Here is a 57,337-nt window from a genome sequence, read left to right on the forward strand (position 1 = left end):
GAGACGGGGATTCAAGCTCGGCATTCTGGGCAGAGCAGTGAACCTTTCCCATCGGACTCATCCGAATTGTCAACGCATGTGACGGCGCTGGAAGGCCGCGCCGGCAGCGTCTGATGCGCGCAACCATCTCAAAAATAGAACGGCTTTTCGCTTTTGAGCCGGCTTCCGTCCTGTAACATCGCGCCTCTGGCTCAAACAGTTCCCGCTTCCGCCGTTTTACCGAGACGTCGCGTGGCAAGCTGCGCCGCGACTGTCCGTCGCAACGCGCAGCGCGGACGACGGGCGGCGGCTCAAGAATCCGCGCCCGTCCGGTTCCTGGCGTGGCGCGCAGCGCACCGCCCGGGCCTTCGATTCGCGTCCACCCGGCGCGTCTGACCTACCCGCAGGGCAAAGCCTCGTCCTATCCGCGCGTCATGCGTGGCTTTTCCACTCACGGGTTTTCTTTCGATGCAGGCAACACCTCTGTCCGACGCCCCGCGCGCGGCCGGCCGCGCCCTCACGCGCGGCGATTACAAGACGCTCACGCTCGCCGCGCTCGGCGGCGCGCTCGAGTTCTACGACTTCATCATCTTCGTGTTCTTTGCGCCGGTCATCGGCCAGTTGTTCTTTCCGCCGTCGATTCCCGACTGGCTGCGTCAATTGCAGACCTTCGGCATCTTCGCGGCGGGTTATCTGGCTCGGCCGCTGGGCGGGATCATCATGGCGCACTTCGGCGACCTGCTCGGCCGCAAGCGCATGTTCACGCTCTCCGTGCTGCTCATGTCCGTGCCCACGCTGTTGATGGGCATGCTGCCCACTTATGCGTCGATCGGCCTTATGGCGCCGGTGCTGCTGCTCCTGTTCCGCGTGATGCAGGGCGCGGCGGTCGGCGGCGAAGTGCCGGGCGCCTGGGTGTTCGTCTCGGAGCACGTGCCGGCGCGCCACGTCGGCTATGCATGCGGCACGCTCACCGCCGGTCTCACCGCTGGCATTCTGCTCGGCTCGCTGATCGCCACCGCCATCAACAAGGCTTTCGTGCCCGCCGAAGTCGCCGATTACGCATGGCGCCTGCCGTTCCTTCTCGGCGGCCTGTTCGGCCTGTGCTCGGTTTATCTGCGCCGCTGGCTGCATGAGACGCCGGTGTTCGCCGAACTGCAGAAACGCAAGGCGATCGCGGCCGAGATTCCGCTCAAGGCCGTGCTGCGCGACCACGGCCGTGCCGTGATCGTGTCGATGCTGCTCACGTGGATGCTGTCGGCGGCGATCGTCGTCGTGATTTTGATGACGCCCACGCTCCTGCAGAAGCAGTTCCACATTGCGCCGGCGACCGTGCTGGTGGCGAACTGCGCCGCGACGCTGTGCCTGACGATCGGCTGCGTGCTGTCGGGCGCGCTCGCAGGACGCATCGGCGCGGGCAAGACGATCTTCATCGGCGGCATTGCGCTGGCTGTTTCGTACTGGCTGATGTTCCAGCAGATCGCGATCGATGCGTCCGCGCTGCTCGCGTGGTACGCGCTCGCGGGCTTTTTCGTCGGCGTGATCGGCGCGATTCCGTTCGTGATGGTCAACGCGTTTCCGCCCGCCGTGCGCTTCTCGGGCATCTCGTTTTCGTACAACGTCGCGTATGCGGTGTTCGGCGGACTGACGCCGATCGTCGTCTCGCTGATGATGAAATCGAGCCCGATGGCGCCCGCGATCTACGTCGGCGCCTTGTGCGCGGTCGGCGCGCTGACGACGCTTTTCATCCGTAAAGCGCGTTAAACGCCTCCGAGCGAGTTCGAGAAAATGGCGCACCGCAAAAGCGGCGCGCCATTTTTTTCATCCGGCTTTCACGTTTCAGGCCGCAGCGAAACATCGAGCGCGGCGCACGCCTAGCATGAAGGCCATGAACTCGAACCTTTCCTCATCCGAATCGCGTCTGTCCACACGGCAGATGCTCGTCGTGACGGCGACCAGCGTCGGCTTCGTCGTCTCCCAACTCGATGTCTCCATCGTCAATGTCGCGCTCGCGAGCATCGGCCATGATCTCGGCGCGAGCGTCGCGAGCCTGCAATGGACCGTCGACAGTTACGCGCTCGCGTTCTCGGCGCTGATGCTCTCGGCGGGCTCGCTCGGCGACCGCTTCGGCGCGCGGCGCATGTTTCTGGGCGGTCTCGCGCTGTTCGCGCTGGCCTCCCTCGCTTGCGCCTTCTCGCGCGACGCGCCGCAACTGATCGCCGCGCGCGCGTGGCAGGGCGTCGGCGCGGCGGCGATGCTGCCGAATTCGCTCGCGCTGCTGAACGTCGCGTGCGGCCACGACCGGCGTCTGCGCGCCCGCGCGGTCGGCCTGTGGACCGCGGCGGGCGCGGTGTCGATCGCGGCGGGGCCGATCGTCGGCGGTGTGCTGATCGCGGCATTCGGCTGGCGCAGCATCTTCTGGGTGAATCTGCCGATCTGCATCGCCGGCGTCGCGGCGACCTTGCTCTGGGTCGAAAACGCGCGCCCGAAGGACGCGGCGCATGCGCGCGGCATCGATCTGCCGGGCCAGGCGCTCGCGATCGCAGCGCTGGCGGCGTTCGTCGGCGCGGTGATCGAATTGCGTCCGCTGGGATTCGCGCATCCGCTGGTCGCTGGTGGCCTCGTGCTGGCGCTGGCGGCGGGCGGCGCGTTCATCGCGGTCGAGCGCAAAAGCCGTGCGCCGATGCTGCCGCTTTCGCTCTTTTCGGAACGTACGTTCAGCGCCGCGGTGATCTTCGGAATCGGCGTGAATCTCACCTACTATGGAATGGTGTTCGTGCTGAGCCTGTACTTGCAGCGCGTGCTCGGCCATACGCCTTTGCAGACCGGCCTCGCCTTCCTGCCTCTGACGGGCGGCTTCCTGATCTCGAATCTCGTGAGCGGCCCCGTGGTGGCGCGCTTCGGCTCGCGTGGCCCGATGATCGCGGGGGCGCTGCTCGACGCCGCCGGTTTCGCCGCGCTCGGCTTCGTCGATGCGACGACGCCCACCACAGCCCTGCTCGTGCCGTTTCTGCTGATTCCGTCCGGCATGGGACTGGCGGTTCCTGCGATGACGACCGCCTTGCTCGGCACCGTCGGCCAGCAGCGAGCGGGGACGGCCTCGGCGGTGCTCAACACGGCGCGGCAGGCGGCGGGCGCGATCGGCGTCGCGGCCTTCGGCGCGCTGGCCGGTCACGGAGAAGGCGCGGCGGGAGCGTTGCAGATCGTCGATGCGGTGCGCTGGTCGGCGGGGATATCGGTCGCGTTACTGTTGTGCGCCGCACTGTGCGCGCGTTGGGTCGGCAAACAGCCGGGCGCGCGCGAATCAGGAGAACGTCGGCGTGCCTGCGGCCCGGTCCCGGACGAAGCCGAATGACGGGCGACATGCGGCGGGAACGCGTGTTGCAAGCGTCGAGGCAGCGCGCGTCCAGAGACGAGCCAGCGCGCACGCCATCGACCCGATCAGGAACATATCAAGGAGAACATCATGTCGACGTCGCCACGCTCGCCCGAGGAGCCGCAGGAACCGGACCCCGACAAGCTGCTCGACCCGGACGCGCCGCCCAATCCCGAAGATCCCGACATGCCCGACGGGCCCGACTCCGCCACGCCGATCGTGCCCGCCGATCCGAAGAACGGCGAGCCACGCATGTAAAGGCGCTCGTCCCGGAAAAACAGCAATGCCCGCGCGGCCGGTCGGGACGCGCGGGCATTTTTGCGCCGTGTAGCGAAGAAAACTACAGGCTCGTGGTCTGCACCGCGCCCGTTTCCAGCGCCCGCTCGATCAAGGCCTCCTGCTGCGCCTTGCGCACGGCGTCGGCCAGCAGCGTGTCGGGCGCTTCCACTTCCGCCTTGATCGCACCGATGATGCCGTCGGCCTCCACGATCACGAGCGATTCCGCCGAATCCGCGCGGCTGATGATGACGCGCGGCGGACCGCCGCCCTCCGCGATGCTCGCGCAGAACTGCATCTTTTGCCCGCCGATCACTTGCTCGAATGTTTGAATCATCGCTGTCTTCCGCGTTGGTTGGACAAAAGCTGACAAAGGCTGCACACCGTTCGGCCCGCAGCCCGCTTTTTCATTGATCCGCGCAGGCGCGCCAGGTTCAATTCTGTAAGCTGGCGCGCAGCGACGCAAGTTCAACGTCTTGCATCGGCGAGGCCTCGCAGGATGCGTGCCGTCGCGTCGTCGGCGGGAAAGAATGCTTCGATCGCCAGTTCGGACAGCGTGATATCGACAGGCGTGCCGAACACGGTCGTCGTACTGAAGAACGACAGCTGGCCATGCGGCGTGCGCATTTTCAGCGGCACGAGCACCGGATCGGGCTCGCCGCGCGTCGCGTTGCGCGCATGCGCCGGTGCGGGATACGCCTCCAGTTCCACGAGCAGCGCGGCGAGCGTGGCATCGCCGGAAACGTCGACCTGCCGCCGCAGACGCGCGAGCAGATGCGCGCGCCACTCGTGCCAGTTGTCGATGCTGTCGGCGAGCCCGCGCGGATGCATCGACAGCCGCAGCACGTTGACCGGCGGCGCGAGCAACCCCGCGTCCGCCGCCGCGACCAGCGGCGCGAGCGCTGCGTTGGCCGCGACCATGGTCCAGTGACGATCGACGGCAAGCGCCGGATACGGTTCGTGCCCCTTCAGCACGAGATCGACCGCGCGCCGCGCCGCGGCGAGCTGCGGATCCGCGAGCGCGCGCTCGCGATACAGCGGCGCGTAGCCGGCCGCGACGAGCAGCGTGTTGCGCTCGCGCAGCGGCACGTCGAGCTGCTCGGCCAGGCGCATCCGCATTTCGCGGCTGGGCAGCGAGCGCCCGGATTCGACGAAGCTCAGATGGCGTGTCGAGACGTCGGCCTCGCCCGCGAGATCGAGCTGGCTCATGCGTCGTCTCTGGCGCCACTCGCGCAGCAGCGCGCCGACGGTGGATTGCGCTTCGGGCAGTGTGAGGGTCGAGTTCATGCACGCGATGTTAGACCAGCCCCGCGCACACGATCCATTACCTGCGACGTAAGCCCGATCGAACGAACGTAAGATTTACATCGCAAACGCTTGCGCAGAAAAACTTGCGCGCATAACCCTAAATCTCCCGTCTTTCAGGCCGTTAAGAGCCAACAACAGCGAACAATGCGTCGCGAGCCGTGCGCGACTCCATTCCGAGCACGCACGGCCCGCGACGCCCGGACATTTGCGGAGAAATCATGTTTGTCATCATCGGATGGGTGGTGGTCATCGGCTCGGTGATCGGAAGCTTTATCGGCGTCGGCGGCCACCTCGCCGCGCTCGTGCAGCCGTTCGAGCTGCTGTGTATTTTCGGCGCGGCGATCGGCGCGTTCGTCGTGTCGAATCCGACTGCGACGCTGAAGAAAACCTTGCAGTCGATTCCGAAGGCGTTCAAGGGCGGCGGCTACACGAAGGAAAAGTATCTCGCGCTGATCGCGCTGCTTTATGAACTGCTCCAGAAAGCGCGCAAGGAAGGAATGATGGCGCTCGAAGCCGATGTCGACGCGCCCGAATCCAGCCCCGTGTTTCAGAAGTACGAACACGTGATGGCCGATCATCATCTGCTCGATTTCATCGTCGACTATCTGCGCATGATGTCGGCGGGCAACGTCAACGCGCTCGAAATGCAGGACCTGATGGACGAAGAACTCGAGACGCATCACACGGAAAGCTCGATCGCGGCGAACGCGATCCAGAAGATGGCCGACGGCCTGCCGGCTTTCGGTATCGTCGCGGCGGTGATGGGCGTGGTGCACACGATGGGCTCGGTGGGCGCCGCGCCCGCCATTCTCGGCGAGATGATCGCGGGCGCGCTGGTCGGCACGTTCCTCGGCATTCTGCTGGCGTATGGCTTCATCGGTCCCCTCGCCGATCTGCTCAACGCGAAGGGCGCGGCCGAAGCCAAGCCTTTCCAATGTGTGAAGTCGGTGCTGCTCGCGTCGATGAACGGCTATGCGCCGACGATCGCCGTCGAGTTCGGCCGCAAGGTGCTGTTCACGGCGGACCGTCCGAGCTTCAAGGAACTGGACGACGCGGTCCGCGCGACCAAGATGCCGAAGGCGGCTTCGTAATCACACTGCGCACACGAGGGATTTACGCTCATGGCTGAGAAACCGTCACGCGATCCGCTGCAGTCGGTGCTCGCGCCCACCGTGGTGGTGAAGCGCAAGAAGAAGGCGCACGGACATGGCCATCACGGCGGTGCGTGGAAGATCGCGTATGCCGACTTCGTCACGGCGATGATGGCGTTCTTTCTGCTGATGTGGCTGCTCGGGTCGACATCGAAGTACGACAAGGAAGGCATCGAGCAGTACTTCAATACGCCGCTGTCCGCGCTCTTCGGTAACGATGGCGGCGCGTCGGCGCATACGAGCGTGATCACGGGCGGCGGCAAGGACTTGTCGAGCTCGCGCCCGGGCGAAGGCAACAAGAGTCAGACGCAGCCCGTGCCGCAGACGATCGCGCGCGCGGCGGTCGCCATGGACGACATGCAGAAGCTGCAGCAACTCAAGCAGAAGCTCATGGCGCTCATCGAGCAGATGCCGGCACTGCGCGCATTCAAGGACCAGATTCGCATAGCCATCACCAGCGAAGGGCTGCGCATCGAGATCGTCGATTCGCTCAAGCGGCCGATGTTCGCGTCGGGTAGCTCGAAGCTCGAAAGCTATGTGACGACGATTCTGACCAACATCGGTGCGTCGCTGAACGATGTCGATAACCGTGTTTCGATCGCGGGCCATACCGATGCCGTGCCCTATTCCGGAAGTCAAACGGGATATTCGAACTGGGAGCTTTCGAGCGAACGCGCGAATGCGGCAAGACGTGCGCTGGTTGCCGGCGGCATGAAGGAAAGCAAGGTGCTGCAGGTTCGGGGCCTCGCGGATGTGCTGCCGCTCAACAAGGAAGTCGTCGATGAACCTACGAATCGGCGCATCAGTATTCTCGTGTTGAACAAGGCTGCGGAACAGGCGTTTTTCCGTGATGGCGGAAGAACGACCGTGGATGAGACGCGGCCGGTCGACAACGCGATTCCTGCGGCGGTGTCGGCGAAGTCCAATGCGCCGGTGGCAGTGGTGAAGTAACGAACGGTCGATGTTATCGAGAACGAGCGTCATGTCCAACAGGCATGACGCTTTATTCATTTAGCGTCGATACTCGCTTCGAAGATTCGGCCCGATGCACTCGGCGGCTTCTTTTTGATCGCGGACATGATCGCATCAGCCATGTCGCCGCTCACGGCCGCTAGGGCCCGGCTCTGTGCGTCGACGAGCGCATCGTAGTCGTCGCCCTCGACGCGTTGAAGCACGACGGACCTTCCGTTGAGCACCTTGTCCTGACCGGGCGTCAGTATCGACCACGAAACGGACAGCGCGACGGCCGAGCCCGGCATGGAGTCGAACGCGCGCACGTTGATCGCCAGGCGGACGACCGGCCTGTCCGTCGTCTGTGCATTAGTCGAAACCAGCGAATCGCGAAACAGCCCCTTGAGATCCAGCCTTCAGCAGACCCAGGATCCCAACGGAGAGACATTCCTGAGATACGTCAATCCCAGGCTCAGCCCCGCGAACTACAGCGCAGTCATGGTCGAGCCGATTTCGATGTACCCGACAGCCGAGCCAGGCGATCAGTTGAGTCAGGCGACGATCGACCAGATTCGCAGTTGCGGCACGACTTGCCTGAGACAGGCCATAGGTTCGAGAGTACGCGTCGTGGAAGCGCCCGGCGCGCGCGTGGTCAAGCTGCAAGTGGCCGTAACCGGCGTCGCCAATACGGCGGAGGGGCTCAAACCTAACCAGGTCGTACCCATGGCCTTCGTCGCGACCATGGCGGTCAATAGTGTCGCGGGCGCGCCGCAGATGGCGAAGCTGCTCGTCGATGCGCTCGCGACAGACAGTCGTGCGCACGCATACCGGCGAGCGCTTGCCGCGCGTCGTATCGAATACGCCGGTGATCACGTTTGAGCGGTCAAGCCGATCATGGACGACTGGTGCGACTCCGTCTCGAAGTCTGTCGCACAATTCGTCAAGCGCTCGATAGCGGGCGCAAGCCTGTTCGATACCGAGCTGCCAGCGTGACACATGACGCCGCCAATGTGATCCTGCTCGATCGCACGCTGGCGCGCTATGGGCCGCAGACCGGGGAGATTCGGGCCATGCTGAAGCAGGCTGTCACCGTGGCGGTCCAGCAGGTGGCATCGGGGGAACCTGCGCAACTGGCGAGGCTGCACAGCCCCGAGGCCCTTGCACGGGCGGAATTTATCGAGCGCAAACTCAAGGAACTCTCGCCCCTGAACGACATGCAGCGCAGCTTGCAGACTCGCGCGATCGAGCTGGCCGACAACGCGCTGGCCGTACGCGAACTGGGCTTGCTGGAGGGAACGGGGGCGACTCCCAACGCACGGCTGCTTACACTCGTGTTCTGGCTGTGTATTATCTTTGGTGCGTTCGGACTGTTTACGCCAGCAAATGCGACGGTCACCATCGCTTTGTTTCTCGGCGCGCTGTGCACGTCCATCGCGATCTTCCTGATTCTGGAATTGAATACGCCACTCGATGGTCTGGTGACAGTATTGCTGTCGCCGATGCGCGAAGCAATCGCGGTCCTTGGCCACTAGCGGCGAAACGATGTCATCCTCAATCCTCAGGCAGGCGCGCCGCCAAGGAGACAAGACATGTGTGCTGCGATCGCCGATGCGACCGAAGAACAAAAGCGCCTCAATGACGCACGTGTCGCGCAGATCCCGTGGAAGAAGTGGGGACCATACCTCAGCGAACGACAATGGGGAACGGTACGCGAAGACTACAGCGACAACGGCGACGCCTGGAATTACTTCACGCATGATCATTCCCGCTCGCGCGCCTACAGATGGGGAGAGGACGGACTCGGCGGATTGTGCGACGACCAGCAGCAGTTGTGCTTTGCGCTTGCGCTCTGGAACGGGCGCGACGCGATCCTGAAGGAACGTCTCTTCGGCCTGACGAATAGCGAAGGCAATCATGGCGAGGACGTGAAGGAATACTACTTCTACCTCGACAGCACGCCGACGCACTCGTACATGAAATATCTGTACAAGTATCCGCAGCAAGAATATCCGTACGCGAATCTGGTCGAGACCAACCGTGGACGATCGCGCAACGAACTCGAATACGAACTGCTCGATACCGGCGTCTTCGACGACGACCGGTATTTCGACGTGTTCGTGGAGTACGCGAAGGCAGGTCCGGAAGATATCTTCGTGCGCATTTCCGTGCATAACCGTGGCGCAGAGGAAGCGCAATTGCAGCTTTTGCCGACGCTATGGTTTCGCAATACCTGGTCGTGGGGGCTGGACGATCGCAGACCGTCGCTAAGTGAAGCCGGCGCCGGCGTCATTCGCGCGACGCATCACGAACTGGGCGAATACTGGCTCCATTGCGATGGCACAGCAGAACTGGTCTTCACGGAAAACGAGAGCAACGCACAACGTCTGTGGAATCAGCCGAACGAGTCGCCTTATGTGAAGGATGCCTTCCACGCGTATGTGATCGCGGGACGGCGCGACGCCGTCAATCCCGCAAGGACGGGCACCAAGGCCGCGGCTCGATATGTGTGCGACGTGCCGGGCGGAGGTAGCGCGACCATCCGCTTACGTCTGACGGCAAGCGCGCAGAATCGGGATCATGCCTTCGACGCCTTCGAGCGAACCTTCGCGGACCGTATCGCCGATGCGGACGCGTTCTACGATCGCGTCGTCCCGAAGTCACTGAGCGAAGACAAGCGCCGGGTGCACCGCCAGGCTCTGGCAGGCATGTTGTGGGGCAAGCAGTACTACTACTTCGACCTGGAACGGTGGCTGCGCGAGCACCAGAGCCACCCTTTGCTCGGAGCGGCCCGAAATAACGTGCGCAATGCCGAGTGGTTCCACATGCTGAATGCCGACGTGATCTCGATGCCCGACAAGTGGGAATATCCGTGGTACGCGGCCTGGGACCTGGCGTTTCATACGATTTCGCTGGCGCTCGTCGATTTCGATTTCGCCAAGGAACAGTTGCTGTTGATGTTGCGCATCCTGTATGTCCATCCGAGCGGCCAGATTCCGGCCTATGAGTGGAACTTCAGCGACGTCAATCCACCGGTGCATGCCGCCGCCACGCTCTGGCTCTACAAGTACGAGAAAGCGCTGGGACGTTCCGACCCGCGCTTTCTCGAACGCTCGTTTCAGGGCTTGATGCTCAACTTCAACTGGTGGGTGAACCGAAAGGACCCTTCGGGCCGCAACGCGTTCGCGGGTGGCTTCCTCGGCCTCGACAACATTGGCGTGTTCGATCGCAGCGCGCAGCTTCCCACGGGCGGCTCGCTCGAACAGGCGGACGGCACCGCGTGGATGGCGTTCTATTGCCAGAGCATGCTCGAGATGGCGATCATCCTCGCCGAGTACGACCCGATGTACGAGGAGATCGCCTTCAAATTCGTGCAGCATTTCATGTGGATCGCCTACGCGATGGACCGGCGTGGCGAACATCCGGACGAGATGTGGGACGAGCAGGACGGCTTCTTCTACGATCTGCTCCGGCTGCCCGACGGCCAGACCATGCGCCTGAAGGTGAGATCGATGGTCGGCTTGCTGCCGCTGTGCGCATCCACGGTGTTCGAAGCCGATGCCCTCACGCGCTGTCCGAAACTGCTGGAGCTAATCACGCAATTCCGACAGCGTTACCCCGAGCTGCTCGCCCACGTCGCGCCGACGGACGCCGGCTTCATCGGCCATGGAGACAGAAGGCTCCTGTCGATCCTGAACAAGCGCAAACTCGAACGCGTACTGGGCTACCTGCTCGACGAAAAAGAGTTCCTCGGGCCGCATGGCATTCGCTCGCTCTCTCGCCATCATCTCGACCATCCCTACGTGCTCAACATCGGCGGGCTCGATTACTCGGTGCAGTATCTGCCCGCCGAATCGAACACCGGGATGTTCGGCGGAAATTCCAACTGGCGCGGTCCGGTCTGGATGCCGGTGAATCTCTTGATCATCAGGGCGCTGATGAATCTCTACGGCTTCTTCGGCGACGAGTTCAAGGTTGAATGCCCGACCGGATCAGGACGGCATATGACTCTGTTCGAAGTGGCGCAAGAGATCGTCCGCCGGCTGACGGGCACGTTTCTGCGTGACGCAGACGGGAGACGCCCCGTCTACGGCGGGACGGACAAGTTCCAGAACGATCCGCACTGGCGTGACCTGATCCTGTTCTACGAGTATTTTCACGGCGACAACGGCGCGGGACTTGGCGCCAGTCACCAGACGGGCTGGACAGGCCTCGTCGCACCGCTGCTGGACCTGTTCGGACGTATCGACGCCCGAAGCGTCCTGGAAAGCGATCGCTGGCGCGTCATGGCCGGCGTTGTCGGTCAGCAGGACGGGCAAGCATGAAAGGACCGATTTCAGCCCACCCACTCGCCTACCGTCTGCACCACCAGCCAGACATTCGCCGCGCTGATCACCGCAAACAGCGCCCACGCAACGAGCTTCATGTGGGGCTTGTTGGCGAACGTCCCCATCAGCGCACGATCGCTCGTCATCCGGATCAGCGGATAAAGCGCGAACGGCAGTTGCAGACTCAGCACGACCTGACTCGCCACGAGCAGCTTGCCCACCGCGCCGTTCCCCAGAACATAAACCCCGATCAACGCCGGCACCAACGCAAGCGCCCGCGTGATGAACCGCCGCTGATAGCAAGGAATCTTGAGCTGTAGAAACCCTTCCATGATGACCTGGCCGGCAATGGTCCCGGTGAACGTCGAACTCTGACCTGACGCGAACAACGTCACTGCAAACAGAATCGCCGCCAGCCCTGTCCCGACAATGGGCGCAAGCAACTTATAGGCATCCTCGATCTCGGTGACCTGCGTATGTCCCGTCGCATGAAACGCGGATGACGCGAGAATCAGGATCGCCGCATTGATCAGCAGCGCGAGAATGAGCGAAACGATCGTATCGAGCCGTGACAGATTGATGGCCGATGCAAGGCTCCTGACATCGCGCCTGACTACCCGCGTCTGCACGATCGACGAATGCAGATAGAGGTTATGCGGCATCACCGTCGCGCCGAGAATGCCGATCGCGAGATAAAGCGGCTCACGATCGCTCAACGCGTGAATCGATGGCACAAGGCCCGCCGCAACCGAAGGCCAGTGCGGCTTCACCAGCACGAGCTCGACCACATATCCCAAGCCGATGGTCGCGATGAGCCCGAGCATGATCGCCTCAAGATCGCGAAAGTTCTTGCCCTTCAATCCGAGCACGATGAGCGTGTCGAAAGCGGTGAGCACGACGCCCCAGATCAGCGAAACGCCGAACAGCAGGTGAAACGCGAGCGCCCCGCCTAGCACTTCGGCCAGATCGCACGCGACGATCGATAACTCCGCGAGCAACCACTGTATGTTCGCGACCGGCTTCGCATAGCGCTCGCGCGATAACTGCGCGAGATCCTTTCCGGTAACGATGCCGAGCCGCATCGACAGACATTGCAACACCATTGCCGCGAGACTCGACAGCACGACCACGAAGAGCAGGCTGTTTCCATAACGCGACCCGGCTTCGATATCCGTCGCCCAGTTGCCGGGGTCCATGTAGCCGATGGAAATCAGCAACCCTGGACCCGCGAACTGCAACAGCTTCTTCCAGAGCGGTGCACCCGGCGAGACGGCGACCGAGCCTTTGACTTCGGACGGACAGAACGGCGCGGTGGCGGTAGTCGGCAGTTTGAACGGCAATTTATCGATCCTGGTGCAAGAGATAGGTCAGGGCAATATGCAACGCGCGCCTCGCTTACAGAACGCCTCAAGCGCGCGAGTCTATCACCGGCCATGCAGCTTTACAGACAGCCTGGATAGCCTTCAAAGCTCATTCAACGCTCGCTCCATTCTGACCAGTGCGCCATGCGCTCGACAGCATGTCGTCACGGTACGACAAATAGAATCGTCAGCGTGGCGTACACGGTCCACGCCGCGCCGATTCAATCTTGTCAGGGAGTCCGCCATGAAACTCGCACTAGGTATCGCCGCCATTGCCCTCGCCGCCGCGCCGCTTGCAGCACTCGCACAATCCGATGGCCTCACGCGCACCCAGGTCAAACAGGATCTGCAGCGCGTCGAGCAGGCAGGCTACAACCCGTCCGAACGCGACACCTTCTATCCGAACGACATCCAGGCCGCCGAGGCCAAGGTCAGCGCGCAGAGCGCCTATGGCGGAGCCGCGCCGGAAGGCACATCCGCATCCGGCCGCACGATGTCCACCACGCCGCTCGGACAGACGCCGCAATAACGAACGAACGCTCGTCATCCGATCCCCACACGAGACCCGCGCGGCTCCCGCCATGCGCGAATGATCCGCGCCGTCTCGCCCACCTTCGAATCCCTCGATCGCAGGCGTCCATCGCATGCCTGCCGGCTATCCGAACCTTGCTGCCGATGCAAAGCGTTACCCGCGCCCGGGCTCCGCTATTCCCGGCTCGTTCGAGCGAAGCGCACGGTCCTGTCCGCCCGCTTTCGCAAGCTTTCTTTCAAATTACCTAATCTGACAGACGCGCCATATTCACGTCATATTGTCGTTGGCACCCGGCCATTACCATAGCGGCACGGATGGCGAATCGCCTGCCTTGTTCCGTCATTGCGTCCCGCGCGCTGCATTCATCCCTGTAATCGTTGTCTTTGCCGCGCCCTTCCCCAGCATTCTCCGAACGACTCAATGTGGATAGTCAACGTTGCGCTTAAGCGGCCCTACACGTTCATCGTGATGGCCATCATGATTCTGCTGGCAACGCCCTTCGTCCTCTTGACGACGCCAGTCGACGTGCTTCCCGAAATCGATATTCCCGTCGTCAGCATCATCTGGAACTACACGGGCCTCTCCGCGCAGGACATGGCCAATCGCATCACGTCGGTCAACGAGCGCAGCCTCACGACCACGGTGAACAACATCGAGCATATCGAGTCGCAATCGCTGCAAGGCATTGCGATCATCAAGCTGTTCCTGCAGCCCACGGCAAACATCCAGACCGCGATCGCGCAGACGGTGGCCGTCGAGCAGGCGCAGTTGAAGCAGATGCCGCCGGGCGCGACGCCGCCGCTCGTCATCAGCTATTCGGCGTCGAGCATTCCGGTGATCCAGCTCGGTCTTTCGAGCCCGCGCCAGTCCGAACAGGACCTGAACGACACCGCGCTCAACTTCCTGCGCCCGCAACTCGTGACGATTCCCGGCGCGGCCGTGCCCTACCCTTATGGCGGCAAGACACGCCTGATATCGGTCGATCTCGACACGCGCGCGCTGCTCGCCAAGGGCTTGACGCCAACCGATGTCGTGCAGGCCGTGAACGCGCAGAACCTGATCCTGCCCACCGGCACCGCGAAGATCGGCCCGAAGGAATACACGATCAACATGAACGGCTCGCCTACCACCGTGGCGGGCCTCAACGACATTCCGGTGCGCACGATCAATGGCGCGACGACGTACCTGCGCGAAGTCGCGCACGTGCGCGACGGCTTCTCGCCGCAAACCAATATCGTGCGCCAGGACGGACGCCGCGGCGTGCTCATCTCGGTGCTGAAGAACGGCAACGCATCCACGCTCTCCATCGTCAACACGCTGAAGGATCTGCTGCCGCAAGCGCGTGCGTCGCTGCCGCCGGATCTGCATATCAGCGCGCTGTTCGATCAGTCGATCTTCGTGAAGGCTGCCGTGCAGGGCGTGGTGCGCGAGGCGCTGATCGCCGCCGCGCTCACCGCCGCGATGATCCTGCTCTTTCTCGGCAACTGGCGCAGCACCTGCATCATCGCGATCTCGATTCCCCTTTCGATCCTCTCGTCGCTGATCGTGCTGCATGCGCTCGGGCAGACCATCAACATCATGACGCTCGGCGGTCTCGCGCTCGCGGTCGGCATTCTGGTGGACGATGCGACAGTGACGATCGAGAACATCGAGCGCCATCTGCATCTGGGCACGAACCTGCATGACGCGATTCTCGAAGGCGCGGGCGAAATCGCCGTGCCCGCGCTCGTTTCGACCCTGTGCATCTGCATCGTGTTCGTGCCGATGTTCTTCCTCACCGGCGTCGCGCGCTATCTGTTCGTGCCGCTCGCGGAAGCCGTCGTGTTCGCGATGCTCGCGTCGTACATTCTTTCTCGCACGCTGGTGCCCACGCTCGCGATGCTCCTGATGGGTCACGCCCACGCGCCCGAAGCCAAAGCGAAGCCCAATCTCTTCATGCGGCTGCATCACCGTTTCGATCGAGCATTCGAGCGCATGCGCGGCGCGTATATCGTCATTCTGTCGAGTCTGCTCGTGCGCCGGCGCAGGTTCGCCACGCTGTTCCTGGGCTTCTGCCTGCTCTCGGCAGGCCTCGTGTTCGTGCTCGGCGAAGACTTCTTCCCGACTGTCGATGCTGGCGACATCCGCATGCACATGCGCGCGCCGACCGGCACGCGTATCGAGGAAACCGCGCGTCTCGCCGACGAAGTCGAAAAGGTCGTGCGCCAGATCGTGCCGCAGGACGAGCTCGCGACGATCCTCGACAACCTCGGCCTGCCCTACAGCGGCATCAATCTTTCGTACAGCAACGCGGGCACGATCGGCACGCTCGATGGCGATATTCAGGTCGCGCTCAAGCCCGATCACGCGCCGACGCAAAAGTACATCGACGAATTGCGCAGGCTCTTGCCGCAGCGCTTTCCGGGCGTCGAATTCTTCTTCCAGCCGGCGGACATCGTCACGCAGATTTTGAACTTCGGTTTGCCCGCCGCCATCGACGTGCAGATTCAAGGTCAGAACGGACAGCAGAATTTCGAGGTGGCGAGCAAGCTGATGAAGCAGATCCGCCTGATCTCCGGCAATGTCGACACGCACATCCAGCAGAAGCTCGACGAGCCCGCAATCGATTTGCAGATGGATCGCACGCGCCTGCAGCAACTCAATCTCTCGGCGAGCAACGTCGCGCAGAACGTGCTGGTCTCGCTCTCCGGCAGCTCGCAGACGGCGCCCGGATTCTGGTTCAATCCGCGCAACGGCGTGGAATACAACCTCGCGGTGCAGACGCCGCAGTATCAGATCTCATCGATCGACGAGCTCCTGCGCACGCCCGTGTCCGCGTCGAGCAACGGGCCGACGCAACTGCTCGGCAATCTCGTGCGCCTGTCGCCGCAACGTCAGTTCGCGATCGTCACGCACTACAACATCCGGCCCGTCATCGATCTGTTCGTGAGCGTCGAAGGGCGCGATCTCGGCGGCGTGGCGCGGCAAGTGAATCATCTCGTCGACGAAGCGCGCAAGACGCTTCCGCGCGGCAGCCAGATCGTCGTGCGCGGCCAGGTCGAAACCATGCGCACGTCGTTCTTCGGTTTGGGCGTCGGCGTGGCCATGGCGATCGTGCTCGTGTATCTGCTGATCGTCGTGAACTTCCAGTCGTGGGTCGATCCGCTCATCATCGTGAGCGCGCTGCCCGCCGCGCTCGCGGGCATCATCTGGATGCTCTTTCTCACCGGCACGCATCTCTCCGTGCCCGCGTTGACCGGCGCGATCATGACGATGGGCGTGGCCACCGCCAACAGCATTCTGATGGTCTCGTTCGCGCGGCAACGCCTCAACGCCGGCATGCCGCCGCTCACCGCCGCGCTCGAAGCAGGCGCGAGCCGTATCCGTCCCGTGCTGATGACCGCCTTCGCGATGATCATCGGCATGGTTCCGATGGCGCTCGGTCTCGGCGAAGGCGCCGAACAGAACGCGCCGCTCGGCCGCGCCGTGATCGGCGGCCTGTTGTTCGCCACGGTTTCCACGCTCTTTTTCGTGCCGCTCGTCTTCGCGGGCATTCATGCGCGTCTCGCGCGTCGCGCCGCGCGCAAGAACCCGTCGCCAGATGACGGCCAAAACGGACAACACTGACACCACCGCATCCCGACGAACATGACAGAAAAGAATCACGCATCGCTTGCGATTCCCGCTCGCGACCCGAACGAAGGGCCCGCGCTGCCGCCACGCCAAGTCGAATGGAAGCGCGCGAAGATCGCGCTCGTCATCGTGCTTGCGCTGCTCGCGATCGGCGCGACGCGCACAGTGGTCACCGACGTGCTGCACAGCCGCTCCATCGCGGCACGCACGCAGCAAAACGCGCAGCAGTATGTGAACGTCGTGCTGCCGAAGCAAAGCGATGGCGGCGCTGAAACCACCTTGCCCGGCACGCTGCGCGGCTTCGTCGAATCGCCGATCTATGCGCGCGCAACGGGTTATCTGCTGCACTGGTATGTCGATATCGGCGCGCGCGTGAAACAAGGCCAGTTGCTCGCCGACCTCGACACGCCCGAGATCGATCAGGAGCTCGCGCAGGCCGTTGCGCAACGCGACCAGACCGCATCGAGCCTGGGTCTCGCCAAGAGCTCGCTCGAACGCTGGCAGCAACTGCGTCAGCGTGATGCGGTCTCGCAGCAGGAACTCGACGAACGTCAGAGCACCTACAACCAGGACGTCGCGAACCTCGCCGCCGCCGACGCCAACGTGAAGCGGCTGCGTCAGCTCGAATCGTTCAAGCGCATCGTCGCGCCCTTCGCGGGCGTGGTCACTCAACGCAATGTCGATGTGGGCGATCTCATTGATGCGGGCAGCGGCACGAGCCGCGCGCTGTTCGCGCTCGCTCAGTCCGATCCATTGCGCGTGTTCGTGCAGATGCCGCAGGCGTATGCGCAGAACGTGAAGGTCGGACAGGACGTGACGGTCACGCAAGCGGAGTTGCCGGGCGAGCAGTTCCATGGCCAGATCACACATGTTTCCGGCGCGATCGACGTGCCCACGCGTTCGCTGCAGATCGAAGTGAGGCTGCCGAATCCCGATGGCCGCCTGCGTCCCGGCGCGTATGTGCAGGTCGCGTTGCCGGGCGCCGCGCACGCGCGCATGCTCGTGCCCGGCAACGCGTTGCTGTTCCGCGCGGAAGGCCCGCGCCTCGCGGTCGTCGATGCGAACGGACAGGTGCATCTGCACAAGATCGTCATAGCGCAGGACCTCGGGCAATCGCTCGAAGTGGAGAGCGGCATCGAGCCGACCGACAAGGTCATCATCAACCCGAGCGATTCGATCGCGGACGGCGATCATGTCGTGATCGCCCCGCAGCAGAAGCCGCAGCAGAGCGCATCGGGCGCACAGGCCGCATCATGAAGGCCGCACCTTGCCTGATCCTCGTGTCGATGCTCGCGGCGTGCACGGTCGGTCCCGACTACCGTCGTCCGCTCGCCGAAACGCCGCCGGCATGGAAGACCGATTCGTACTGGCGCCTGGGCGAGCCGTCGCATGCACCGCTCGCGCTCGACTGGTGGCAGCATTTCGACGATCCGACCTTGAACACGCTCGAAACGCAGGCGCTCGCGCAGAACCAGACGCTCACGGCCGCGAGCGCGCACTATGCGCAGGCGCAAGCGACGCTCGCGCAAACTTCGGCGCTCGGTCTGCCCGAAGTCGATCTCGGCGCAAACGCATCGCGCTCGCGCATCTCGAAGAATCGTCCCGCCAACACTTACTCGACGCCCAACAGCTCTACGGTGCAGAACGACCTGAAGCTCGCGCCGACCGTCAATTACGACGTCGATCTGTTCGGACGCATTCGCCGCGAAGTGGAAAGCGCGCATGCGTCGGCGGATCAGTCACGCGACGATCTCGCCAATGCGCGCCTCGTGCTGACGACCGATCTCGCCAGCGACTACTTCTCGATGCGCGAGCTCGACGCGGAGATCGACGTGCTGAACCGCTCAGTCGATCTGCAAAAGAAGGCGCTCGATTACGTGCAGGCGCAACACGATCTCGGCGCGGTGTCCGGCCTCGATGTATTGCAGCAGCAGGCGCTGCTCGATCAGACGCGCGTGCAGGCGCAATTGCTCGTGAACCAGCGCGAGCAGTTCGAGCATGCGATCGCCGCGCTCGTCGGCACGCCCGCGCCGCAATTTTCGATCGCGCCCGATCTGGCCGAACGTCCGCTTCCGCCGATTCCGCTTGGCATGCCGAGCGACGTGCTGCAGCGCCGTCCCGATGTGGCCTCCGCCGAACGCGCGATGGCTGCGGCCAATGCGCAGATCGGCGTCGCGAAGGCCGCGTTCTTTCCGAGCCTCACGCTGAACGGCACCATCGGCTGGGAAAGCACTGCGTTTTCAAGCCTGATTTCCGCGCCGAGTCTCTTGTGGACGTTCGGCACGATGGCAAGCCAGGTCATATTCGATGGCGGACGGCGCGCGGCCGGCGTCGATTTCGCCAATCAGGGCTATGTCGCGGCGGTGGCGAACTATCGGCAGACCGTGCTCGGCGCGTTTCAGCAAGTGCAGGACGGCATCGTCGGCCTGTCGGTGCTGGACGGCGCGGCGAAACAGTCGCATGCGGCCGTCGTCGATGCGCAACGTCTGCTATCGCTCGCGAACGATCGTTACTCGGGCGGACTCGTCGCCTATCTCGACGTGATCACCGCACAGCAGCAATTGCTGACGAGCGAGCGCCAGGACGTGCAGATTCGCGGCCAGCAACGGACAGTCTCCGTGGCGCTCGTGAAGGCGTTGGGCGGCGGCTGGGACGCAAATGACGCGGCGCATGACGATCAGAAAGTCGCGAACGCAACTCAAGCTGTTCAATAGAAACGTACGCAAGATGCCCGCGAGGCTTCTATAGTTAGCAGTGAGACAATACGGTAAACACACACTGAACGCGCACAGGTGCCAGGCATGAAAGTCCTGATAGTCGAAGACGAACACAAGGTGGTGGATTACTTGCGCTCGGGTCTCACCGAGCAAGGCTGGGTCGTCGATGTCGCGATGGACGGCGAGGAAGGCACGCATCTCGCGATCGAGTACGACTACGACGTGATCGTGCTCGACGTGATGCTGCCGCGCCGCGACGGCTTCGCGGTACTGAAGGCGTTGCGCATGCAGAAGTCGACGCCGGTCATCATGCTGACGGCGCGCGACCACATCAACGATCGCGTGCGCGGCCTGCGCGAAGGCGCGGACGATTATCTGACGAAACCCTTCTCCTTTCTCGAACTCGTCGAACGATTGCACGCGCTCGCGCGACGCACGCGCGCGCAGGAATCCACGCTCATTTCCGTGGGCGATCTCTATGTCGATCTGATCGGCCGGCGCGCGACACGCGACGGCGTGCGGCTCGATCTCACCGCGAAGGAATTCCAACTGCTCTCGGTGCTCGCGCGCCGTCATGGCGACATTCTGTCGAAGACGGCGATCACCGAACTCGTCTGGGAAGTCGATTTCGAGAGTCACACCAACGTCGTCGAAACGGCGATCAAGCGGCTGCGCGCAAAACTCGACGGACCGTTCCGCACCAAGCTGCTGCACACCGTGCGCGGCATGGGCTATGTGCTCGAAGTGCGTGAAGCTCGCGACATGCGCGAAGCAAGGGAAGACGCGAGACCATCATGAACACGCAGTGGGCATCGATGCAGGAAGGGCCGCGCGCGCAGCGCTCCATCTCACGGCGTCTTGCCGTGATGTTCGCGCTCGTCGCCTTGTTCGTGTTTGCGCTCGTCGGCTCGGGGCTTTTTCTCGTGCTGCGCGTGCAGCTCGAACAACACTTGCGCGACTCGCTCGACAATCGCGCGGAGATCGCGCGGCTCATCGTCACGCATGTGTCGAACCCGGACAAATGGAAGATCGCGAAAGAGAAGCTCGCGGACATCACGCCGCGCGACGGCTCCACGCTCTTCGCGGTATCCAGCAACGACTCGCGCTATGAATACGGGTCGCCACCCGCGGGCCGCGTCGTGCGTCAGGTGATGGGCGGCTACGTGCGCTTCAGGCCGCAAGACCGCGCCTACGACATGCTGCTGACCACGCTGACCATTCCGCCCAATGCGGATCGTCCGCCGCTGCAACTGTTCGTCGCGATCGACTGCTCGCCGAACGTGCACACGATGCGCGCCTTCGGTCTCGCGCTCGCGTCGTTGATGGCGCTCGCCACCGTCGCCGTGCTGCTGCTGAGTTATTCGGTCGCGCGGCTCGGTCTCGCGCCGCTCACGCGACTCACGCGCGACGCGCAGAAGCTGAGTCCGAACAATCGCTCGCAGCGTCTCGACACGCGCTCTCTGCCGATGGAGCTCGAAGATCTCGCGAAGTCCTTCAACGGCGCGCTGGAACGGCTCGATCACGCGTATGGAAGGCTCGAATCGTTCAACGCCGATGTCGCGCACGAGTTGCGCACGCCGGTCACGATCCTGATCGGTCAAACGGAAGTCGCGTTGACGCGTGACCGTTCCATCGAAGAACTGCGTCATACGCTGCAGTCGAATCTCGAAGAGTTCGAGCGCGTGCGCGCGATCATCAACGACATGCTGTTTCTCGCGCGCGCCGATCAGGGCGAGCGCGCGACGGGGCTCGTCGAAGTGTCGCTCGCGGCGGAGGTCAATCGCACGCTTGAGTTTCTGGAAATCCCGCTGGAAGAAGCGCAGGTCCGGGCCGTGGCCACCGGCGACGCACGCGCTTTCGTCAATACTTCGCTGTTCGGGCGCGCGCTGTCCAACCTCGTGATGAACGCGATTCAGCATTGCACGCCTGGCGCGACGATCGCTGTATCGATCATGCGCGAGCACGGGCGCGTGCGCATCGCGGTGGCGAATCCGGGCGAATCGATCCAGCCGCACGTGATGGAGCATCTGTTCGACCGCTTCTATCGCGCGGAGAGCTCACGCACCAATAGCCGCGAGAATCATGGCCTGGGACTCGCCATCGTCAAGGCGGTGGCGGAGATGCATCGCGGCACGGTGTCCGCGACGAGCGCGAACGGCGTCAACACGTTCTCGTTCTCGGTCGCGCGCTTCGGTAACGAAACGCGCGTCGCGCAAGAGCTTGCATTGCCGGTGCCGCCGGTAGCCGAAACGAAGTCGGCGGCAACGTGAGCACACGCCTGAACGCGCCTCACTGACAGATATATTCGTCCGATGCCGCCATCGGCGCCTCGGGCGTCGCCGGCTTGAAGTGACTGTACTTGCGATAGGTTTTGCCGTTCACCGTCACCGATTCGGCCGCTTCGGTCTCGCCCGAGCTCGATGCGATCGCGCTGCTATGCGCTTCGACCTTGCTGTTGCTCCATGCGCTCGCCTTCGCATACGAGCCGCCTTTGGACGTATCCGTCTTGCTCGTTGCCGTGATCGCGCTCGTCACCGGATTGCCGAAGCCCTCCGTATCGACAGACGATTTCGGCGGTACGTAACCCCATTTCGACGTGACCGCGCTCATGTCGATTTCCTGCGGCTTCCAGCCGATCACCTTCGCGCCGATCGTGAGCGGCGAGAGTTCGAGCGCGACGATCTGCGTGCCGCGCCGCGCGACCAGCAAGCACTTGCCACCCGATGTCTGCAACGGCACGTAGCCGCTAGACGGCAACAGCGCCAGCGCCTGCGCATTGGGCATCGCCTGCAGGCCGGCCGGACTTGCGGCCCATACGACGCCTGCGCTCGCGTCGGCGCGCGCGGCCGTCGACATCATCGCGGCCATCGCGCTCGCAGCCAGCACTGCGGCGGCCGCCTTCATCTGACTCTTCATCGCATGCCTCAGCGGGAAAAAGCGAAGCGGGAAAAACGAGGGTTGACTCTCCGGGACCATATGAAGCGAGCCAACCCCGAAAGGGAGAGACGGCCCGATTGCTCAGGCGCGTCTCCTCTGCTCCAGAGCGCTAGTGCGCCGCTGGATTCTGCTTCCTCACTTCACCAGCGAGACTTCGATCTTTTCGCCGATCGGCGCGCTCGCCACTTCGACGTCCGCGTCCTGATCGTACGCGCGTGCGGCGACCGGCGCTTGCGGCGCCACGGCTGCGGGCGCGGGTTGCGCGTTCTGTTTGGCCGAGGTCGCTTCCGGCTGGATCGCGGGCGGCTCCTGGGTCTTCATGCTGACCTCGGGATTGTTCGCCGTCGTGACCGGCAGGCCGAGGCGCGCGCGGATCAGCGGATCGCGAAACTTCTCGTCATCCGAGAGCACCGCGTCTTCGCCCGTCTTCACGAGCGGCTTGGTCGTGCCCGGGCACAGATGGCCGGTCGCTTCGACGGCGCGCCGGTTCGCTTCGCTCTGGCACAGCAGCGCCAGCGCCACATCGGTCAGACCCATCGCGCGGAATTCGCGGGCATCGAGACGGCGCACGCAAGCCTGATCGACGAGCGTCGTGCCGCCGGTCGCGCCGAAGCCGGTGATCGACAGGCCGAAGCTCGCGGAGCCCATACAGGTGTCGGAGAGCGTCGTGGTCAGCGAGGGCGCGGCGATGGCCGGCGTCGTGCGTACCGAGTACGAACTCTGGTTGTAATCCACCGTCGTGCGCGTGTCGAAGGCGCTGGAGCCGGGGGTCGAAGCCTTGCCGGTCGCATCGGTGCCGGTGGACGAACCGGTGGTGCCGTTGGACGCTGCACCCGTGCTGGCGGTCGTGAGCGCCGGCATCGTCAGCGAGATATTCACGTTCGAGTTACCGCCGGACGCCGAGGAGCGGCCGCCGTTCGCGGTCGCCACGCCCAGGCCGCCCACCGACGAGGAATTGGAGCTGGTGTTGGCCGTCGAGTTCGCCGACGTGCCGATGTTGTTCAGGCTCGAGCCGCCGCCCTGCCCGATACCCGTGGACGTGGAACCCGATACCGAGCCCGACGACGAGTTTGCCGTGGTGTCGGCGTGCGCCAGTTGCGCGGCGCAAAACAGAACGGCACATGCGATTTGCAAAGTGGTCTTGTGCATTATGGTTCTCCGGAATTTAAGGGGAGCGTCACGGCGCATGACGGTCCCGGCACGACTTAGAGTTCTTATAGGATTCGGCAAAGGCGGTGCCGCTCAGGCCCATGGCTCGTTCCGACGCCGCCCCTGCCCTGGCTCATCGGCCGGTTTAACGCCAGCCGGCGCCGAGACGGCTCCATGCGTTCGCTGCAGCGTCGGCGCCCGAGATGCCGCCTGCTTGCGCGGTGCCGTGGCCGAAGCCGCTGACGTTCGACGTGTTGCTGTGGCTCGACGTCGCGTTCGTGAAGTTGCCCGTTGTGCCGAACAGGCTGCCTGCGCCCGCTTGCGCGTTGGCGTTGGCCGTGCCGTAGTCCGTCGCGGTGAAGTGACCGAAGCCCGAAACCGAAGCGGACGTGGCGCCGCCCGAGCTCGACGTGGAGCTGGAGTTCGTGCCCGATGCGGCCATCGCGCCGACGGAGACGAACGAGAGCAGTGCTGCAGCGATCAGAGTGCGTTTCATTTTTTGCATTCCTTATCGATTGGCAAAGATTGGATTTCAGTTTTTTGTGTCACTAACTACGAAAGCCAGTTATCGGAGAGCGAACCCGCGTCGCAGCGAAGTCCGCCGTCCGTGACCGGTGGCTTAGCGCCAGCCGCCGCCGAGCTTGCTCCAGGCGTTGGCTGCGGCGTCGGCACCCGAGATGCCCGTCGCTGCCGCGCCGCCGAAGCCCTTGCCGCTCACGGACGTCGTGTTGATATGGCCGGTCGTCGCGTTGGTCGTGTTGCCCGTCGTGCCGAAGCCCTGGCCTGCCGTCGCCGATGCGTGGCCGTTGGCGATGCCTGCGTTGGTCGCGGTGAACGAACCGAAGCCGATGACGGCCGCGGCGGACTGGCCGCCCGAGGTCGAGCTCGAGCTGGAGTTCGTGCCCGTTGCGAAAGCAGCGGCGGAAACGAGCGAGAGGACGGCGGCTGCTGCGATCAGTTTGCGTTGCATGGTGAGTCTCCAAGTGTAGGCGCACGGAAATATCCAGCCACATCGACGCCGATATGTAGCAGGAACAGCAATGAAGCATTTAGTTAGCAATCCTTCTTTCCAGACTTGTTCGAATATCGCCAGAATGAACGGAAGCGAATTTCAGCAGGTCTGGAAGTCGGGAAGCGCCGCAGCGCCAGCTAACAGGATCAGAAAGGGGGCAAAGCCGTAACGTCGCGGTCTTCGGTCAAACGAAGCCGTCGTTCGTGCATGAATGCGATGCTGGATAGAGTCGGGCTCTCGGTTCCCGTCGAACGGATCACGGCGCTGAGGCCATCCGTTCCGTCGATTTGTTTTGCGTTCTTCTTCATCGCAATCCCCGTATCATCTTTTTTGATGTTCTCAGGCGTTTTGATATTTGCTGAGTGCCTGTGTTTTGAGGTGACTGTACGGAAGTTGAAACGCGGCAAGCGTGGGAAATCCAACACTTGGCCTTCATGTCATTCAAATTCGCGAAAAACTTGGTTGGCCAGCGCTCATTGACCGGGTACGATCGGCCGAAAACGCCCTGTTTGCGAGGGTTTCCACGGACGCACGCCGCCGGTGCACGGCCTGAAGCATGAAAAACGCGGGCGTCTGGCGCCCGCGTTCGTGCGATGGAACACACACGTTCAGACGGTGCTCAGGCGCGCCATTTCCGTTTCGACGATCAGCTTCTTAAGCTCCGGCACGCATGATCCGCAGTTGCCGCCCGCCTTCACGCAAGCCGTGACTTCGGCCGCGGTCTTGAGGCCCTTGTCGCGGATCGCGTTGCAGATGGTGTTGCGCCCGACGCCGAAGCACGAGCACACGGTCGGTCCGGTGTCCTCGCCCCTGATCGCCGGCTGCCCGAGCAACAGGCTCGCGCGGTCCTCGTCTTCGAGTCGCGCCTTTTCGAAGAGGCTCGCAAGCCACGCGCGCGCGGGCAGATCCGGGCGCTCCGAAATGAACACGCAACTCTCGATGCGGTCATCGACCACATGCGCCGCGCGATACACGCCCGCGCTCTTGTCTTCGTATTCGATCCAGTCCGCATCGCGATCGGCGACGTGAAACAGCGCGCGCGCCCAGTCGTGATGATCGCCATGCGCGGTATCGAAGCGATTGCGTCCGGCCAATTCGTAACGCACGAAGCGCGAGCCGTGCACACGCGTCCAGTGCGTCACCATGTCGAGCGCGGGCACGCCGCGCGACAACGAGAAGCCGTGCCACGTGACGTGAAACTTCTCGATCGAAACCGGCGTGTGCTTGAATTCCGGCTCGCCCGACACCGGATCGACCACAGGATTCACCACCGCGCCGACGCGCGCATCGGAGGCCACCTGGTCGTTCCAGTGAATCGGCACGAACACGCTGCCGCGCGGCATGCCGCCGCCGTGCTGCACGCGCGCGATCATCGAGCCCCAGCGGCTCGATATGCGCGCAAGCTCGCCTTCGCGCACGCCGCAAGCAAGCGCGTCCTGCGGATGCATGTCGATGAACGATTCGCTGATATGCCCCGCCAGCTTCGCGGAACGGCCCGTGCGCGTCATCGTGTGCCACTGGTCGCGTACGCGGCCCGTGTTGAGCACCAGCGGATAGTCGTCGTCGGGCGTGTTGACCGGATCGCGCGGCGGCGTGGCGACGAAGCGCGCGCGGCCGTCCGCGTGACTGAAGCGGCCATCGTCGAAAAGCCGCGCGACGGCTTGCCGCGTCGCTGCGCGCAACGGCCACTGCACCGGCTCGAACGCATCGTATTGCGCGCGATTCATGCCGGCGAGGCCGCCGATATCGAACACGCGATACACGCCGGATTGCGCGTCGTTGCGATACGCCGAAAGCCGCGCGTGCTCATCGAAAATCTCATGCGGGCCCGCGAAATCGAAGCCATCGAAACCCATGCGGCGCGCCACTTCGCAGATGATGCGCCAGTCCGCGCGCGCCTTGCCCGGCGCAGGAATGAACGCGCGCTGACGCGAGATGCGGCGCTCCGAGTTCGTCACCGTGCCGTCCTTCTCGCCCCAGCCGAGCGCAGGCAGGAGCACGTCGGCGTGCGCGTTCGTATCCGTCTTTTCGATGATGTCCGAGCTCACCACGAGTTCGCACTTGTCGAGCGCGCGCTTCACGCGATCGCCGTCGGGCAGGCTCACCACCGGATTCGTGCCCATGATCCACACGGCCTTCACGCGCCCCCCTTCGATCGCATCGAAGAGTTCGACGGCCTTCAGTCCCGCACGCTGCGCGATTTCAGGCGAGTTCCAGAACGTCTGCACGATCTCGCCATGCAGCGGATCGCCAAATTCCATATGCGCGGCGAGCGTGTTGGCGAGGCCGCCGACCTCGCGTCCGCCCATCGCGTTCGGTTGACCCGTGAACGAAAACGGCCCCATGCCCGGCTTGCCGATGCGTCCCGTCAGCAGATGACAGTTGATGATGCTGTTGACCTTGTCGGTGCCCGCGCTCGACTGGTTCACGCCCTGCGAGTAGACCGTCACCACGCGTTCGGTGCGCGCGAACAGGCGATAGAACTCCATCAGATCGTGCTGATCGAGCTTGCAGTCCTTCGCCGTCTGCGCATGATTCGAAGGCCCTGCCGCTGCGAGCGCCGCATCGAAGCCATTCGTGTGCGCGTCGACGAAAGCGGCATCGGTGGCGCCGTGTTCCGCGAGAAACGCAAGCAGACCATTGAAGAGACGCACGTCGCTGCCCGGCTTCAAAGGCAGATGCAGATCCGCCATTTCGCACGTCGCGGTATAGCGCGGATCGATCACGACGATCTTCATCTCCGGCCGCTTCTCCTTCATCTTCATCATGCGTTGAAAGAGAATCGGATGACACCATGCCGTGTTCGAGCCGACGAGCACGACCATGTCCGCGAGTTCGAGATCCTCGTAGTTCATCGGCACGAGATCTTCGCCGAACGCGCGCTTGTGCCCCGCCACCGACGACGACATGCACAGCCGCGAATTCGTATCGATGTTCGCGCTGCCGATATAGCCCTTCATCAGCTTGTTCGCGACGTAATAGTCCTCGGTCAGCAACTGCCCCGATACATAGAACGCCACCGCATCCGGGCCATGCTCCGCGATGATGCGCGAAAAGCCGCTAGCCACCGTGCCGATCGCATCGGACCACGTTGCATCGGTGAGTGCGCCCGTGTGACGGTCGCGCAGTTTGGGATTGAGCAGGCGCCCTTCGAGCCCGACCGTTTCGCCGAGCGCCGAGCCTTTCACACACAGGCGTCCGAAGTTCGACGGATGCGCTTCATCGCCCGCGATCGCGACTTCGATCGAGCTCTTCGGTGTTGCCTGAACACCGCAGCCGACGCCGCAATAAGGGCATGTGGTTTTGACCGACGCAGCTTGAATGGGGATGATGGGCATGCTCACGTTCGAATTCCTCGGCCTTTGTTTCAGGCTTCACAAAGCGTCTTGCCAAAAAGAAGCTTGCCGCGCAGATGCGATACGTCCGTGCGGCTTTGAATCAGATCGAAATACCAGCCGCCGTCCTTTACGTCGCCGTACAGCACCGCGCCGATCACGCGCCCCGCCTGCAGCACGAGACGCTTGTAGACACCGCGACGCGGATCGCGCAGCACGAGGTCTTCGCTATCGTCGCCGCCGATGAAATCGCCCGCGGAATAAAGATCGACGCCGGTCACCTTGAGCTTGGTCGCGGTCGCGCTCTGCACATAACGCCGATGCCCCGCGCCCGCGAGATGCGCGCCCGCCACGCGCGCCTGATCCCAGATCGGCGCGACGAGACCGAAGGTCGCCGAACGATGCTGCACGCATTCGCCCACCGCATAGACGCGCGGATCGAAGGTCTGCAGCGTGTCGTCGACGACGATCGCGCGCTCGCAATGCAACCCGGCTTCTTTCGCGAGCGCGATGTTGGGCCGCACGCCCGCCGTCATCACGACGAGGTCGGCGTCGATCTGCGTGCCATCGGCGAAACGCACTGCGCGCACGCGATCCTCGCCGATGATCTCGGTGGTCTGCGCAGCCATCGCGAAACGCAGACCCTTTGCTTCGAGCGAGCGCTTGAGCAACGCGGAGGCGGTGGCGTCGAGCTGGCGATCCATGAGGCTGTCGGTCGCATGCACGACCGTCACCGACATGCCCTGCCGCTGCAATCCGTTCGCCGCTTCGAGCCCGAGCAGACCGCCGCCGATGATCACCGCATGACGATGATCGCGCGCGGCGTCGAGCATGGTCTCGACGTCCTGGATGTCGCGAAACGCGATCACGCCCGGCAGCTCGCAACCCGGCACCGGAATGATGAAAGGCTTCGAGCCGGTCGCGATCAGCAAACGGTCGTAACGCGCCTCGACGCCCTTCTCCGAACGCACGATGCGCCGCGCGCGATCGATCTGCGTCACGGCATCGCCCGCATGTAGCGTGATGCCGTTCGCCTCGTACCACTCGCGCGTGTTGAGAATGATGTCGTCGACGCTCTTCTCGCCCGCGAGCACCGGCGACAGCAAAATGCGGTTGTAGTTGCCGTACGGCTCGGCGCCGAACACGGTGATGTCATACAGGCCGGGCGCGATCTTCAGCAGCTCCTCGACCGTGCGCATGCCCGCCATACCGTTGCCGATCACGACGAGGCGTTGACGTGGCGCGGCATCGGTCAGCGCGGCATGGCCCGCAACCGCATATTCGGTTTTCATGCGGCGACCCACACCTTGCCGCCCGCGACCTTCACGCGATACGCGCTCACCGAATACTCCGGCGTTTCGAGGCATTCGCCGGTGCGCAGATCGAAGTGCTGCTTGTAGATGGGCGATGCGACCACGATGCGCTCGCCCAGACTGCCGACGATACCGCGCGACAGCACCGCTGCCTGCGAATGCGGATCGTAGTTGTCGATCGCGTACACGGTCGCGTCTTCCCCGCCGAGATGAAACACGGCGACTTGCGCGCCCTTCACGAGTGCGCAGACGCCCGTATCCGGCACGATGTCGTCCAGTTCACAAACGGCGGTCCAGTCCTGTTCGATGCGGTCGTTCATGATGTGCTCCTTGTATTGACGATGAATCAGACGGTTTCGACTACGACGGGGATATCGTTCAGCTTCGACTTGCGTTCCTCGACTGTCGCGGGGCGAATCTGGCCGCGCTCCTCGACGAAGGTCACGTTCGCATCGCCCTGTTCGCTGTTGACGAAGTGACGGAAGCGCTTGCGCGTGTGCGGATCGGTGACCGCCTTCTTCCACTCGTCCTCGTAGGTATCGACGACGAGCTGCATTTCCGCTTCGAGTTCGGCGGCAATATCGAGTTTGTCGTTGATGACGACATCGATCAGATAATCGAGGCCGCCTTCGAGGTTGTCGCGCCATACGCTCGTGCGTTGCAGGCGGTCCGCCGTACGCACGTAGAACATCAGGAAGCGGTCGATGTAGCGCACGAGCGTGTCGTGGTCGAGATCGGATGCGATCAGTTCCGCGTGGCGCGGCTTCATGCCGCCGTTGCCGCACACGTACAGATTCCAGCCCTTCTCCGTGGCGATGACGCCGACGTCCTTGCCTTGCGCCTCGGCGCATTCGCGCGTGCAGCCCGACACGCCGAACTTGATCTTGTGCGGCGTGCGCAAACCCTTGTAGCGGTTCTCCAGCTCGATCGCGAGACCCACCGAATCGCCGACGCCATAGCGGCACCACGTCGAACCGACGCACGACTTCACCGTGCGCAAAGCCTTGCCATAGGCATGCCCCGATTCGAAGCCCGCATCGATCAGCTCTTCCCAGATGAACGGCAACTGCTCGACGCGCGCGCCGAACATATCGACGCGCTGGCCGCCCGTGATCTTCGTATAGAGGCCGTACTTCTTCGCGACCTGGCCGACGGCGATCAGGCCATCGGGCGTCACTTCGCCGCCCGGCATGCGCGGCACGACGCTATACGTGCCGTCGCGCTGAATGTTGGCGAGGTAATAATCGTTCGAATCCTGCAGGCTCGCGTGCTCTTTCTTCAGGACGAACTCGTTCCAGCACGACGCGAGAATGCTCGCGACGGCAGGCTTGCAGACATCGCAGCCGCGCCCGTTGCCGTGCTTCGCGAGCAGCGAACCGAACGTGCGATGCCCTTCAACACGCGCGATGTGATACAGCTCCTGCCGCGAATACGGGAAGTGCTCGCACAGATGATTGTTGACGGCGAGACCCTGTCTCTTCATCTCCGACTTCATCACCTGCGTGACGAGCGGCACGCAGCCGCCGCACGATGCGCCCGCCTTGCACGACGCCTTGATCGCGCCGATGCTGGTCGAGCCCGCGCACACCGCCGCGCAGATTTCCGCCTTGCTCACGTTGTTGCAGGAGCAGATCTGCGCGCCATCGGGCAAGGCTTCGACGCCCAGCGCGGGCTTTGCTCGGCCGTCGCTCGAAGGCAGGATCAGGAACTCGGGCGCCTCGGGCAGCTCGATTCTGTTCAGCATCATCTGCAGCAGCGTGCCGTATTCGGCGGCGTCGCCGACCATCACGCCGCCCAGCAGGAACTTGCCGCAATCGGAGACGACGATCTTCTTGTAGACCTGCTTGCGCTCGTCGCTGTACTGATACGTTCGGCTGCCGGGCGTCTTGCCGTGCGCATCGCCGATGCTCGCGACATCCACACCCATCAGCTTGAGCTTGGTGCTCATGTCCGCGCCCGCGAACGCCGCTTCCTCTCCGATGATCTGCTTCGCGACGATGCGCGCCATGTCGTAACCCGGCGCGACCAGACCGAACAACTGACCTTGCCACAGCGCGCATTCGCCGATCGCGAAGATATGCTCGTCGTTCGTGCGACAGGCGTCGTCGATCACGATACCGCCGCGCGCGCCGATCGAAAGACCGGCCGCGCGCGCGATATCGTCGCGCGGACGAATGCCTGCGGAGAACACGATCATGTCGGTGTCGAGATGCGTGTCGTCCGCGAAGTTCATGCGGTTCGCGCAGCCTTCGCCCTCGACGATCGCGAGCGTGTTCTTGCCCGTGTGCACCGTCACGCCGAGTTCCTCGATCTTGCCGCGCAGCACGCGGCCGCCGCCATCGTCGACCTGCACGGCCATCAGGCGCGGCGCGAATTCGACCACGTGCGTCTGCACGCCGAGATCGCACAACGCCTTCGCGGCTTCGAGACCGAGCAGACCGCCGCCGACGACCGTGCCCACTTTCGAATGCGCGGCGAAGGCCTGCATCGCTTCGAGATCCTCGATCGTGCGATACACGAAGCAGCCCGCGCGATCGCGGCCTTCCACCGGCGGCACGAACGGATACGAGCCCGTCGCGAGCACGAGCTTGTCGTAGGCGAACACATCGCCGTTCGATGCCGTGACCGTTTGCGCCGCGCGATCGATTGACACTGCGCGTGCGTTGAGCTTCAGCGCATAGCCCGAGCGCTCGAAAAAGCCTTCCTGCACGAGCGAAAGATCGTCCGCGCTCTTGCCCGTGAAGAATTCCGTGAGATGCACGCGATCATAAGCGGCGCGCGGTTCTTCGCAGAGCACGGTGACATCGAAGGTCTCGTTGCCACTCTCGGCGAGACATTCGAGGAACTTGTGGCCGACCATGCCGTGACCGATGACGACGATTTTCATGACGGAGACCTTTAGTTTGCAATGACGTTGTTGGCGGCAAGCGCGCGTTCGCGCAGCGCGGCTTCGCGTGCCTTGTGTTCCGGCGAGAAGCGCACCGCGAGCGCGCACAGCGCCGTGCCCGCGACGATCACGCCGAGCATCGAGAGCGTCGCTTGCACGTTGCCGAGGCCCTTCATCAGAAAGCCCGCCGCGACCGCGCCGACGTTGCCGCCCGCGCCGATCACGCCGGCCACGCCGCCGAGCGCCTTGCGGTCGATGAACGGCACGAGCGCGTAGGTCGCGCCGCACGCCATGTGCGTGAAGAGACCGAACACGAGCATCGCAACGATGGCGAGCACCACGCTCGGCGCATGCGCGAACGCATAGAGGCCGATGCCTTCGCCCGCGATCAGCGCGAACAGCAGCGTCGAGCGGACATCGAGGCCCTTCTTCGCGGCGGCTTTATCGGAGAGCCAGCCGCCGAGCGCGCGGGCGAACAGCGCGAGCAGACCGAAGCTGCCCGCCGCCATGCCCGCTTGCGCGAGCGAGAGCTTGAAGTGATCGACGTAATAGATCGCCGCCATGTTGTGGATGAACACCTCCACGCCGAAGCACGCGCCATACGTGACGAACAGCATCCACACGCGATAGTTCGAGCACGCGGTCACGAAGCTCTGCCAGCCGCCCTTCTTGCCGCCGTCGATCGCGATGCCCGCACGGCGCAGCGTCGCGAAATCGCCTTGCGGGCAGTCCTGCGTATAGCGCCAGTAGAAGAACGCCATGATCGGCATTGCGACGCCCGGCACGATCAGCGCGACGCGCCATGCCGATGCCTCGCCCGTGCCCAGCGCGATCGCGGCGGCGACCAGCAGCGGCACGATGGCTTGAGCCGCGCCCGCGCCCGCGTTGCCCCAGCCGGCGGTCGTCGCGTTCGCGGTGCCGACCACGTTAGGCGCGAACATCACCGACGTGTGGTACTGCGTGATGACGAAGCTCGCGCCGATCGCGCCGATCGCGAGACGGCACCACAGGAAGCTGTCGTAACCCGTGGAGAGCGCGGCGCCGACCACCGGCAGCGAGCCCGCCAGCAGCAGCGCGCTATACACCTTGCGCGGGCCGAAGCGATCGCACATCGGTCCGACGACGAGACGCACGAGAATCGTCACCGCCACGGCCGCGATGTTGATGTTGGCGACCTGATCGGCGGTGAGGCCATATTCGCGCTTGATGAGCGGCATCAGCGGCGCGCACGCGAACCACGCGAAGAAGCACACGAAGAACGCCATCCATGTGAGATGGAAGGCGCGCATCGGCGCGCTGCGCATGCTGAAGAGATCGATCCGGGTGGCTTTGTCCATCTTCTTTCCGCCAAAAAGAAAGGCGTCCCGCGCATGCGGCCGGTTAGCCGATGCGGGGGACGCCGTTGTCCGATGCCCGCATGGCTTCTACCTGCCGGGCGCTGTATTCAGGACGGATCGCCGTTGATCCGATGGCGAGACATAAGGCAAGGGCTATGCCATGCGCGTGGCATCGGCTGGAAACGCTTGCTGGACAAGGCTTTGATGGATACGTACGCGACTCGTGCACAACCCGGGCGAAGTCGCGTTTCGATGCAGGCGGGCACAGCGTTGGTGCGACGCAGCACTGATGGCGTGCGAAGGTGCGCGGCACGTCGAGGCGTTCGATCCTGCGTGCGTTAAAATTTTGTACGATCCGGTTAGCCCGTTCACTCACTCATGCGAAGCACGCACGCGCCGAAGCGGTGCCGCGCGCATCGAACGCGCACAAGGACAGTGCATGGCACGACGGCAAAGCGCGCTTGCCACGCAATGGCCCGCTTATTGCATTGATGAAAGCGCCGCGAGCAACGGCGTTCGCTGCGCTTGAACACCAGAGCAGTCACACGAGCAGTCACAACAGCAGAAGCCAGGGCAACGGCGTCCCTTTTCGTGCGGCGGCGCGAGCGGACGCTTTTTTCGTTTGCCGAGCCGATGCGACCCACATACCGCGATGCGAGCACGCGTGATCCGCTCCGTCATCGCAAGGCAAGAACCAGGAAGCCACGATGAGCAACGTCAATGTGAAAGGCAAGGTCACTTTATTGAGCGCAGGTCCCGGCGACCTCGACCTCCTGACCCTGCGCGCCTCGAAAGCGCTCGCCGCCGCCGACATCCTGCTCGTCGACGATCTCGCGAACGCCGACATCGTCACGCTCGCGCCGAATGCGCGCGTGATCCGCGTCGGCAAACGCGGCGGCTGCAAGTCAACGCCACAAGCGTTCATTCAGCGTCTGATGCAGCGTTATGCGAAAAAGGGCCTGCACGTCGTGCGCGTCAAGGGCGGCGATGCATTGCTCTTCGGTCGAGCGGGCGAAGAGATCAGCGCGTTGCGTGAAGCCGGCATTTCAGTCGACATCGTCAACGGCGTGTCGTCGGGATTCGCGGCGGCGGCGGGACTCGGCATCTCGCTCACGCATCGCGATCATTGTCAGGGCGTGACTTTCGTCACCGCGCACATGCAGGATCACAGCCAGCCGGACTGGGCCGCGCTCGCCGCTACCGGCACCACGCTTGCCATCTATATGGGCATGAACCGCATCGCGAGCCTCACGGCGTCGTTGCTGGAGACGCTATCCGCGAACACGCCCGCCGCCGTCGTGCAGAACGCCGGTTCGCAGCAGGAACGGCGTCTCGTCACGACGCTCGACCGCCTCGCGCAGGAAGCCACCGAAGCCGGTCTCGGCAGTCCCGCCGTGATCCTGATCGGCGGGGCGATCGGCGAAGCGGTCGAGTTCGCGAAACGCGTCCACGCGACCGAAGGATTCGCGCATGCCGCGTAACGCAAGCGCTGCACCCAGGCACTTCGCATGACGTCGTCTTCCGCTGCCCGCAGGCTTCGCGTCCTGCTCGTCACCGACACCGACAAGCCCATCGGCGACTTGCGCGAGCAGCTTGCGCGCATGGGCTACGACATGCTCGCCGAAGTCGCCGCGCCCGCCGCATTGCATGCGGCCGTCGAGAGCCAGAAGCCCGATGTCGTCATCGTCGATACCGAGTCCCCTTCGCGCGATACGCTCGAACAGCTCGCGGTGATGAACAAGGCCGCGCCGCGCCCCGTGCTGATGTTCAGCAACGACGCCGACCAGCAATTCATCCGCGCGGCCGTCGGCGCAGGCGTCACCGCGTATTCCGTCGAAGGACTCGCGCCCGAACGTCTCGCGCCGATCATCGACGTCGCGCTGGCGCGCTTCGCGCACGAGGAAAAGCTGCGTCAGCGGCTCGCGCAAGTGGAGAACGAGCTGGAGCAGCGCAAGGTCATCGACCGCGCGAAGCGGCTCCTGATGGACAAGCGCGGCATGTCCGAAAACGATGCCTACGCCGCGCTGCGCAAGCACGCGATGGATCAGGGCGTGAAGGTCGCGGAGATCGCGCGCCAGCTGCTCGCGATGGCCGATCTGCTTTAGCCTCATCGACACCCTTATGAACATCATTACTTCCGCGCCCGAACGCACGCATCTGCGGCTCGGCTTCGTCGCGCTCTCCGACGCCGCGCCGCTTGCCGTCGCCGCGCTGCGCGATCTCGGCGCCAGGCACGGCGTCACCATCGAGCTGTGCCGCCAGCCTTCGTGGGCCGCCGTGCGCGACAAGCTGCTCTCCGGCGAAATCGACGCCGCCCACGCGCTCTACGGCCTCGTCTATGGCGTGCAACTGGGCATCGGCGGGCCGCGGGCGGACATGGCCGTGCTGATGGTGCTCAACCGCAACGGCCAGGCGATCACGCTGTCGCGCCCGCTCGCCGATGCGATCCGCGAAGGCGCGAGCGTGAAGGAGGCGCTGCGTGCGCTCGGACGTCCGCCCGTCATCGCGCAGACCTTCCCGACCGGCACGCACGCGATGTGGCTTTACTACTGGCTCGCGGCAAGCGGCCTGCATCCGCTGCGCGACGTGCGGAGCGTCGTGATTCCGCCGCCGCGCATGGCCGATGCGCTGGTCGAAGGCGCGCTCGACGGCTTTTGCGCGGGCGAGCCGTGGCACGCGGTCGCGCAGGCGCGCGGCGCGGGCAGCACGGTCGCGTACACGAGCGAGATCTGGCCGGATCATCCCGAGAAGGTGCTCGCGTGCCGGCGCGATTTCGCGGCGCTCTATCCGAACACTGCGCGCGCGCTGGTGCGCACGATGCTCGACGCGTGCGCGTGGCTCGACGAACCGGCGCATCGCGTGGAGATCGCGGAGGCGCTGGCGTCGCCGGAACTGCTCGGCGTGCCGGGCACGCTGATCGAGCCGCGACTTGCCGCGCCGGACGGCGGCGACGCCCGCGCCCTGCCGGTGCGCTTCTTCGATGGAGGCGCGGTCAACTATCCGCGCGTATCGGACGGGCTGTGGTTCATCACGCAATACCGTCGCTGGGGCCTGCTTTCCGACGCTATCGACGCCGCCGCCGTCGCCGCGTCGGTGAACCAGATCGCGCTGTATCGCGAAGCCGCGCAATCGATGGGCATCGCGGCGCCGGGCGAGCGACGCGCGGCGACGTTCATCGACGGCCGCGTGTGGGACGGCGGCGATCCGGCCGCGTATCTCGCGGGCTTCGAAATGCGCGAATAAAAACCGCCTACCATGGAAGCCCCAGCGCGCACCGGAGATCCGCCATGGAACTGCTCGCCATCGCCATCGACAAGCCCGAGGACACGAACTTCATTCTCGGCCAGTCGCACTTCATCAAGACGGTCGAGGACCTGCACGAGGCGCTGGTCGGCGCGGTGCCCGGCATCCGCTTCGGGCTCGCGTTCTGCGAGGCCTCGGGCAAGCGGCTCGTGCGGACCTCGGGCACGGACGAGCATTGCGTCGAGCTGGCCGCGCGCAACGCGCAGAGCATCGGCGCGGGGCACAGCTTCATCATCGTGCTCGGCGACGGCTTCTTTCCCGTGAACGTGCTCAATACCGTCAAGGCCGTGCCCGAGGTCTGCCGCATCTTCTGCGCGACCGCCAATCCGACGCAGGTGCTCATCGCGCAGACGGATCAGGGGCGCGGCATTGTCGGCGTGGTGGACGGACTGCCGCCGCTCGGCGTCGAAACGGCCGAGGACGTGCAGTGGCGCAAGGACCTGCTGCGCAAGATCGGCTACAAGGCGTAAAACGCATCCGAAATCGCCGGAAAGCCCGCCGCGCCTTGACTTGGCGGCGCAAATCGCGAGAATGAGGCCCGCTGCCGCCGGCTCGATCCGGCGCGTTTTTCCGGCCAGGGTGCGACATCATGGAAAATATCGGGATACGGTATAAAGGCCGTTGACGTTTTTCGTGTTCTCTCGCGCCTGCCGGACCGCCTGAATGCCGCCCGAAGGCCGCACGAACAGACAAATCCCGGCATCACCCCAGCCAATACGGCACCGAACACCGGCCACCCGCGCCGCCCGAGGATAAGGGTCGTCCTCGCGCGGCCTACAGGAGCATCACATGACCGACATGAATCCAGGCTTTTTCGGCAGGATAGGCATTGCCTTCGGCGTCTTTTTCGGCGTTCTGGGCAACGCCGCGTTCGCGGGACGCGTGCAGCGTCTGCGCGAAGCGCCCGAAGCCCCCGACTTCGCCCCCGAAACGCCGAAGCCCGCCGCAGCGCCCGTCGAGCCCGCGCCCGCGCCGGTTCCACCCGCGCCCTCCGCGCTCACCGAAGCCAGTCCGGTCGCCGCGCTGCAACTGCTCGGGCTCTTGCAGCGCGATGCGCGTTTCATCGATTTCGTCGAAGAGGACATCGTCAATTACAGCGACGCCGATATCGGCGCGGCCGCCCGCCTCGTGCACGACGGCTGCCGCGCGGTCCTGCGCGAGCATTTCACGGTCAAGCCGGTGCGCAGCGAGGCCGAAGGCAGCCGCATCACGCTGCAGGAAGGTTTCGACGCCAGCGCCGTGCGCCTGACGGGCAATGTGGTGGGCAAAGCGCCGTTCAACGGCAGCATCAGCCATCGCGGCTGGAAGGTCGAGGACACGCGCCTGCCGAAGCTCGCGCCGTCCCATGATGCGAGCATCGTCGCGCCGGCGGAGGTGGAACTGTGAGCGATATCGATACGAACCAGAGCCAGGCGCGCTACTCGATCGGCGTCGATCTCGGCACGACGCATTGCGCGCTCTCCTATGTCGACATGAGCGCGAGCGACGGCGAAAAGACCGCGCAAGGCGTGCTGCCGGTCGCGCAACTGACCGCGCCGGGCGCCGCCGAAGAGCGCGATCTGCTGCCGTCATTCCTGTACCTGCCGCACGAGAACGAGCTCGCGCCCGGCGATCTGACGCTGCCGTGGACGCAGGAGCGCAAGTTCATCGTCGGCGAACTGGCGCGCACGCGCGGCGCGGGCACGCCGATCCGCCTCGTCTCCAGCGCGAAAAGCTGGCTGTGCCATCCGGGCGTCGATCGCCGCGCGGCCATTCTGCCGTCGGATGCGCCCGAGGAAGTCGAGCGCGTGTCGCCGCTGGAAAGCTCGGTGCGCTATCTGACGCACCTGCGCGAAGCGTGGAATCACGCGCATCCGGATGCGCCGTTCGATCAGCAGGACGTCACCGTGACGATCCCCGCATCCTTCGATCCCGCCGCGCGCGAGCTCACCGCCGAAGCGGCGGCGGCTGCCGGCTACACGCGCATGACGCTGCTCGAAGAGCCGCAGGCGGCGCTCTATAGCTGGATTCAGAAGTCGAGCGGCAACTGGCGCAAACAGGTCAAGGTAGGCGATGTGATCCTCGTCGTCGATGTCGGCGGCGGCACGACCGATCTTTCGCTGATCGCGGTGGTCGAGCGTGAAGGCAATCTGGAACTGCATCGCGTGGCGGTCGGCGAGCACATTCTGCTCGGCGGCGACAACATGGACCTCGCGCTCGCGCACACCGTCGCGCGCAAGCTCGCCCAGGCGGGCACGCAGCCCGATCCCTGGCAGTTGCGCGCGCTCACGTACGCGTGCCGTTCGGCCAAGGAAACGCTGCTGTCCGATCCTTCCGTCGATGCCGTGCCGCTCGTCGTGCCGAGCCGTGGCTCGAAGCTGATCGGCGGATCGCTGCGCACCGAGCTCACGCGCGCCGAACTCACGCAAATCCTGCTCGAAGGCTTCTTCCCGCAAGTCGATGCAGCCGCGCGGCCGGTGTCGCGCGCGCGCGTCGGCCTCACGCAACTGGGCTTGCCGTACGCGCAGGATGCCGCCGTCACGCGTCATCTCGCCGCGTTCCTCGGACGTCAGGTGAACGCGCTCGCCGAAGTCGAAGGTTTGCACCACGAGGCCCGCGAAGGCGCGACGCTGCTGCATCCGACCGTCGTGCTGTTCAACGGCGGCGTGTTCAAGTCCCCGCTGCTCGTCGAGCGCGTGATGACGACGCTCAATGCCTGGCTCGCCGGCGAGAACGCGCCGCCCGCGCGTCTGCTCGAAGGCGCCGACCTGGATCTCGCGGTCGCGCGCGGCGCGGCCTATTACGGCTACGTGCGGCGCGGCAAGGGCGTGCGCATCCGTGGCGGCACGGCGCGCGCGTATTACGTCGCGGTCGAATCGGCGATGCCCGCCGTGCCCGGGCTGGAGCCGCCCGTGTCTGCGCTGTGCGTCGCGCCGTTCGGCATGGAGGAAGGCACGGACGCCGAACTGCCCGCGCAGGAATTCGGGCTGATCGTCGGCGAACCGGTGCACTTCCGCTTCTTCGGTTCGTCGGTGCGCCGGCAGGACACCGTCGGCACCTTGCTCGAATACTGGCAGCCAGACGAGCTGCAGGAGCTCGAAGAGATCGAGGCGTCCTTGCCGCCCGAAGGCCGCACGCCCGGCGAAGTCGTGCCGGTCAAGCTGCACGCGCGCGTGACCGAAACGGGCACGCTCGAACTCGAAGCGATTCCGCGCGGCTCGTCCGAGCGCTGGAAGGTCGAGTTCGACGTGCGCGGCGGCGCGAACTCGGGCATCGATCAGGGCATGGGCCTGTAAGTGTCCGCGCGCAAGAAAAAGGCGGCACGGTACAGCGTCGGCATCGACCTGGGGACGAGCAATACGGTCGTCGCTTACGCGGAAAGCGGCTCGAACGAGATCCGGGTGTTCGACATTGACCAGCTCGTCGGCGCGGGCGAAGTCGCCGCGCTGCCGCTGTTGCCTTCGCTGCGCTATCACTTCGCGCCGGGCGAACTCAAATCGGCCGATCTGCAACTGCCGTGGGGCGAGATGGAAGCGCCCGCCGTGATCGGCCGATTCGCGCGCACGCTCGGCGCGCAGGTGCCCGGACGGCTCGTGTCGAGCGCGAAGAGCTGGCTCTCGCATGCCGCGGTGGATCGCCTCGCGCCGATTCTCCCGTGGGGCGCGGGCGACGAGGTCGAGAAAATCTCGCCCGTGATCGCCAGCGCGAGCTATCTGGCGCACGTTCACGCCGCGTGGAACGAGCGCTTTCCGGATGCGCCGCTCGACGCGCAGGACGTCGTGCTGACCGTGCCAGCTTCTTTCGACGAAGGCGCGCGAGCCCTGACGCTCGAAGCCGCGCGCATGGCCGGACTCGAAACGCTGCGACTTCTGGAGGAGCCGCAGGCCGCGTTCTACGACTGGCTGTTTCATCATCGCGAGACGCTCGCGGAAGAGCTCGCGGGCACGCGCCTCGCGATGATCGTCGACGTGGGCGGCGGCACGACCGACCTCACGCTCATTCAGGTGTCGATGGAGGACGGCGAGCCGGCGCTGACACGCATTGGCGTGGGCAACCATCTGATGCTCGGCGGCGACAACATGGACCTCGCGCTCGCGCATCTCGTCGAGAAGCGTCTCGCGGGCCACGATGCGCGGCTGTCCGCCGGGCGTCTGTCGCAACTGGTCGAGCGCTGCCGCGCCGCGAAAGAGCAACTGCTCGGCGAAAATGCGCCCGACTCCACATCGATCACGCTGCTCGGCGCGGGCTCGAAGCTCATCGGCGGCGCGCGTTCCGCAGAAGTCACGCGCGACGAGATCGAGCGGATCATCGTCGAAGGTTTCTTTCCGATGGTGTCCGCGAGCGACCGCCCGAGCCGCGGGCGCGGCGGCATTGTCGAGTTCGGGCTGCCGTACGCGAGCGATGCGGCCATCACGCGGCATATCGCGGCGTTTCTCGGCCAGCACGCGCACGAAGCGCGCAAGGCGCTCGGCGTCGCAGCCGAAACGCTCGCCATTCCGGACACCTTGCTGTTGAACGGCGGCGTGTTTCGCGCCGGTCCGCTCGCGCGCCGTATCGCCGACACGCTTTCCGGCTGGCGCGGCGAGCCCGTCAACGTACTCGCAAACAACCATCCCGATGTCGCCGTCGCGCGTGGCGCGGTGGCCTATGCGCTCGCGCGCGCGGGCCATGCGCCGCGCATCGGCGGCGGCTCGGCGCGCAGCTTCTTCCTGCTGCTGGAGGACGATGCGCAGGCCACGCGCGGCGTGTGCGTGCTGCCGCGCGGCACCGAGGAAGGCCAGCCGATTCATCTCTCCGACCGCACCTTCGCGCTCACGCTCGGTGCGCCGGTGCGCTTTCACCTGGCGTCGTCGGTGACGGAGACGGCTCATCAGGCAGGCGATCTCGCCGATCTCGGCGCGGCATCGGGCGACTATGTGCGGCTGCCGCCGATCGCGACGGTCGTCGATCCGCACGCCGCCGACCACGGCCGCGCGCGCGAAACGCCGGTGCAACTCACGACCTCGCTCACCGAAGTCGGGACGCTGGAAATGCATTGCACCGCCGTCGGCGATCCGGCGAAACGCTGGCTGCTCGAATTCCAGCTACGCGGCGAACCGCCCGCGAACGACCAGACCGCGAGCGAAACGCATCCCGCTCTGCCCAAAGCCATCGAACTGATCGACCGCACCTTCGGCGCGAAGTCGCAGGACGTCGGTCCGAAGGAAGTCAAACGCTTGCGCGCGCAGCTCGAACAAACGCTCGGCACGCGCGATACATGGGACATCGCGCTCTTGCGTGAGCTGTTCGGCGCGTTGTGGGACCGCGCGAAGAAACGCCGCCGCAGCGCCGATCACGAGCGTTCCTGGCTCAATCTCGCGGGCTTCTGCATGCGCCCGGGCTTCGGGCATCCGCTCGACGAATGGCGTGTCGAACAATTGTGGACGCTGTTCGATCAGGGCATTCAGTACAGCAACGAAAGCCAGATCTGGTCCGAGTGGTGGACGCTCTGGCGTCGCGCGGCGGGTGGCCTGCCGGAAGCCGCGCAACTGAAGCTGCTCGATGACATGGCCTTCGTGCTGCAGCCGCCTGGAACCAGCCGCTATCGCCGGGCCGCGGGCGCGGCGCGCGCGGGCTACGAGGACATGGTGCGGCTCGCGGCATCGCTCGAACGCGTGCCGGTGGAACGCAAGATCGAGGTCGGTGAGTGGCTGCTCACGCGGCTCAAAAAGCCCTCGGAGAACGTGCAGAGCTGGTGGGCGCTGGGCCGCATCGGCGCGCGTGCGCCGTTCTACGGCAGCGCGCACGGCGTCGTGCCGCCCGACATCGCCGTGAGCTGGCTCGATGCGCTCCTCGCGCTCGACTGGAAGAAGGTCGATCCCGCCGCGTTCGCCGCCGTGCAGATCGCCCGCATGACCGGCGACCGCTCGCGCGATGTGTCCGACGACGCGCGAGCCGCCGTCGTGCAGCGTCTGGAGGCGATGGGCGCTGCGCACGCGTGGATCGCGATGGTGCGCGAAACCGTCGAGCTCGATCGCGCCGATGAAGGCCGCGTGTTCGGCGAAACGCTGCCGGCGGGACTGAAGCTGATTCGCTGAAGCCGTGCTCGTCGCCCGCGCATTGAACGAAATGCTTCGTCCTCAGAAGTTTTTTGCCGATGCATGACGCGCGAGCCGCGCCGTGTCTTGAATACCGGCTGGGCGCATCCTATGGTTATCAGTGTGTCGATATGGACACGCACTGAAGGAGGTCATCATGCCATCCCCACGCAAGGCTCAGGCGAGCCAGCCCGCCGAAACGGAAATGTCCAGCCGCAAGAAAACCGCCGGCACCAAAGCCTCACCGGCGAAGGCAACAGGCGCGAAGGAAATGCAGGTCACGAAGCGCACCACCAAGGCCAAGCCGAAATCCTGAAGCGATATCCGGCAAGACCCGCCCTCGGTCGAGCGAGGGGCATTCGTTGTGGCTGTCCTTCGAAACGGCGAGCAAACTTCTGACGCTCGCCGTTCGCCCCCTTCCTTCTTTCTCTCCCGCGCCCTCACCTCATATCGCCCGGAAAAATCCGCCAAAAAACCGCAATAATTTCCGGTTATAACGGCGAATTGCTAAAAAAAGGCGTATTGGTATGACCGTGTTGGCCTAAAGTAAACAACCCCGATCCGTGAGCGAGCATGAAGATGGCCGTACCCAGGCGCGCCGCCAGCGTGCGCAATCCAGGGATTCTGTCCGCCGCCGCGCGTGAAGCCGGCGCGAGCCTGGTGCGCAATCTCTCGATTCCGGCGCCGTTCTCCGATCCCGCGCTCGAGAGGCAGTTTCTCGAAGACCACAGCCAGCGCTTCTGTGCGTTCCGGCGCGCGTCCGCGCTGCTCGCGCTCGTCATCTGGACGTGCTTTCTGTGGTGGGATTTCAGCTTCGTTCGCCGCAACACGACGCTCAACGTGCGTCTGACCGATATTCTCGCGCTGCGCTTCGCGGGCGTCGCGCTGCTGATCGTCATGGTCGCGCTCGTGCTGCGGCCGTCGTTCCGCACGCATGCGACCGCACATCGCGTGATTCTCACCGGCATCTACGGCCTGCTGGCCCTGATCCTGACGATGGTCGCGATCACGCCCGCGCCCTATAACTACACGCAGTACTTCATCGGCCTGTATCTCTCGCTGTTCTTCCAGTTCAGCTTTTTCTATTTGCGCTCGCGCGTCGCGCTGTCGGTCGGCATTGTCACGATGGCGTCGGTCGTGCTGGCGCAGATCACGATTCATCTGCTCAACACCGAAGATTTCTTCGCCGGGCTGTTCTATATGTTCAACGTCGTGGTCGTCGGGCATGGCGTCTGCGCGCACGCCGAGCGGGTGTCGCGCGAGCGTTACAGCTCGGAGCGCGCGCTCGCCTCGCTCAACGACGAACTGCGCCGCGCCAATGTCTCGCTCGGGCGCAAGAACCGCGAGCTCGAAGTGTCGAAGAAGGATCAGGAGAACAAGACCAACGCGCTGCTCGCGCTGCGCGAACAGCAGATGATCGCCGCGCAGACCGCGAGCCGCGACAAGTCCAACTTCCTCGCCGCCGCGACGCACGACCTGCGCCAGCCGATGCACGCGCTGAATCTGTTCCTCCAGGCCGCCGCCGAAGCCATCCGCAACGGCGAATTCGCCCAGGCTGAGCGGCTCATGAGCGAATGCGGGCGTTCCTCCGTGATCCTAGCGCGGCTCCTGAACGCGGTGCTCGATCTGTCGCGTCTGGAATCGGGGCGCGTCGTGCCTCGCTATCACGTGTTCGACGTGCGGCAGATCGTCGAGGAAGCGGCCGCGCAACTGCGGCCGTTCGCGATGAGCCGGGGCGTCGAATTGCGCCTGCGGTTGCCGAAGGAAGACATCGTCTGCGTGCGCAGCGACGCGCACTGGCTCGGACGCGCGGTCGCGAATCTGGTGTCGAACGCCATCAAGTACGCGGACAAGAACAAGGCGTCAAAGCCTACGGTGATCGTCGGCGTGGTGCGTTCGGCGACGCGCGCGCGCATCGACGTGCTGGACAACGGCATCGGCATTCCCGCCGATTATTTCGATGCCATCTTTCAGCCGTTCTTTCAGGTGGACAACCCCGAGCAGGACCGCGACAAGGGGCTGGGACTCGGACTTTCTATCGTCAACGCGGTCATGTCGATGCTGGATCAGCACCGCATCGAACTGAAGTCGACCGCGGGGCGCGGCTCGCGCTTTTCGCTGGAAATGCCGTTGTGCGGGCCGTCGCCCGACACGCCCTCGGGGCGCTCGCCGGCGCGCTCCGATGCCGCCGACGCCGCGCGTCTCGCCGGGCGCTATGTGCTGCTCGTCGAGGACGACGGCCTCGTGCGCTCCTCCACCGAAGCGCTGCTTTCGCAATGGGGCGTGCTTTACGACTCCGCCGCGAACTTCGAGGAATACGAGGAGATTCTCGCGACGATCGAGCGCTTCCCCGATCTCATCATCACCGACTTCCGCCTGCGCGATTCCAAGACCGCGCGCGAGGTGGCGATGCTGAGCGCCGTGAAGCTCGGCCGGCCGTGCCCTTGCCTCGTCGTGACGGGGGAGCCCACCGCGACCATCGTGCCGCTCGCGTGCGATCACGACGTGCTGTCCAAGCCCGTGAGCCCCGCCGAATTGCGGCGCGAGATGGTCACGTTGATCGAGCGCGAATGCATGGCGGCCACGGCATGACGAAGCACCGGATCATCTACGACACCGATCCCGGCATCGACGACGCCATTGCGTTCGTGTTCCAGACGCTGCATCCGGACATCGAACTGGTCGGCGTGACGAGCGTCTTCGGCAACGCGAGTATCGATACGACGACCACCAACGCGCTGTATCTCGCGTCGCGTTTCGCGCCGCACGTGCTGGTCGCGCGCGGCGCGGCAAGGCCGTTGCGACACCCGCCGCCGAAGCCGATTCCCTATATTCACGGCAATGACGGGCTCGGCGATATCGAGCGCCTTGGACGCGTGGACAAGCAGGTCGACGCTCGCGCGGCACATCGCTTCATCGTGGAGACGGTGCGCGCGCATCCCGGAGAGATCACACTGCTCGCGGTCGGACCGATGACCAATCTCGCGCTCGCGCTGCAGGACGATCCGGACATTGCGGGACTCGTGCGCGAGGTCGTCGTGATGGGCGGCGCGTTCGGCTTCAACGGCACGCTCGGCAACGTGACGCCCGCCGCCGAGGCGAACATGCACGGCGACCCCGATGCCGCCGACATCGTCTTCGGCGCGCCGTGGAAGGTGTCGATCGTCGGTCTCGACGTGACGCACGAAACCATCATGACGACGGCGTTTCTCGCCTCGCTGCGCGACAGCGCGAGCGACGCGGGCGGCTTCGTGTGGGACATCTCGCGCTTCTACGAGCGCTTTCATGTCGAGGAAGGCTTGCCGGGCGGCATCTACGCGCACGACTATTCGGCGGCGGCCTTCGTGGTCGCGCGCGAGTCGTACACGACGCGCAGCGGCCCGGTGCGCGTGCTGACCGATGGCATCGCCGCCGGTCTCACAATCCAGAAGCCCGCGTCGATGCACGGCAGCGCGCCGGACTGGGACACGCGCCCGAATTGCGACGCGTGCATCGGCGTGGATGCGAACGCGGTGCTCGAACTCTTCGCGAACACCTTACGAAGCTAGGCGCGCGCCGAGCCAGAGACGCAGCGCCTCGACTTCCTCCATGCAGACCGAATGCGGCATCGGATAAGTGTGCCATTCGACGTTGCAGCCTTGAGCGCGCGCGAATTCGCACGCCTGTTCGCCGAGGCTCACGTTGAGCACGTCGTCGAATGTGCCGTGCGCGGCGAAGATCGAAATCCCGCGATTCGCCGCGCTCAGCGATTCGTCGATCACGCCTTCGGACGGAATGTAGCCCGATAGCACGATCAGCCCCGCGAGCTTCTCGGGGTGCGTGAGTCCGGTGTGATACGTCATCGCGCCGCCCTGCGAGAAGCCGGCGATGAATATGCGCTCGCTCGGAATGCCGCGCGCGTTCTGCTCCTTTATCAGTGCGCGCACGCGTTCCACCGAGGCCACGATGCCCTTTTCGTCCACGCGCCGGTTGATGCCCTCGAACGAGAGGATGTCGTACCACGCGCGCATCACGTAGCCGTTGTTGGCGGTGACGGCGATCTCCGGCGCTCGGGAAACACGAAACGAACGGCGGGCGCGTCGGCGAGACGCAGTTCGGGCACGAGCGGCACGAAGTCGTTGGCGTCGGCGCCCAGGCCGTGCATCAGGATCACGGCGAATTCGGGATTCGGCGCGGTTTCGATCTCGATGCTCGAAGGTTGGTCGGTCATGGCCGAAACTCCTGCTTCAAATGGCTTTCAGATGATGGGAACGAGAATCTGCACGATGCCCACGATCGACACCAGCCACACGAGCGAGCGCACGAACGGCACGCCCGCCGCGTACAGCGGCACGTAGACCAGGCGCGCGACGAAGTACGCGAGCGCGCCGTAATGCGTGAGCGTGTTTTCGCGCCCTGTCACGTGGACGATCAGCACGGCGATCGCGAAGATCGGCAGCGTCTCGAAGAGATTCGACTGCGCGCGCATCAGCCGGCCGGAGAGCTTGCTGGGCGGCGGCGTGGCGGCGTCGCGCGGCCCGGCCTGATACTTGAGGCCGACTTCGCGATTGCGCACCACGGCGGGCAGCAACACTTGCACCAGCGCAAGCACGAGCGTCCAGGCCAGCATCGTCAGTTCGAAACTCATGGTAGCTCCTGAAAATGAACCTGCCAGGACTGGACCTGCGGGTCGCGCCCATCATGCCATTCACGCCCGCGAGCGTGTAGTCTTGAGTGCGACCAGGCTCGAATCTCCCGCCATGCATGCAATGACCCTCCGTCTGTCACCCGGCGACGACCTGCGCGCCGCGCTAGATCACGCGTTTCGCGAGCGCGGCCTTTCGGCTGCGTATGTGCTCCAGGGGATCGGCAGCCTGAGCGTCGCCCGTTTGCGCTACGCCGGCCGCGACGACGCTGCCGAACTGCGCGGCGACCTGGAAATCCTCACGCTCGCCGGCACGCTATCGCAGCACGGTCCGCACCTGCACATGAGCATTTCCGATGCCGATGGCCGCGTTTTCGGCGGCCACGTGGCGCCGGGCTGCATCGTGCGCACGACGGCCGAGCTGCTCGTCGCGAGTCTGGCCGGCGAACGTTACACGCGCGAGCACGACGCCGCGACGGGTTTCGCCGAACTCGTCATCCGGCCTGCGTGACGGGCACGCGCGGAGCGGCGCCGTCGAGCGCCAGTTCGTGGCGCGCGATCATTTCGAACGCCCCGGCCGTCTCCGCGTAATCCCAGCGCTCGACCGTCGTCTGCCGCGCGCCACCGGAATCCGCGACGTGGCGGATCACGTTCACCGAATTGTCGATGGTGCCGCGCGTGCGCCACGACAGCGCCGTGCCCGCCTGCACCGCCCACACGCGGCGCGGCAGTCCCGCGAAGGTATCGTGCAGCGGCAGCACGTAAGGCAGATGAATGTGTCCGCCCAGAATCATATCGGCGCCCGCGCGCGCCCAGCGCGTGACCGCGCGCTCGCGGCCGTGCAGCAGGTTGCGCTCGTCCTTCGCGCGCGTGACGGCCACCGGCTGATGCGTGATGACGACGCGCAACTGCGTCTCGCGCGCCATCTCCAGCCGCGCGGCGACGCGCCGGATCTGCTGCATCGACACTTCGCCGTCCTTGTGACGCCACGGGCGTGTCGTGTTCACGCCGAGCACGAGCAGTTCCGGCGATTCGAACACGGGCTCGAGATCGTTGCCGAACGCGCGCTGATGATTCGCATACGGACGGAAGATCCGCGCGAACACGTTGAAGAGCGGAATGTCGTGATTGCCCGGCACGACGAGCGTCGGCGTCGCGCCGAGCGTATCGACGAAGGCGCGCGCCGCGGCAAACTGATGTTTGCGGGCGCGCTGCGTGATGTCGCCCGACAGGACGACGAGATCGGGGGCGAGCGTATCGACGAGACGCAGCAGCGCCGCGACGACCTGCGGCCGCTCGGTGCCGAAATGCGTATCGGAAATCTGCAACAGCAAGCTCATGAACGATTCGCTTCCGCTACGGCCGGTTCGGGTTTGAGCAGCAGCAGCGGCTTTTCGGAAACGCGGAATTCCAGCGGCATCTGCAGTTTCGCTATCTCGCCGTCCGTCGCGATCTTGATCAATCTGCGCTTCCTCGAAGGATGCGTCACCGTGATGTGCGTGAACGTGAAGCTCGCGACGTGCTCGGAATCCGAGAGCCGCCCCGCCGCGCCGTGCAGCGACAGCCACAGGTGCAGGAGGCGTCCGACCGGCCGCGGCGCAATCGCCACGAGCAAACCCTGTTCCAGCGCGCGCGCTTCGTTCGGCATGCCGATCTGTTCCATCTGCAAGCGGTTGTTGCCCACGAACAGTGTCGACGAACGAAGCTCCTGCGTGCTGCCCTCGTGATCGATATGCAGGCGCAGGTGCCGATGCGGCTTCAGCATCGTGGAAAGCGCCGACCACAGTGCGACCAGGCGGCTGCGGCCGAACTGGCGTTTGTAGATTTCGCGGTCTTCCAGCAGACGCGGATATAGGCCGAGGCTCGCGTTGACGAGAAACATCCGGCCGTTGACGAAGCCGACCTGCACGGGATACGCGCGCGCGTCGAGCAACAGACGTGTGGATTGTTCCGGATCGGCGGGAATCCCGTGGTCACGGCTGAAATAGTTGAACGTGCCGCGCGGCAGCACGGCGAACGGACAGTTTGCGTCGAGCGCCGCATGGGCGACGGTGCAGAGCGTGCCGTCCCCGCCCGCGCCGACCAAGACGCCTTGCTGCGCGCGCGCCGCCGCTGCCGCGTCGCGCGCGACTTCCCTGAGACGGCGCGGATCGTCCACCACGCGCAGCTCGAAGCGCCGCCGCGCCGCGCCGAGTTCGCGTTCGAGCACGACGCGGGTCGCGTCGGCCTGCTGACGGCCCGAGCCCGCGTTCATCACGATGAAGAACGGCGCGTCGGCGGCGAGCGGCTGGCCGGTTTCAGCGGATGCTGCGATTGGTGTCATCGGCGGCGCTTCCTTCCTCTCGTTTTCCGCGCGCGGGCGCGCGCAGCGAGCCTGACTCCGCGCGCATACGCGGAGTGTGCCGATTATAACGAAAGGCTTACAACTCGATCATCGCGCCGCGCCGGGTTCAGGTGTGCTCGCCGCGAATGTAGTACTCGAGCTGCTGGATGGTGAACTGCTGTTCGGAAATGATGTTCTTCACCAGATCGCCGATGGAAATCATGCCGACGAGCTTGCCGTTGTCGATCACCGGCAGGTGGCGCATGCGCTTTTCGGTCATGAGCGCCATGCAGTCGTCGGTGGTCTGGTCGGGGCGCACGTAGCGCACGTGCGAAGTCATGATGTCGCGCACGGGCGTCTGTTTCGACGCGCGGTCCATCAGAACGACTTTGCGCGCGTAATCGCGCTCGGTCATGATGCCCACGATCTCATCGCCTTCGGTGACGATCACCGCGCCGATATGCTTGTCGGCCATCATCTTGATTGCATCGAAGACCGACGCCGTGGCGGCAATCGTATAGACCGTCTGGTCGGGTTTCGAATTCAGAACCTGTGCGACTGTTGCCATCGAGCGCCTCCGTTGTATGCGGGGAACGTTGTTGCGCCTGGGCGACGGGTTTCTCTTGCGCCTGTGTGGAGCCTAAAGCCTTGCGCGCGGCGCCTTCATAGGCATTAACCCGACCATTCGAAAAAGTATAGATCAACGGCGCGCCGCGCACGTGCGCCGTGCCACCTGCATGATGCATCGGCGTTCGTGTCAGCTGCCTACAGTTTCGGCGATTAATGCCGCTAATCAGGCATCCGGCGGAAATCGCCGCCAAACGCAGAAACACATGCCGTCAACGGAGAACAAGGTGAGCAGTTCACAACAGGATATCGAGCAGCGCGTGCGGCTCGCGGGCAGCAACATGTTCGAATTGCTTCTGTTCAGGCTCGGCGAGGCGCCGGGCTCGGAGCAACGGGAACTCTACGGCATCAACGTGTTCAAGGTGCGCGAAATTCTCGCGATGCCGACGATCACCGCCGTCGCGGGCGCGAGCGGGGACATTCTCGGCGTCGCGGATATTCGCGGCCAGATCATTCCCGTGATCGATCTCGCGCGCATCACCGGCTGCCGGCCGAAGAACGGTCCGAAGATCCTGCTCGTCACGGAATTCGCGCGCACGACGCAAGGATTCGCGGTCGAGGAAGTCGACGACATCGTGCGGCTGGAATGGAATCAGGTGCTCTCGGCGGAATCGCATTCGGGCGGCACGGCAGTGACGAGCTTCGCGCGGCTGGACGGCAACGTCGACGGCTCGCGCCTCGCGCAGGTGCTGGATGTCGAGCGCATCGTGCGGGACGTGCTGCCGTCGCAGGAATCCGACATCACCGAGGCGAACACCGGGCGTCTGCAACTGAAGCCGGGCGCGCGCGTGCTGGCGGCGGACGATTCGGGCGTGGCGCGCGCGCTGATCGAGCAGAGCCTCACCGCGATGGGCGTGCCCTTCGTGATGACCAAGACCGGTCAGGAAGCGTGGGACGTGCTGGAAGCGACGCTCAGAAAGGCGCAGAAAGAAGGCGGCGAAGTGGCGGATCACATCGCGCTCGTGCTCACCGACCTGGAAATGCCGGAAATGGACGGCTTCACCCTCACGCGCCGCATCAAGGCTGAAACCGGGCTGATGCACATACCGGTGGTGATCCACTCGTCGTTGTCTGGCTCGGCGAACGAGCAGCATGTACGCAAGGTCGGCGCGAATGCTTACGTGTCGAAATTCGAGGCGTCCGAGCTCGCCAGCGTAATGCGCGGCGCGCTCGCCAGCGCGGCCTGAAAAACCGGCCCGAAAAACGCCCGGCGCCCGGTCGAGGCGGACTTTGTGAGTCCGCGCCTCCGGGCGCCGTTTTTTCAGCCGCATTGTTTCGGCCGATCAACCCGGCGGATGAGCCGGGTCTTGCGTTTATTGACCAAAGAAGACGGATTGCGCCTTGTTGGCCCCTTGCGTGCGGTTGCCCGACTGGGCCAGCGCGTCACGCGAACCGCCGAAAGCGGTCTGGCTCACGCCGTTGGCTTGTTCCTGGGCCGCAATGGCTTGCGCGCTCGGACCTTGTTGCGAAGCCGGGGCGCCGACGGCCGGACGGTAGAACGGCGCCGGGCCGTAGCCGCTCGCGAAAGCGGGGGCAGCCAGCGTGGCGGTAGCAGCGATCAGAAGAGTAGCGAGAAGATTGCGTTTCATGGTGAGCTCCAAAGACGGTTGACGTTCAATCAGAAAGCGCCGCAGCGGTCTTGCGAGAAACAGTCTGCTACGTCGATGGAATGCAGTGTATACCCCTACTATCGCTTTTTTATCTCTATAAATTTCAATTCAGTTTTCGCTGTGCGCCAACAATCTTTGGCCGCACGGCTGTGCGATTTTCACGCCCAGCCAGACGCCACAAGGGATTGCGCGCGCTACGGCGCACCCTTGTGAAGCGCTTCGTTTAGGGGGGATAAAACAATTAATTCGCGAACGCGCGTGCCGATTCGGGCGTCGGAGACATGAAACCGCACGTTATCTGTCAGTGAACCAGCCGTGCGATCAGATGAACCAGTGCGGCGGGCGGATTGCCCTTCTGGCAGTAACCATCGAAACCCGCGTGCAGACCCTCGGGCCGCACGATTTCTTCGCCGAGCGCCGTAAAGGCGATGATCACCGCCTCGCGCGTGCGGGCGATGCGGCGCAAAACCCGGGCGGTTGCAAAGCCGTCGTGCTCCGGCATGGTGATGTCGAGAATCACGACGTGCGGCACCCAGTGGTCGATGGCATGCAGTGCATCGACGCCGGAGAACGCATAGCGCGTGTCGAAGCCGTCGGATTCGAGCGCGGCGGCGAGCGCCTCGGCGCTGAACGCGTTGTCATCGACGACAAGAATGCGCCATTGCTCCCGATCGACGTCGACACAACGATTCGTCCAGAGCGCGCAGTGAGAGGGATGCGGATATACGGACATGGCCAGCGGACGAATGCACACGCTCGCGCTTCAGCACGATTCGCGCCCGGCCGTGCACGCTCGCCTCAGGCGTCGCCGTCCTTGAGTGCGTCGTCGCCCTTGGCTGAATCGTCGTCCTTCTTGCTCTTGCGGCGCTTCGGCGGAGCGTCCTCCTTCTCGCGCAGGCGCGCGTTCGCTTCGACGAGCGAGGCTGCGTCGCGCTGGCGCAGCGCAAGATCGAGTTCGCCCAAGGCGCCGAATAGCGCGCCTTGCTCCGCCTCGTCCGGCGCCGTTGCGGCGCTCTTCGCGACGCGCCGCGCCTCCTTGTCGAGCCGCCTGAGCAGCTTGGCGCCGAAGCGCGTGTCCAATTCGCCTTCGCGCGCGAGCCCCGCTATCACCGACGCGAGCCGGATGAGCCCGCTCGCCGTGGTTTGCGTCGCCCCGTCCAGATCGTCAAGGTCGTCCAATGCCTTCTCCCCATGTTGGCACGCGGCGCCGCGCGGGCGCCCGTCTTGCATGACGCGATGTTACGCCGCCAATATGACATTGATATTTGCAACTTGCGACGCGCACGAGCCGATCATCGTGCGCCGTGTTTGCAAACGCGGATGGCGATTCAGGGCGCGACCGATGGCAAACTAGCGGGTGGCGCGCAGAACCATCCAGAACGAACCGAATTCCCGCATGAATCCCGCTACCTTGCAAAGATCGCCATACGGCTCCGATTTCTCCGGCCTCGTCTGCGGCTTCCGGTTTCATGTCGATCACCCCGGCGAACGCATCGAGGCCGAAGCCGCGAGCGAGTGGCTCGCACGCGACGACACCACGAAAGAATTCATCTGGCTGCACTTCGATCTCGCCAATAGTTCCTGCGAGCGCTGGATGCGCACACGCTTGGGCCTGCCGGACGCGTTCTTCGAGACGCTCAACGAAGGCTCGCACTCGACCCGCATCGAGCATCAGGAAGGCGCGCTTTTCGCGGTCATCAACGACGTGATGTTCAACTTCGAGCTGACGCCGTCCGAAATCGCCACGCTATGGGTCTACACGCATCAGAAGCTGCTCGTCACCGCGCGGCTGAAACCCCTGCGCTCGGTCGATTCGCTGCGCGAGTCGGTCAAGCGCGGCGAGGTATTCCGCTCGCCCGCCGAGCTGCTCTCGCATCTGCTGCGCGATCAGGCGGACCTGCTCGTGCAGATCGTGCGGCGCACGAGCGTCGAGGTCGATGGCATCGAGGATCGTTTTCTTTCGATGCGCGGCGCGCCGACCCGCACCGATCTCGGCGGCCTGCGGCGCGTGCTCGTCAGACTCCAGCGGCTGCTCGCACCCGAGCCCGGCTCGGTGTTCCGCCTGCTCGCGCGGCCGCCACGCTGGCTGCATTCCCAGGACATTCAGGATCTGCGCGATGCGACCGAAGAGTTCTCGCTCGTGCTCAACGATCTCGCCGGACTGGTCGAGCGCATCAAGCTGCTGCAGGAAGAAGTCGCGGCGCGCGTGGACGACCAGAGCAACCGCACGCTGTTTACGCTGACGCTCGTGACCGTGCTCGCGCTGCCAATCAATATCGTCGCGGGTTTCTTCGGCATGAACGTGGGCGGGATTCCGCTCGCGGAGAATCATCACGGTTTCTGGCTGCTCGTCGCGATCGTCGCGACGTTCACGTTTCTCGCCGGATGGTGGGCGTTCCGGCGACGCCGCGACATGTAGCAACGGCCGGGCACGTTCGATGCGCCATCTTCCGGTGAGGCGCATGCCTCGCAAACGTCGGAGGACATCATGGACAAGAACCGCATCGAAGGCACGGCCCGTCAGATGAAAGGAATCGTCCGCGAGGCCGTCGGCAAGGCAACGCACAGCCGCAGCACGCAGATGCGCGGCACGGCCGAAAGAATGGCGGGCAAGATGCAGGCGAAACTGGGCGCAGCGGCGGATGCCGTGCGCCGCAACAAGAAGTAATCAGCAAGTCACCGCAGCGCCGGCTTCTCAGAAGCCGAGGTCGCTCAGGCCCGGATGGTCGTCGGGCCGGCGGCCGAGCGGCCAGTGGTATTGGCGGTCCGTCGCCTTGATCGGCAGGTCGTTGATCGAAGCATGCCGATGCGTCATCAGCCCCGCCTCGTTGAATTCCCAGTTCTCGTTGCCGTAGCTGCGATACCAGTTGTTGGCATCGTCATGCCATTCGTAGGCAAAGCGCACCGCGATGCGGTTGCCTTCATACGCCCACAATTCCTTGATCAGCCGATAGTCGAGTTCGCGCGCCCATTTGCGCTTGAGAAACGCGACGACTTCCTCGCGCCCGCTGGCAAATTCCGCGCGATTGCGCCAGCGCGTGTCCACGCTGTACGCGAGCGAGACGCGCTCGGGTTCGCGCGTATTCCACGCATCTTCAGCGAGACGGACCTTGAGCTTCGCGGATTCTTCATCGAACGGCGGGAACGGTGGTTTGCTTTCCATGGCGAGTCCTCCATGACATGTTGGAACATCGGAAAATTAAGTAGACAGATCTGTCTGCCTGGCGCACTCTAGCGCAGGTAGACGAACCTGTCTACAATCGATTGAATGAACACGCCAGCAACTTCGTCCGATCTCGCGGAACTCACGCCGGATGCGCGCATCCTGCATACCGCGCATGACCTCTTCTACCGCGACGGCATCCGCGCCACGGGCATCGACCGCGTGATCGCGGAGTCGGGCGTGGCGAAGAAAACGTTCTATCGCTACTTTCCGAGCAAGGACGATCTGATCGTCGCGTTTCTGGATCATCGTCACGAAGTCTGGATCGCGTGGTTCCGCGATGCGCTTTCGCGTCACGGCGGTACGCTCGCGGCGCTCGTGCCCGCGCTCGCCGAATGGCTCGGCAGCGAAAACTATCGCGGCTGCGCGTTCATCAACTCGGTCGTGGAAGTCGGCGGGACGTTGCCGCAAGCGGTCGAAATCTCGCGGCGCCACAAGCGTGACATGACCGCGGCCATACGGGCGCTCATGCCCGCGTCGCGCACTGCGAAGGCGGACGCGCAGGCGCTCGCGCTGGCGGTGGATGGCGCAATCGTCGCGGCGCAGTTCGCGGACTCACCCGCGGACGCATTGAAGGCGCTTGCCCGCGTCGTACGGGCGGTCAGCAAGTCGATGTGAGACCCGCGTCAGGCCTGAGCCACGGCCACCGGCGCGAGCGCGCGCTCGATCACGTTCGCCAGTTTCGCGAACATCGGCGCGATATCCGCATTCGGCACGCACGCGTAGCCGAGCATCAGTCCGCGTAGCGCCTCGTCGCGATTCATGTAGTAATTGACGAGCGGCCGCGTCACGACGCCGGCTGCGAGCGCATCGGCGGAAATGGCGCGGTCGTCGGCCGAGGGCGGCAGTTCCAGCACGAAGTGCAGTCCGGCTTCGTCGCCGCGCACGGCGAGCGTGTCGCCGAAGTGCGCGTGAATCGCCCGGATCAGCAATTCGCGCCGCTCGCCATACAACCCGCGCATGCGCCGCACATGCGACGTGAGATGCCCGTCCAGAATGAACTCCGTCAGGACGGCCTGCTGCATCAGCTGCCCCTCGCGATACAGCTCCGCGACGCCGATCCGGAACGTCTCGACCAGTTCCTCCGGCACCACCATGTAGCCCATGCGCAAGCCGGGATACAGCATCTTGCCGAGACTGCCCACATAGATGACCTGCCCCGCGTCGTCGAGGCCCTGCAACGATGAAAGCGGCCGGCTGCCATAGCGGAACTCGCTGTCGTAGTCGTCCTCGATGATCCACACCTTGTGCTGGCGCGCGAATTCCAGCAGCGCGCGCCGCCGCGCGAGGCTCATCACCATGCCGAGCGGATACTGATGCGACGGCGTCACGAGCGCGATGCGCGGCGGCTCCGCCATGTCGCGCGCGGACGGATTCAGCCCTTCCTCGTCGACCGGAACCGGCGCGAGCGTCAGCCCCGACGATTGCAGCACGCTGCGCACGCCCCAGTAGCACGGCTCCTCGACCCACGCGCGATCGCCGAAATCGGTGAGCAGGCGCACCGCGAGATCGATCGACTGATGAATGCCCGTCGTGATGATGATCTGATCCGGCTGGCACTTCACCGAGCGCGCGACGCGCAAATAGTCCGACAACGCGCGACGCAGCGGACGATACCCGCCGCCCGGCGCATAAGTCAGCAGATCGGGACTGGCGCGCTTCCACAGCTTCGCCTGCAGCCTGCTCCAGGTGCGCGCCGGAAATTCGGCGACGTCCGGCACGCCCGGCATGAACGCGCCCCACTGCTTCGGCGACACGCCCGCCTGTTCGACCAGCCGCTCGCCGCGGCGCGACAGCGCGCGCGGCGTCTTAGCTTCCCCGGGCTTCGCTCGCGAGGCGATGGCGTCGCGCGGCGCGGTGTCGGCGACGTAGGTGCCGCTGCCGGTCGCCGAGCTCACGTAGCCTTCGGCGGTGAGCTGCTCGTAGACGTGCAGCACGGTATTGCGCGCGACGCCCAGGTCGATCGCCAGCATGCGCGAGCTCGGCAGCTTGGTTCCGGGCGCGAGCTGGCCAGTC

52 protein-coding genes and 1 pseudogene (1 of these 53 cut by a window edge) are annotated in these 57,337 nt (G+C 64.7%); 29 read left to right on the top strand and 24 right to left on the bottom strand.

Annotation, left to right across the window (positions count from 1 at the left end; translation table 11 throughout):
• The first annotated feature begins 447 nt into the window (after window positions 1–447).
• The 3 genes from AWB79_RS12055 (at window position 448) to AWB79_RS39450 (ending at window position 3,610) form a co-directional block, all read left to right on the top strand.
• Window positions 448–1,740 (top strand): MFS transporter, encoded by a 1,293-nt coding sequence (locus AWB79_RS12055; RefSeq protein WP_061167659.1) that lies wholly within the window; start codon window positions 448–450, stop codon window positions 1,738–1,740.
• 115 nt (window positions 1,741–1,855) lie between these two features.
• The gene (locus tag AWB79_RS12060) at window positions 1,856–3,331 is read left to right on the top strand and encodes an MFS transporter (RefSeq protein ID WP_061167660.1); all 1,476 of its coding nucleotides are present in this window, start codon (window positions 1,856–1,858) and stop codon (window positions 3,329–3,331) included.
• Between the two features lie 111 nt (window positions 3,332–3,442).
• Complete coding sequence (locus AWB79_RS39450; protein ID WP_157695755.1) at window positions 3,443–3,610, top strand: hypothetical protein; 168 nt, start codon at window positions 3,443–3,445, stop codon at window positions 3,608–3,610.
• An 82-nt stretch (window positions 3,611–3,692) separates the two neighbouring features.
• Here the strand turns inward: AWB79_RS39450 and AWB79_RS12065 are convergent, their stop codons facing one another.
• Both AWB79_RS12065 and AWB79_RS12070 read right to left on the bottom strand, forming a co-directional pair.
• Entirely contained in the window at window positions 3,693–3,965 is a 273-nt protein-coding gene (locus tag AWB79_RS12065) for a hypothetical protein (RefSeq protein WP_061167661.1), read from the bottom strand.
• 131 nt (window positions 3,966–4,096) lie between these two features.
• The gene (locus AWB79_RS12070) at window positions 4,097–4,915 is read right to left on the bottom strand and encodes a helix-turn-helix domain-containing protein (protein ID WP_061167662.1); all 819 of its coding nucleotides are present in this window, start codon (window positions 4,913–4,915) and stop codon (window positions 4,097–4,099) included.
• Window positions 4,916–5,154: 239 nt separating this feature from the next.
• Between AWB79_RS12070 and motA the strand changes: the two genes are divergently transcribed.
• Window positions 5,155–6,027: a flagellar motor stator protein MotA gene (gene motA / locus AWB79_RS12075; protein ID WP_061167663.1), complete on the top strand. Its 873-nt coding sequence runs from the start codon at window positions 5,155–5,157 to the stop codon at window positions 6,025–6,027.
• 30 nt (window positions 6,028–6,057) lie between these two features.
• Window positions 6,058–7,038, top strand: a complete 981-nt coding sequence (motB, locus tag AWB79_RS12080; protein ID WP_061167664.1) for a flagellar motor protein MotB — start codon at window positions 6,058–6,060, stop codon at window positions 7,036–7,038.
• 56 nt (window positions 7,039–7,094) lie between these two features.
• Here motB and AWB79_RS12085 read toward each other — a convergent pair whose 3' ends face one another.
• A complete protein-coding gene (locus AWB79_RS12085) occupies window positions 7,095–7,451 on the bottom strand; it encodes an ABC-type transport auxiliary lipoprotein family protein (protein ID WP_082862347.1) in 357 nt (118 codons plus the stop codon).
• On the opposite strand from AWB79_RS12085, the gene AWB79_RS12090 reads away from it, so the two are divergent.
• From AWB79_RS12090 to AWB79_RS12100, 3 genes are all read left to right on the top strand, one after another.
• Complete coding sequence (locus tag AWB79_RS12090) at window positions 7,345–7,917, top strand: DUF3313 domain-containing protein (protein ID WP_061167666.1); 573 nt, start codon at window positions 7,345–7,347, stop codon at window positions 7,915–7,917. The genes AWB79_RS12085 and AWB79_RS12090 overlap by 107 nt on opposite strands.
• A gap of 110 nt (window positions 7,918–8,027) precedes the next feature.
• Window positions 8,028–8,570, top strand: a complete 543-nt coding sequence (locus tag AWB79_RS12095) for a bestrophin-like domain (protein WP_198399014.1) — start codon at window positions 8,028–8,030, stop codon at window positions 8,568–8,570.
• Between the two features lie 57 nt (window positions 8,571–8,627).
• Window positions 8,628–11,360 carry an MGH1-like glycoside hydrolase domain-containing protein gene (locus tag AWB79_RS12100; protein WP_061167667.1) on the top strand — a complete coding sequence of 911 codons (2,733 nt, stop codon included), beginning with the start codon at window positions 8,628–8,630 and terminating at the stop codon, window positions 11,358–11,360.
• Window positions 11,361–11,371: 11 nt separating this feature from the next.
• Here AWB79_RS12100 and AWB79_RS12105 read toward each other — a convergent pair whose 3' ends face one another.
• Window positions 11,372–12,703 carry an Nramp family divalent metal transporter gene (locus AWB79_RS12105; RefSeq protein ID WP_061167668.1) on the bottom strand — a complete coding sequence of 444 codons (1,332 nt, stop codon included), beginning with the start codon at window positions 12,701–12,703 and terminating at the stop codon, window positions 11,372–11,374.
• Between the two features lie 265 nt (window positions 12,704–12,968).
• Between AWB79_RS12105 and AWB79_RS12110 the strand changes: the two genes are divergently transcribed.
• The 6 genes from AWB79_RS12110 to AWB79_RS12135 all read left to right on the top strand — a co-directional run bounded on the left by AWB79_RS12110 (window position 12,969) and on the right by AWB79_RS12135 (window position 21,855).
• Window positions 12,969–13,253 (top strand): DUF4148 domain-containing protein, encoded by a 285-nt coding sequence (locus tag AWB79_RS12110; protein WP_061167669.1) that lies wholly within the window; start codon window positions 12,969–12,971, stop codon window positions 13,251–13,253.
• A gap of 423 nt (window positions 13,254–13,676) precedes the next feature.
• Entirely contained in the window at window positions 13,677–16,862 is a 3,186-nt protein-coding gene (locus AWB79_RS12115; RefSeq protein ID WP_061167670.1) for an efflux RND transporter permease subunit, read from the top strand.
• A gap of 21 nt (window positions 16,863–16,883) precedes the next feature.
• On the top strand, window positions 16,884–18,125 hold the full coding sequence (locus AWB79_RS12120) for an efflux RND transporter periplasmic adaptor subunit (protein ID WP_061167671.1): 1,242 nt from the start codon (window positions 16,884–16,886) through the stop codon (window positions 18,123–18,125).
• Window positions 18,122–19,582, top strand: coding sequence for an efflux transporter outer membrane subunit (locus tag AWB79_RS12125; protein WP_061167672.1), 1,461 nt, complete (start codon window positions 18,122–18,124; stop codon window positions 19,580–19,582). Before AWB79_RS12120 ends, AWB79_RS12125 begins: the two co-directional genes overlap by 4 nt.
• A gap of 87 nt (window positions 19,583–19,669) precedes the next feature.
• The gene (locus tag AWB79_RS12130) at window positions 19,670–20,383 is read left to right on the top strand and encodes a heavy metal response regulator transcription factor (protein ID WP_061167673.1); all 714 of its coding nucleotides are present in this window, start codon (window positions 19,670–19,672) and stop codon (window positions 20,381–20,383) included.
• Window positions 20,380–21,855: a heavy metal sensor histidine kinase gene (locus AWB79_RS12135; protein ID WP_061167674.1), complete on the top strand. Its 1,476-nt coding sequence runs from the start codon at window positions 20,380–20,382 to the stop codon at window positions 21,853–21,855. Before AWB79_RS12130 ends, AWB79_RS12135 begins: the two co-directional genes overlap by 4 nt.
• Before the next feature lie 19 nt (window positions 21,856–21,874).
• On the opposite strand, the gene AWB79_RS12140 is transcribed toward AWB79_RS12135, so the two are convergent.
• The 10 genes from AWB79_RS12140 to AWB79_RS12180 form a co-directional block, all read right to left on the bottom strand.
• Window positions 21,875–22,501: a hypothetical protein gene (locus AWB79_RS12140; protein WP_061167675.1), complete on the bottom strand. Its 627-nt coding sequence runs from the start codon at window positions 22,499–22,501 to the stop codon at window positions 21,875–21,877.
• A gap of 156 nt (window positions 22,502–22,657) precedes the next feature.
• Complete coding sequence (locus AWB79_RS12145) at window positions 22,658–23,671, bottom strand: hypothetical protein (protein WP_061167676.1); 1,014 nt, start codon at window positions 23,669–23,671, stop codon at window positions 22,658–22,660.
• Between the two features lie 145 nt (window positions 23,672–23,816).
• Complete coding sequence (locus tag AWB79_RS12150; protein WP_061167677.1) at window positions 23,817–24,167, bottom strand: hypothetical protein; 351 nt, start codon at window positions 24,165–24,167, stop codon at window positions 23,817–23,819.
• Between the two features lie 123 nt (window positions 24,168–24,290).
• Window positions 24,291–24,641: a hypothetical protein gene (locus tag AWB79_RS12155; RefSeq protein WP_061167678.1), complete on the bottom strand. Its 351-nt coding sequence runs from the start codon at window positions 24,639–24,641 to the stop codon at window positions 24,291–24,293.
• 188 nt (window positions 24,642–24,829) lie between these two features.
• The gene (locus AWB79_RS39455) at window positions 24,830–25,108 is read right to left on the bottom strand and encodes a hypothetical protein (RefSeq protein WP_157695756.1); all 279 of its coding nucleotides are present in this window, start codon (window positions 25,106–25,108) and stop codon (window positions 24,830–24,832) included.
• A gap of 183 nt (window positions 25,109–25,291) precedes the next feature.
• Complete coding sequence (locus tag AWB79_RS12160) at window positions 25,292–28,021, bottom strand: nitrate reductase (RefSeq protein ID WP_198399016.1); 2,730 nt, start codon at window positions 28,019–28,021, stop codon at window positions 25,292–25,294.
• Between the two features lie 29 nt (window positions 28,022–28,050).
• On the bottom strand, window positions 28,051–29,310 hold the full coding sequence (locus AWB79_RS12165) for an NAD(P)/FAD-dependent oxidoreductase (protein WP_074169364.1): 1,260 nt from the start codon (window positions 29,308–29,310) through the stop codon (window positions 28,051–28,053).
• A complete protein-coding gene (nirD, locus tag AWB79_RS12170) occupies window positions 29,307–29,651 on the bottom strand; it encodes a nitrite reductase small subunit NirD (protein WP_061167681.1) in 345 nt (114 codons plus the stop codon). Before nirD ends, AWB79_RS12165 begins: the two co-directional genes overlap by 4 nt.
• A gap of 26 nt (window positions 29,652–29,677) precedes the next feature.
• A complete protein-coding gene (gene nirB / locus AWB79_RS12175) occupies window positions 29,678–32,218 on the bottom strand; it encodes a nitrite reductase large subunit NirB (RefSeq protein WP_061167682.1) in 2,541 nt (846 codons plus the stop codon).
• An 11-nt stretch (window positions 32,219–32,229) separates the two neighbouring features.
• Window positions 32,230–33,555: an MFS transporter gene (locus AWB79_RS12180; RefSeq protein WP_061167683.1), complete on the bottom strand. Its 1,326-nt coding sequence runs from the start codon at window positions 33,553–33,555 to the stop codon at window positions 32,230–32,232.
• 707 nt (window positions 33,556–34,262) lie between these two features.
• Between AWB79_RS12180 and cobA the strand changes: the two genes are divergently transcribed.
• The 10 genes from cobA to AWB79_RS12225 all read left to right on the top strand — a co-directional run bounded on the left by cobA (window position 34,263) and on the right by AWB79_RS12225 (window position 46,462).
• On the top strand, window positions 34,263–35,036 hold the full coding sequence (gene cobA / locus AWB79_RS12185) for a uroporphyrinogen-III C-methyltransferase (protein WP_061167684.1): 774 nt from the start codon (window positions 34,263–34,265) through the stop codon (window positions 35,034–35,036).
• Between the two features lie 27 nt (window positions 35,037–35,063).
• Entirely contained in the window at window positions 35,064–35,660 is a 597-nt protein-coding gene (locus AWB79_RS12190) for an ANTAR domain-containing response regulator (protein WP_061167685.1), read from the top strand.
• A 16-nt stretch (window positions 35,661–35,676) separates the two neighbouring features.
• A complete protein-coding gene (locus AWB79_RS12195) occupies window positions 35,677–36,798 on the top strand; it encodes a CmpA/NrtA family ABC transporter substrate-binding protein (RefSeq protein WP_061167686.1) in 1,122 nt (373 codons plus the stop codon).
• 44 nt (window positions 36,799–36,842) lie between these two features.
• On the top strand, window positions 36,843–37,328 hold the full coding sequence (locus tag AWB79_RS12200) for an adenosine-specific kinase (RefSeq protein ID WP_061167687.1): 486 nt from the start codon (window positions 36,843–36,845) through the stop codon (window positions 37,326–37,328).
• 319 nt (window positions 37,329–37,647) lie between these two features.
• Entirely contained in the window at window positions 37,648–38,244 is a 597-nt protein-coding gene (locus AWB79_RS12205; protein WP_061167688.1) for a DUF2760 domain-containing protein, read from the top strand.
• A complete protein-coding gene (locus AWB79_RS12210) occupies window positions 38,241–40,133 on the top strand; it encodes an Hsp70 family protein (RefSeq protein WP_198399015.1) in 1,893 nt (630 codons plus the stop codon). The genes AWB79_RS12205 and AWB79_RS12210 overlap by 4 nt, the downstream gene beginning before the upstream one ends.
• Entirely contained in the window at window positions 40,134–42,914 is a 2,781-nt protein-coding gene (locus AWB79_RS12215; RefSeq protein ID WP_061167689.1) for an Hsp70 family protein, read from the top strand.
• 157 nt (window positions 42,915–43,071) lie between these two features.
• Entirely contained in the window at window positions 43,072–43,230 is a 159-nt protein-coding gene (locus AWB79_RS39460) for a hypothetical protein (protein WP_157695757.1), read from the top strand.
• Between the two features lie 257 nt (window positions 43,231–43,487).
• Entirely contained in the window at window positions 43,488–45,506 is a 2,019-nt protein-coding gene (locus tag AWB79_RS12220; protein WP_232470885.1) for a hybrid sensor histidine kinase/response regulator, read from the top strand.
• Window positions 45,503–46,462, top strand: a complete 960-nt coding sequence (locus AWB79_RS12225) for a nucleoside hydrolase (protein ID WP_061167826.1) — start codon at window positions 45,503–45,505, stop codon at window positions 46,460–46,462. Before AWB79_RS12220 ends, AWB79_RS12225 begins: the two co-directional genes overlap by 4 nt.
• Here the strand turns inward: AWB79_RS12225 and AWB79_RS12230 are convergent.
• Together AWB79_RS12230 and AWB79_RS12235 are read right to left on the bottom strand one after the other, a co-directional pair.
• Window positions 46,451–47,124: pseudogene (locus AWB79_RS12230) on the bottom strand (alpha/beta hydrolase). The gene AWB79_RS12225 and the pseudogene AWB79_RS12230 sit on opposite strands and share 12 nt — an antisense overlap.
• A 27-nt stretch (window positions 47,125–47,151) precedes the next feature.
• Complete coding sequence (locus tag AWB79_RS12235) at window positions 47,152–47,541, bottom strand: MAPEG family protein (RefSeq protein WP_061167690.1); 390 nt, start codon at window positions 47,539–47,541, stop codon at window positions 47,152–47,154.
• A gap of 112 nt (window positions 47,542–47,653) precedes the next feature.
• Between AWB79_RS12235 and AWB79_RS12240 the strand changes: the two genes are divergently transcribed.
• Window positions 47,654–48,049 (top strand): PPC domain-containing DNA-binding protein, encoded by a 396-nt coding sequence (locus AWB79_RS12240; protein WP_061167691.1) that lies wholly within the window; start codon window positions 47,654–47,656, stop codon window positions 48,047–48,049.
• On the opposite strand, the gene AWB79_RS12245 is transcribed toward AWB79_RS12240, so the two are convergent.
• The 3 genes from AWB79_RS12245 to AWB79_RS12255 form a co-directional block, all read right to left on the bottom strand.
• The gene (locus tag AWB79_RS12245) at window positions 48,033–48,878 is read right to left on the bottom strand and encodes a metallophosphoesterase family protein (RefSeq protein ID WP_061167692.1); all 846 of its coding nucleotides are present in this window, start codon (window positions 48,876–48,878) and stop codon (window positions 48,033–48,035) included. The two genes, AWB79_RS12240 and AWB79_RS12245, sit on opposite strands and share 17 nt — an antisense overlap.
• Window positions 48,875–49,861: a diacylglycerol/lipid kinase family protein gene (locus AWB79_RS12250; protein WP_061167693.1), complete on the bottom strand. Its 987-nt coding sequence runs from the start codon at window positions 49,859–49,861 to the stop codon at window positions 48,875–48,877. Before AWB79_RS12250 ends, AWB79_RS12245 begins: the two co-directional genes overlap by 4 nt.
• A 127-nt stretch (window positions 49,862–49,988) precedes the next feature.
• On the bottom strand, window positions 49,989–50,429 hold the full coding sequence (locus tag AWB79_RS12255; RefSeq protein ID WP_061167694.1) for a CBS domain-containing protein: 441 nt from the start codon (window positions 50,427–50,429) through the stop codon (window positions 49,989–49,991).
• A gap of 286 nt (window positions 50,430–50,715) precedes the next feature.
• On the opposite strand from AWB79_RS12255, the gene AWB79_RS12260 reads away from it, so the two are divergent.
• Entirely contained in the window at window positions 50,716–51,675 is a 960-nt protein-coding gene (locus tag AWB79_RS12260) for a chemotaxis protein (RefSeq protein WP_061167828.1), read from the top strand.
• Window positions 51,676–51,801: 126 nt separating this feature from the next.
• Here the strand turns inward: AWB79_RS12260 and AWB79_RS12265 are convergent, their stop codons facing one another.
• The 3 genes from AWB79_RS12265 to AWB79_RS12275 all read right to left on the bottom strand — a co-directional run bounded on the left by AWB79_RS12265 (window position 51,802) and on the right by AWB79_RS12275 (window position 53,277).
• The gene (locus AWB79_RS12265) at window positions 51,802–52,077 is read right to left on the bottom strand and encodes a hypothetical protein (protein WP_061167695.1); all 276 of its coding nucleotides are present in this window, start codon (window positions 52,075–52,077) and stop codon (window positions 51,802–51,804) included.
• Window positions 52,078–52,399: 322 nt separating this feature from the next.
• Window positions 52,400–52,831, bottom strand: a complete 432-nt coding sequence (locus AWB79_RS12270) for a response regulator (protein ID WP_061167696.1) — start codon at window positions 52,829–52,831, stop codon at window positions 52,400–52,402.
• Window positions 52,832–52,896: 65 nt separating this feature from the next.
• Window positions 52,897–53,277: a hypothetical protein gene (locus AWB79_RS12275; protein ID WP_061167829.1), complete on the bottom strand. Its 381-nt coding sequence runs from the start codon at window positions 53,275–53,277 to the stop codon at window positions 52,897–52,899.
• A 217-nt stretch (window positions 53,278–53,494) separates the two neighbouring features.
• Between AWB79_RS12275 and AWB79_RS12280 the strand changes: the two genes are divergently transcribed.
• Together AWB79_RS12280 and AWB79_RS12285 are read left to right on the top strand one after the other, a co-directional pair.
• Window positions 53,495–54,517: a transporter gene (locus AWB79_RS12280; protein WP_061167830.1), complete on the top strand. Its 1,023-nt coding sequence runs from the start codon at window positions 53,495–53,497 to the stop codon at window positions 54,515–54,517.
• Between the two features lie 69 nt (window positions 54,518–54,586).
• Entirely contained in the window at window positions 54,587–54,766 is a 180-nt protein-coding gene (locus AWB79_RS12285; protein WP_061167697.1) for a CsbD family protein, read from the top strand.
• Window positions 54,767–54,793: 27 nt separating this feature from the next.
• On the opposite strand, the gene AWB79_RS12290 is transcribed toward AWB79_RS12285, so the two are convergent.
• Entirely contained in the window at window positions 54,794–55,261 is a 468-nt protein-coding gene (locus tag AWB79_RS12290) for a nuclear transport factor 2 family protein (RefSeq protein ID WP_061167698.1), read from the bottom strand.
• Window positions 55,262–55,366: 105 nt separating this feature from the next.
• On the opposite strand from AWB79_RS12290, the gene AWB79_RS12295 reads away from it, so the two are divergent.
• Window positions 55,367–55,939, top strand: coding sequence for a TetR/AcrR family transcriptional regulator (locus tag AWB79_RS12295; protein WP_061167699.1), 573 nt, complete (start codon window positions 55,367–55,369; stop codon window positions 55,937–55,939).
• 8 nt (window positions 55,940–55,947) lie between these two features.
• Here AWB79_RS12295 and pdxR read toward each other — a convergent pair whose 3' ends face one another.
• On the bottom strand, window positions 55,948–57,337 hold the 3' portion of the coding sequence (gene pdxR, locus AWB79_RS12300) for a MocR-like pyridoxine biosynthesis transcription factor PdxR (protein WP_061167700.1). It continues 104 nt past the right edge of the window; only the last 1,390 of its 1,494 coding nucleotides appear in the window; its start codon lies off the right edge, out of view; its stop codon occupies window positions 55,948–55,950.

This window comes from Caballeronia hypogeia, from assembly GCF_001544875.2.
Classification (GTDB): Bacteria; Pseudomonadota; Gammaproteobacteria; order Burkholderiales; family Burkholderiaceae; genus Caballeronia; species Caballeronia hypogeia.

Coding starts and splice junctions, on each gene's coding strand:
- AWB79_RS12055 (WP_061167659.1), top strand. CDS start 448: ATGCAGGCAACACCTCTGTCCGACGCCCCGCGCGCGGCCGGCCGCGCC.
- AWB79_RS12060 (WP_061167660.1), top strand. CDS start 1,856: ATGAAGGCCATGAACTCGAACCTTTCCTCATCCGAATCGCGTCTGTCC.
- AWB79_RS39450 (WP_157695755.1), top strand. CDS start 3,443: ATGTCGACGTCGCCACGCTCGCCCGAGGAGCCGCAGGAACCGGACCCC.
- AWB79_RS12065 (WP_061167661.1), bottom strand. CDS start 3,965: ATGATTCAAACATTCGAGCAAGTGATCGGCGGGCAAAAGATGCAGTTC.
- AWB79_RS12070 (WP_061167662.1), bottom strand. CDS start 4,915: ATGAACTCGACCCTCACACTGCCCGAAGCGCAATCCACCGTCGGCGCG.
- motA (WP_061167663.1), top strand. CDS start 5,155: ATGTTTGTCATCATCGGATGGGTGGTGGTCATCGGCTCGGTGATCGGA.
- motB (WP_061167664.1), top strand. CDS start 6,058: ATGGCTGAGAAACCGTCACGCGATCCGCTGCAGTCGGTGCTCGCGCCC.
- AWB79_RS12090 (WP_061167666.1), top strand. CDS start 7,345: ATGGAGTCGAACGCGCGCACGTTGATCGCCAGGCGGACGACCGGCCTG.
- AWB79_RS12100 (WP_061167667.1), top strand. CDS start 8,628: ATGTGTGCTGCGATCGCCGATGCGACCGAAGAACAAAAGCGCCTCAAT.
- AWB79_RS12110 (WP_061167669.1), top strand. CDS start 12,969: ATGAAACTCGCACTAGGTATCGCCGCCATTGCCCTCGCCGCCGCGCCG.
- AWB79_RS12115 (WP_061167670.1), top strand. CDS start 13,677: ATGTGGATAGTCAACGTTGCGCTTAAGCGGCCCTACACGTTCATCGTG.
- AWB79_RS12120 (WP_061167671.1), top strand. CDS start 16,884: ATGACAGAAAAGAATCACGCATCGCTTGCGATTCCCGCTCGCGACCCG.
- AWB79_RS12125 (WP_061167672.1), top strand. CDS start 18,122: ATGAAGGCCGCACCTTGCCTGATCCTCGTGTCGATGCTCGCGGCGTGC.
- AWB79_RS12130 (WP_061167673.1), top strand. CDS start 19,670: ATGAAAGTCCTGATAGTCGAAGACGAACACAAGGTGGTGGATTACTTG.
- AWB79_RS12135 (WP_061167674.1), top strand. CDS start 20,380: ATGAACACGCAGTGGGCATCGATGCAGGAAGGGCCGCGCGCGCAGCGC.
- AWB79_RS12140 (WP_061167675.1), bottom strand. CDS start 22,501: ATGAAGAGTCAGATGAAGGCGGCCGCCGCAGTGCTGGCTGCGAGCGCG.
- AWB79_RS12145 (WP_061167676.1), bottom strand. CDS start 23,671: ATGCACAAGACCACTTTGCAAATCGCATGTGCCGTTCTGTTTTGCGCC.
- AWB79_RS12150 (WP_061167677.1), bottom strand. CDS start 24,167: ATGAAACGCACTCTGATCGCTGCAGCACTGCTCTCGTTCGTCTCCGTC.
- AWB79_RS12155 (WP_061167678.1), bottom strand. CDS start 24,641: ATGCAACGCAAACTGATCGCAGCAGCCGCCGTCCTCTCGCTCGTTTCC.
- AWB79_RS12160 (WP_198399016.1), bottom strand. CDS start 28,021: ATGCCCATCATCCCCATTCAAGCTGCGTCGGTCAAAACCACATGCCCT.
- AWB79_RS12165 (WP_074169364.1), bottom strand. CDS start 29,310: ATGAAAACCGAATATGCGGTTGCGGGCCATGCCGCGCTGACCGATGCC.
- nirD (WP_061167681.1), bottom strand. CDS start 29,651: ATGAACGACCGCATCGAACAGGACTGGACCGCCGTTTGTGAACTGGAC.
- nirB (WP_061167682.1), bottom strand. CDS start 32,218: ATGAAAATCGTCGTCATCGGTCACGGCATGGTCGGCCACAAGTTCCTC.
- AWB79_RS12180 (WP_061167683.1), bottom strand. CDS start 33,555: ATGGACAAAGCCACCCGGATCGATCTCTTCAGCATGCGCAGCGCGCCG.
- cobA (WP_061167684.1), top strand. CDS start 34,263: ATGAGCAACGTCAATGTGAAAGGCAAGGTCACTTTATTGAGCGCAGGT.
- AWB79_RS12190 (WP_061167685.1), top strand. CDS start 35,064: ATGACGTCGTCTTCCGCTGCCCGCAGGCTTCGCGTCCTGCTCGTCACC.
- AWB79_RS12195 (WP_061167686.1), top strand. CDS start 35,677: ATGAACATCATTACTTCCGCGCCCGAACGCACGCATCTGCGGCTCGGC.
- AWB79_RS12200 (WP_061167687.1), top strand. CDS start 36,843: ATGGAACTGCTCGCCATCGCCATCGACAAGCCCGAGGACACGAACTTC.
- AWB79_RS12205 (WP_061167688.1), top strand. CDS start 37,648: ATGACCGACATGAATCCAGGCTTTTTCGGCAGGATAGGCATTGCCTTC.
- AWB79_RS39460 (WP_157695757.1), top strand. CDS start 43,072: ATGCCATCCCCACGCAAGGCTCAGGCGAGCCAGCCCGCCGAAACGGAA.
- AWB79_RS12220 (WP_232470885.1), top strand. CDS start 43,488: ATGAAGATGGCCGTACCCAGGCGCGCCGCCAGCGTGCGCAATCCAGGG.
- AWB79_RS12225 (WP_061167826.1), top strand. CDS start 45,503: ATGACGAAGCACCGGATCATCTACGACACCGATCCCGGCATCGACGAC.
- AWB79_RS12235 (WP_061167690.1), bottom strand. CDS start 47,541: ATGAGTTTCGAACTGACGATGCTGGCCTGGACGCTCGTGCTTGCGCTG.
- AWB79_RS12240 (WP_061167691.1), top strand. CDS start 47,654: ATGCATGCAATGACCCTCCGTCTGTCACCCGGCGACGACCTGCGCGCC.
- AWB79_RS12245 (WP_061167692.1), bottom strand. CDS start 48,878: ATGAGCTTGCTGTTGCAGATTTCCGATACGCATTTCGGCACCGAGCGG.
- AWB79_RS12250 (WP_061167693.1), bottom strand. CDS start 49,861: ATGACACCAATCGCAGCATCCGCTGAAACCGGCCAGCCGCTCGCCGCC.
- AWB79_RS12255 (WP_061167694.1), bottom strand. CDS start 50,429: ATGGCAACAGTCGCACAGGTTCTGAATTCGAAACCCGACCAGACGGTC.
- AWB79_RS12265 (WP_061167695.1), bottom strand. CDS start 52,077: ATGAAACGCAATCTTCTCGCTACTCTTCTGATCGCTGCTACCGCCACG.
- AWB79_RS12270 (WP_061167696.1), bottom strand. CDS start 52,831: ATGTCCGTATATCCGCATCCCTCTCACTGCGCGCTCTGGACGAATCGT.
- AWB79_RS12280 (WP_061167830.1), top strand. CDS start 53,495: ATGAATCCCGCTACCTTGCAAAGATCGCCATACGGCTCCGATTTCTCC.
- AWB79_RS12285 (WP_061167697.1), top strand. CDS start 54,587: ATGGACAAGAACCGCATCGAAGGCACGGCCCGTCAGATGAAAGGAATC.
- AWB79_RS12290 (WP_061167698.1), bottom strand. CDS start 55,261: ATGGAAAGCAAACCACCGTTCCCGCCGTTCGATGAAGAATCCGCGAAG.
- AWB79_RS12295 (WP_061167699.1), top strand. CDS start 55,367: ATGAACACGCCAGCAACTTCGTCCGATCTCGCGGAACTCACGCCGGAT.